Genomic DNA, 57,671 nt, shown 5'->3' with positions numbered 1-57,671 from the left:
ATGGCCTCGCACTCCAGAACTTGTGCCCTGGGAATGAGACCATATTGCAGTGATCCCATTTTCAAACAACCATAGACTCATCGATGGGTTTCTTTTATTTTCGCCTCGATCCCTTCGCATGAGCAATGCCATCAGCAGGATTTAATGGCCATTGATGTTTAGGATAACGTATCCGTAACTCTTTACGGATTTCTGAATAACCATTTTGCCAAAAGCTTTCGAGATCGCTTGTTACCTGCACTGGACGAAAATTCGGCCCTAATAAATGCAGCACCACTGACACACTCTGAAATAATATTTTCGGCGTTTTTTCCCATCCAAACACTTCTTGGATGCGTACTCCAAGAAAGGGATGTTCAACCGTTGAATAATGAATGGGTATCATGCTACCACTTGGAACTTTTAACTTATTTGGGAGTTCGGTTTGTAAAATACTCCGCAATGTTTCAGATATATTTAGCTCAAAAAAATACACTAAATTTTTTTGCAGTACGAAGGTCATTTTACTTTCACCGAAACATGCTTGTCTAAATCCAGTTAAGCAAAATGATTTTTTTAATGCATCTCCGTCGAAAAGACTTTCCAATTCATCTTGTATATGAGAGGGTATTAATGCCTTATGGAATCGTAAAAATATAATCTTTTGATACCACTCATGTAAACTTTTATTTTTCTTCAGTGTGCTCGCCCAATTGTCAGTTAATATATCAGGCAATTTTTCTGCAACATGTACAGAGGTGGCCAGCGAAAAATTCGGTTCTTCTATAGGTAAATCCCAAAGTGTTTTAAATTCACGCTGATAAAATTGCGATTTTTCTGCTTCAAAAATGATGTCTCTTTTCTTTATTATGTTGTCGGAAAAGTGTTTGAACAAAAATTCTTTATTTATCCCACTCGCCTGATTAATTAAAGTTTCAGCCTCGCCGCTTCCTTCAAAACCATTCAATGCAATAAAAAATTCACTCCTTTTCACAAGCGTTCGATCTGATAATTTTACACCACGACCACCGACCATTAATGCACGCTCAGAGTTCTTGCGACGTCGGCACAAACGATCACCAAAAGATAACATGAGGAGTAACTGTCTAGCTTCATCTTCTTCAAGAGAAGCAGGGGGCTCGGCTTTTTTTAATTTTTTAGCAAGATCTAGAATCTGCTGATAACTTTGCGCGACAGTTTGTAAAAGTGTGAAATGACCATCCTGGGAAGAACCATCTTTTAGAAATTTATTCAAAATTTTTAATCGCGGTGCAACATCACATTCAAAATGATCTGCTTGAAAATGATTCGCAATTTCTTTCCGTAGAATATCGCGCTCTTGTAATAACGCTGCAATTTTTGCAGCCAGATCGACGCAATTATTTTCTATCCCTGCAATTAATAGTCTCCCCAAACGCAGAGGTAATGGGAAATCCAAAAGCTGGCGACCTATTGATGTTAATTCATTGTTATTTTTGATAGCACCTGCCGCTTGTAAGCCAAAGGTCGCCCGCTCAATATTGACATGGGGAGGTCGTTCAAACCACGAGAAATTCTGAAAATTCGAGATACGTTGATTAGCTAAAAAAAGTAAACTATCGCTTAAATCTGAACGTAGGATTTCTGGAATATTGGATTTCACAAATGACCTTTCATCATGTTGATTCCACATCCTGTAACAAACACCTGGAAATTGTCGGGCAGCTCTACCAGCGCGCTGAATGGCACTCGCTAAGCTAATCCGCGAAATTTCCAGGCGTGAAAATCCAGTACGTAAATCTTGTTTCATTATTTTTACTAAACCTGAATCTATGACGGTATCAACACCGTCTAAAGTAACAGAAGACTCAGCAATATTAGTTGCAAGAATAATTCTTTGCGCTGAAGATTTTTGCAATGCGATACGCTGTGCTTCCAGAGAAAGACTGCCATGCAGCGTGATCACTTCTATTTTTTTGCTTTCTGTCCAATCAAGTAAGTTTCCTTTAGCGCGTTCAATTTCACCTGCACCCGGTAAAAATACTAAAATATCTTTATCAGTCTGTCGCTGTGCTTCTTTGATGACTTGAGATAAATGCTCATAAAATTGATATTGCGGTTTTAGTAATTGGGTTGATTTTTGATAACGTACCGTTAACTCAAATAATTTTCCAGGCACGGAAATGACAGGACAATTTCCCAAATATTCAGCAATTTTTTCTGCTTCGAGTGTCGCTGACATGACCACAATTTTAATATGATGCCCTAACTCTTGTAATTCACGTATTAATCCTAGTGTTAAATCAACGTATAAAGATCTTTCATGAAACTCGTCTAGAATCACAATGTCTACATCATCTAACTCAGGATGATGAATCATGTTTCGGGCCAGCAAAGCTTCCGTCATGTAAATTAACCTGGTTTTATGCGCTGTTTTATTGACAAAACGGACTTGATAACCAACCTCCTCACCGACTAGCCAATTATTTTCTTCTGCAACCCGATGAGCAGCAGCAATCGCCGCCATTCTTCGAGGTTCTAGCACTAATATTTTCCCGGCTACAACAGAAAGCAATTTCGGAGGCAATCGAGTTGTCTTGCCAGCACCCGGTGCGGCTGTGATTACTAAATTAGTATGAGATGTTATCTTCTGTAAAATATCATCTATAAAATCGTCTATTGGTAAATGAGTTTCGCCTGCTTTTAAAATGATGGTACCCTCAGTTGAAATTTTCAAATAACCCTTTGAACTTGTAATTTAATGAAATGGACATTTCTATAAATTGACCTCTGGCCGGGATTCTAGTAAAAAGGGGCATGATTGAAATTTAATCCCTAGCACCTTAAGAACCATAGATTTATTTATTCTTAATATCCTAGGAACTTTCAATTTTCTAATTTCTCGCCCTAATTCAAGCGAATTTGGCATTCAGAATATTTAAAACTATCCAGATCAACAGAAAATTCCAAGGGAATTTTGTCTTTCCAGGGCTTAAATATTGCATACCTCTTTTTTACTAGAATCCCGGCCAAAGGTCTTTCTCCTTGATAATTCAAATTTAGAGAAGTAAATGATTTATCGTCCATACCTAAGGATACCACGGCTTGGTAGTCCTAGGTGGTAATAATTTCTTAAGATATTTTTTTTAAATGCACGCATCACGGCAAAAAATTTTATTTAACAGGATGCAAAAATGGCGCATAAAAGTTCAATATCTTTCTTCCATAAAACTTTAGATAATGATTCTTCTTCTTCTCGAGACTTATTAATAGTAAGCGGTGGAATGAGTCTCAGTGCCTGCTATTCGCCGAGCTATCAAGTGACCTCGACAATCTACCCTTTTATTATGCATTTCGCCCACTAAGAGATCTATATAATACTTTAGAGGGTATAGCATGGTTGGGGCATGCCCTATTTAATGAGCCGGAGACCTCCCTCCTTAAAGTAGGCCGCGGCATGTTATCAAGTTTTTCAAGCATGATTCTCAATTTCTTAAATGTCATTAGGTTCTATTGTCATTGTGGGAAATGCTCTCTTAAGTCTGATTATCGAATTAATCAGACTTAGTAAGAGTATCTCTTTCGTCCTCGGTATCCTCTCCCTTAGAATTGCTCATAATCTACCATTGGCTCAATTAACCTCAGCCCTTGTTTTCTGGCCATTCTTAGCATCTTAAATCTTGGTTCTCGAATCCATGGAGTTTCATCATTTCAGCAAGTAAAAATTCCACACAAGAAAGTAACCAACTTATCTACATAATTCTTAGATTTAATCTTATTTTTCTTCCTGTGACATTATTGTTTTTATTTGGAGCAGCGATTAATGTCATTCCAGGGATTTTAAGCAATCAACATATATTTTTTAATGCAATCAATTGGCTAGTTGAATCCATAGGTTTATTGTAAACAATTTGTGCCGTGGTACCTGGAGTTGGTCGTTATGAAGGAACAAAAAACCAGCTATCTCTACTTGCTAATGCAGAAGAATATTTTCGCGCCTTTTCTACTGAAAATGATTTGAAGGAAGAAAAGTTTAGGTATATTACTTACCATGCGACGGTTTATCGATAGAGCATAAAAGTACGGGCCCGTTGGTTACTCATTAATATCTCTTCCAATTAACCAATAAGCTTGTACCATTTCTGAATTTACTGAACGCTGCACTCTGGTTCTAGCAACTTCAATGTACTCTGATGCTTTTAAAGATAAGTTTTCTGCAGTTTTTTCCTATCATAGATAATTGGTTGTTCTCATCAAAGGATATGCCCTCATCTTTTCACAATGATTAACCATTATATCTTAATAAGCGTTATATTTCCCGGCCAATTACCTATTAATCAATAACATTCTAAATAAACTCCGAAAATAATTTTCTCTTCTATTTATTGTATTTCGTCGGCTCATAAAAATGATTAATTAAATTGTGTATGATTCATATCCATTTAGACAATTTTATTAAAGGGAATGATTATCATTTTCTCAGCACAAAGACCCGCAGTTACATTTGTGGCAATAAAAGCTTGTGACTGATTCATCATCAGGTAAAAGCTTCGACATAAAATCTCTCTAATAGTTAAAACAGGTTTTATTGTATAAAATATAATCATAACTATTGAAAAAACTATTTCCTCTACAAAAGGTTGTAAGATCAGAAAGTGGGTACTAGACTTAACAACGAGCGTGCGCCAGCGATGCGCTCAGAATTTAGTTTCGCACCATATGTTTCGTTTCAATGATCTAACAAGGAGGAAGTCATGAGCATTTTTGGAAGCATCCGTTCTGCAATTTTTGGAACTGCAAAAGCAGCTACACCAGTGAGCACCGGCGGCATTTCCGGCAACACGGCGGTAGCCCCCTCCACCCCAAAGCCGATGACAGAAAGCGAAATCGAAGCGATGATCCAAAAGGTCGCCGATACTACTGGTCATAAGGACTACAATTGGAAACAATCCATTGTCGATTTGATGAAACTACTGAACCTCGATTCAAGCCTTAGCGCCCGCAAGCAGCTTGCAGAAGAACTTGGCTACACTGGAGCGCTTGACGGTTCAGCTGAGATGAATGTTTGGCTCCACAAGCAGGTTATGATTAAGCTCGCCGAAAGCGGCGGCGTACCTAACAGCCTTAAATAAAAATACGGAAAAGAACCAATGCGGCCTATAACAGTGGCCGTATTTATGGTTCTACCCAAATAGGGGGGCAACTTTAAGGATCTTAATGTAAACCATCAAACAGGAGGTACGGATACAGCAGACCTAAAGCCGAACATTTAGCCCGGCAGGCGTAATTATGTGTGCTATCTATGAAGGTGGCGTGTAAATAGATGTATTTTCTTCCTTATCCAATCCTTCAGTAACCCCTAAATTATTAAAGAAAGTAAATGAATTGTTCCACAGAGCAATTTGAGTGATTTTTCTCGGGGATTTAAATCGCTTCTAATAATGGCATGTAGAGCTTTTAGGCTAGTACTTTCACGAGCATGCAAAGAAAAATCTAAATATCGTAAACATGATATTTCTTCAAGCAATAGTGCAACAATATCTAAAAAAAAACTCTAGCTTTATGGAAGTAACAGATATCCATTTAAGGATTCCGTTGTTGAATTCATATTTATTTAATTTTTTAATTAATGAAGCGTGAATAAGATTTTTTAAATCTACAACCAACTCTGAATCATAAAATACGTCGCTGGGAGTATAAAGAATTTTTCTTTTTCCCGTTTTTTTGGATTTTTGGTTAGTTAAGGGTGTATTTAGTGGAGCATGATTATATGTTATTAAATGTTGGGGCCTTAGTTCCGCTTTGTATCCTTCAAAGGCACTTGTGCATTCTACGAACCTTATCTTTTTATATGTTTTATCTATAAGTAAGCCATCAAATGGATAGCTATGTCCAAAATAAACGAAATGCGAATAGCCTAGGTGTTTTGCCGTACTCACTAAGGGTTTAATTTCAAAAAAGAAATTTTTAAGATTGGGTCTCCCATCATATGAACTGAGAGGGAAAGTTTTTTGAAGGATATGTCTAATAAATCGAATTCCATAATGGGTTGAATAGACTTGATTGGGTTTTAGCTGAGCACAGAGTTCCTCAAGTGAATCTAAGTCAATGTCCATATTAAGCTCTTAAATGACTCGTTATAATTAATTGTAGTTCATTCTAATTTTGCCAAATGAAAATTGTTTTCTCCTTTTATCTGGTTATCCGCTCCTCAAACGCACCGTATGGTACGATACAAATAAGTTGTCAATTTGAAGTATGACGTCAGGCTTGCATTTCAAAATGTGTCAGAAAATTGAAACTATTGAATGATTGATAACTGTAAACCCCCCATGTTTAGTGACATCCTAAATTAGAGTTCATTGCTTGATTTTTTGCCAGATACTCCGATGGCGTTAAATCATTGAGCGAATCATGTGGCCTTTCCTCGTTGTACTCCTTTATCCAATTTTCTGTTAGCTCTCTTACTTCGTGTAAATTTTTGCATGCGTACATGTCAAGTATTTCGGTGCGATAAGTTCTATTGAACCGCTCAATAAATGAGTTGTTACTAAAATTTCCAGAGAAAGCTTTAAATTCAAACATCAAGGCCTAACCGACTGGAACTTGCTTACATCTTTCAGGCATTTATGTCAAAATTTATGGCCAGAATGCTAAATTGGGTGTAATTATATGAGCAAAGCTCTCAAATCCGCATTTGGCTGTATAGTCAGGGATAATTCAACCTCTACAACTATGAAAAATCCAATAAATAGCAAAGAATAGTTTTTATAACATGTTGCCAACGCGCCTTAATATATGCTCTATTTTTATTCGGTGAGCTCTCGGTTTTGAATCTGCTTGTTGCATTCCACATGAGTTTAGATCAACAGTTTTGCCATCAAAGGAATAGCCACAATAAATTGTTTTGGGATGTGCTTCAAATAATTGTTTTACGATTTTTTTGGACTGAGCAAATGAATCAGGGGCGTCTGTACAAACCACAGTACTGCAAAAAAATGCGTAGTGTACATTAAATGGCCGAAAATATTATTTTTTACGTATTAGATGCGTCGTATAAAACCTGAAACTTCAAGCTGTTATCTAATTTTATTTTTTGTTACCATTGCCTAGCCTCCTGAAATTAAACACATTTTTCCGTGAATAACTCTCATCTACACCATTCCTCGTTTCATCGCATCAATTAGGCAGTTAGGATTAAAACAGTGAATTCATACCACTCAAGGCCGTGAACTCATGCATTTATCTTTAATAACTATCCACAAAATCTGTGGATAAGTCTGTGTGTAGGGCAGGATAAGTCTTGCGTAATGGACTGAATACAAATACGTCAGAAAGAACAGCGTCATTAAAGCACTCCGTCAAACAGGCAGTACCCTTAACCATTGAATTAATTTGACTAAATAAAACACATCGCTATGATGGGCACATGCTACTGTATCGAAACGTTTATCACCCAGGCACAATATGAACCATTCCCAAATAGAGCTCTTTAGCAAAACAATCACCGTATCTCAGATGCAGCACTCTGATTTTAAAGAAATCAATCAGTGGTGTATCGATGAGGGATGGAATATAGGCATCCACGACAGTGAAATCTACTATAAAATAGACCCTATGGGCCACTATATTGCCAAAACAAACAAAAGCATCGCCTCCCTGTCCTTGATGAAGCACAGCCTTTCTTTTTTTACCTTGGGGCCATTTATTGTACATAAATCCTATCGGGGGCAAGGAGTCGGAGAAGCCCTTTGGAATGAGGCCATGAGTCGAATGAAGCAAGAACACCCGGATGCGCTTATTGCATTATATGCCGTATCAGAACAAGTCGCGCGTTATAAAAAAGCCGGATTTGTACCTGTGGTGGGGGTTCAACGCTGGCATATTCACCCCAACCCATTAAACGCCCCATTGAGCAGCAATCCATGCTCATTAATCACAAGCCAGTTAATTCCTTCTATCAGCACCTATTACCAAAAACAGGATGGGACTAACCGAGAGTTATTATTTAACGAGTTATTACTCAAGCCAGAAACTAAAGGTTTGGTTTTTATGGACGACAACCTCATCAAAGGGTTTGGCTTCATACGCCCTTGTGTGCGTGGATTTCGCATAGGGACCTTAGTTGCGGACACACCAGAAATTGCGACCCAATTAATGTCAGAGTTGCTTGTATTTGCAAAAAACGATCCGGTATTTATGGATGTACCCGCCTCGAATCCCAATAGCATTCAGAGTCTGAGTCCGTTTGATGCCATGAGAGCGCCCCAAGAGGATACCGTCATGATGATAAAAGGAACAGGATATACCCAGTATCTGGGACCAATGGAACAGCTGTATGCTTTATTTTCTCTGGAAATTGGATAAATCGCCATGACTTCCTTGAATTTCGTAAAGCAGGATGGGCAATACATCGGGCATGGTGATACCGTATCGTTCAATCACGAAGAGACGTTATGCTCCTTTATTGAAAAACAAACCCAAAAAACACCGGATGCAATCGCGCTTTATTTCAAAGAATCTCAGCTAACCTTTAAGGAAGTCCATGAGCAAAGCAATCGCTTGGCACACTACCTTTTAGGATGTGGTGTTCATCCTCAAGATAAAATTGCAGTGTATTTAGAGCCCGGTATTTCTACCTTCATTGCCATTATTGCGATTATTAAAACCGGTTGTTGCTATGTCCCACTTGATGCACATTACCCTATAGAGCGAATTTCATTCATGGTGAAAGACAGTGAGACCACGGTACTCATTACCGACTCTCATTTGAAAGAGCGGGTGGGTTCTTTAGACTTAGTGCTGATTAAATTGGATAAAATACTTCATGAGTTGGAGGGTTTATCTCCTTTATTTACGGCACGCGCCCAATCATCAAATCGGGCTTATATGATGTACACCTCAGGCAGTACCGGAGTTCCCAAAGGAGTGGAAATAACGCATCTGGCTTTGTTGAATCATATGTTATGGATAAGTCAACGGTTTGATATATCCCATCAAGACATCATTCTTCAAAAAACGCCGTTATCGTTTGATCCGTCAATATGGGAACTGTTTCTACCTTTTTTTACAGGAGCGCAACTGGTCATCGCACCGCAAGGGACTCATATAGATACAGAGTTACTGATGGACTTAATTAATCACCACCAAGTAACCATCCTGCAATTAGTTCCCTCTATTTTGAAAAAAATGCTTCAAAATAAACGGATACGTAGCTGCTCCTCGTTACGTTATGTGTTTGTAGGCGGTGAGTCACTGCGCCCTGAAATCAAAACATTATTCTTTGAACAATTAAGATGCCAGCTCGTTAATTTATACGGCCCGACTGAAGCTACCATTGACATTACATCCCAAGAGGTATCCACCTCATCCAAAGACTTACACACCAACATCATCGGCAGACCGATACACAATACCAGTTTATACGTCGTCAACAGTCAAGGAAACCTGGCCAAGTTAGGTGAAGAAGGCGAACTTTACATCGGCAGCTTGAGTTTAGCCGCGGGATATCATCATCGAGCCCCCTTAACTCAAGAGCATTTTCTTACCAATCCCTTTGAACCTCATCGTTTTAAACTCATCTATAAAACGGGAGATTGGGTACGGTGGCTCCCCTCAGGAGTCCTGGAGTATTTAGGAAGAAATAACGACCAGGTCAAAATCAATGGCGTCCGCATTGAACCTAAAGAATTAATCTTAACGGTTCTCCACCACGATGAGGTTTCAGATTGTTTTGTGGTAAAGAAAAGTGACACCCATGGGCATGATTACCTGGCATGCTACCTAAAGTCGAAACACACTCATATTAATCTAGCAGCGATAAAAAAAGACTTAAAGGCAAAATTTCCAGCATTCATGCTACCTCGGGTATTTATCATAATTGAGCATATCCCTCTAACCGTGAACGGAAAGGTCGATATCAATGCCCTGCCTGAGCCTGATTTCACTCAAACCGTACTCGAAGCCCCCAATACCAACGAAGAAACGCACGAACTGATGCTCTTGTGGCAAAAAATATTGGAAACCAATCAAATCAGTCCCAACGATAATTTCTTTGATTCAGGTGGTGCATCCCTTTTAGCGCTCAAGCTCATTTCACTCATCCAAGACCAATTCAAGGTCACACTGCGTATACGTGATTTGTATACCCACCCCACGCTAAAAGAGCAAATGAACCTAATTAAGCAAAGACAACAGGCCGCAACCAAACCCATTAAAAATCAAGCTGATATCCCAAACCCTATCATTTGTTTACAACCTAGTGGGCATAAAACTCCTTTATTTTTAATTCATCCAATCGGCGGTACGATTTTCTGGTTCACCAAATTAGCCCGTGCCTTAGAAAAGCAACGCCCCATCTACGGAATTCAAGATCCGGGCATCGATGTAGAGCGACCTATTTTAAATTCAATAGAAGAAATGGCTTCCTTTTACTTGAACCACATTAAGGCAATACAACCCCATGGCCCCTACTTAATTGGAGGTGCCTCTTTTGGCGCAAGTGTTGCCGCGCAGATTGCGCATGAGTTAAAACGTCACAATGAAGAGGTGGCTTCACTAATCGTACTGGATGGATGGGGCGTGTACCCCAATACCTTACTGGACGATCACTATTTCAAAACATCGATGGCACGACAGCACGCCGAACTGGTTAATGACTTTATAAAATATGGTTTACCCAAACCAGAAATCTTATTGGACATTCAATGGTTTCGCCTTAATTTGTTGTGGAAATTTGAAATGCAACTTATTGAGTCCCCTATGGCGTTATTTAAATCACAAAACCTCCTCCCCGCGTTCGCAGAAATTGACGCACCACTTAATCATTGGGAGCAATTTTCTAATAATGAAATCAGCCGATACATAACACCAGGAAATCATGAAACCATGTTTCAAGAGCCTCACGTCGACTCTTTGGCTCGCATGGTGCAGGAGCACTTGACGAAAATTAATATATAATTTTATTAATGACTTAAAAAGGATGCTTTCGTGAGCAAAAAAGCCAAAGATAACGAATCAGACCCAGCCACTGAGAGCAACTCATTGCCTTCAGCTATTGCTCAAATGACCACCATTAAAGAAGTACATGACTACTATCAAAAAATCATCAGTTGCATGCCCAATAATGTCTATTGGCTTGATAAGAATTGCATCACCCAAGGATGTAATGACAACGTCCTTAAATTTATTGGCTTAAAAAATAGCAACGAGTTCATCGGAATGACCTATGAGCAAATGGGGCAAATTGCAGGATGGACTCAGGGACATGCCCAACTATATGAGCACGATGATCAAGAGGTTATGGCCTCCAGAAAGCCGAAACTCAACAGCGAAGAGCCCCCTATTCTTAATTCAGATGGGACACTAGCCTACTATTCCTCAAGTCGTGTTCCCCTATTTGATGATGAGCACAACGAGGTAATCGGGGTCGTGGGAATTTCCGTTGATATTACGAAACAAAAACAGTTACTGATGGATTTAAAACAGGCCAAAGAACGTGCGGAGTTAGCGAATCAGGCTAAAACCGAATTTCTTGCCAACATGCGTCATGACATCAGAACGCCGTTATCAGGAATCGTTGGTTTTAGTGAAATTTTAAAAACTGAAGCGACCAATCCACGAGTTAAAGAGTATGCGGACAATTTAATTGCATCAAGCCATGCGTTGCTGGATTTAATGGACGAAGTGTTGGATGCCATTAAAGTCAGTTCGGGCGAAATTCCTCTGTTAAAGAAGAAATTTAATTTAGCGGATACCTTGGAGCACGTAGTTAAACTCTACGCCGCAAAAGCTGCAGAAAAAAAATTAACGCTATCCTTTGATTGTAATCCCGAACTCCCACACTTTTTAATTGGTGATCGGGTTCGCCTTCATCGAATTGTTCTTGAATTGGTAGGAAATGCGCTTAATTTCACCGAGTCAGGACACGTAACGATTCACGCCATTCAAGCCAAAAGAGAACAGAAGTCGTTAATTCTTCAACTGACCGTAACGGATACGGGTATGGGAATACCTAAAGAAAAACAACAAGAGATTTATGTCCAATTCAAAAGGCTCACCCCATCCTATCAAGGAATTTACAAAGGTGCTGGATTAGGGCTTTATGTTGTCAAACAATTTGTTGATGAATTGGGTGGGGAAATTTATGTGGATAGTGAGCCCTATAAAGGCACTGTCTTTACTTGCCTTATTCCCCTTCAAATCCCGTTAATTGATAATGATGCGGGCATTGACCGTGAAGAGGTGCTAAAAAGCCCAACCTCCTTAATGGGGCCGTCCGCTCAGCAACTATCGGTAATGCAACCGAACCCAAAAACATCTAAAAAAATATTGGTCGTTGAAGACAACTTCATTGCCCAGACCGTAGCAAAAAGCCTTCTTGGCTCGTTACATTGTGCTGTAGACATTGCCGCCAATGGGATGGATGCCATTAATCGCTGCAAAAACACACACTATGATTTAATTTTCATGGATATTGGATTAGGGGATGGGATGGACGGATATGAAGTAACCCAAACCATTCGTAGCCAAATCAACCCCGAGCACCACATCCCGATTATTGCCCTCACAGCTCATGGGGCTGATGAAAGTAAGCAGCGTTGTATCGAGTCAGGAATGGATGCCGTATTAACGAAACCACTGACCCAAAACAATGCAGCGGAAATTATTAATTCATTCATTCCATCCTCAATTGAGAAAACACCAGAACCTGCCCCAAGTACCCGCCGGGATTTACCTGATAATGATGAAGAGCTGTTTCATTTAAATCAATTCTCGCTCCTTGATGAGGAAGAGGCAATACGCAACTGTGGCTCAATCGACACCGTAAAAAATCTATTGGCTTTATTACTACAAGAACTTCCCAATGATTTAGCCCAAATGAACCGTGCGTTCGCCCAGCAGGATTATCCATTGGTTGAACAAACAGCCCATAAAATTAAGAGTGGTGCCGTATATTTAGGGACTCATCGCCTGAAATATGCCTGCCAATACGTGGAGCGCTATTGGAAATCAGGTGAACGCGCTTTATTTTCTGCTCTTTACCAACAGTCGCTCACCGTCATTGAAGAAACCCTAACTTATGTGGAAGGTTGGTTGCGCACCCACTAAAGAAGTCTGCTTGGGTAGAGCGCCGGTTATAAACACAAAAGCTGTCGCAATCCGTCATCCAAAGCAAATCGTCATCCGAGAGACTCCCTACCATTTTTTAAATCAGCTTTTATCGACCGTTCTTATTGGGTCACACACCGCAGTGACTTGTTTACCAAGACAGGAAACTCTTATTTTTCAAGTAGCTGCGTCAGATTAAATCAAAACTAATTTATCTTAGTTGACTAGAATCCTCCCTTAAGGTCGTATTTGGGAAGATGGGGCTTCGAATAAATCATTAAGAAGGTCAAAAGCTTTATTCCATACTTCAAAACTGGAGATGGTATTATATGACGGCATTCCTCTGTTATCTAAAAAGCGAATATCACTGCCCCAAATTTTTCGAGACCATGTTTTCTAGCTTATTTCTTACAGCTTGTTATAACAGCAGCTTCTGTAGATATTGCTTCTATCTAAACTCCTTTATTCGATGCTGGTTGAATACTTTTAATTAAATTGATGTCAAGAGCAAATATATTTGCAAATTGATTATTTAAATCAGGCTCTTCATCGACTTCTTTAATAGATTCTTTAAAAAACCTATATTTTTCCAGAAATTGTTCCGATATTTAAATAAAATCTAATTTTGACTTACATCAGGCTATGCCCCCGATTTTTCTGATAGACTCAAAACTACTTATAAAATCATTTGGTTATAGTAAGATAAAACCAGTAAACGCCAGAATGGTGTTTTATAAGTGCGAACAAAAACTAAGGAAAGCAAGGACATGAAAGAGTCATTTTTTCGAGCAAGGATGAGCAGAAAATTTATCATATTTCCTATTCTAAGTGAGCTATATTGCCCGGGATTACAAGCCTCCTGCGTCAACATCTCCGTTACAAGCGGCACCCAAATTATGACGAATCCAATAATTGACAATACTGGGTGCAGTGATGATAGTGGTATCGGCTACAGTGCAGCTAGTGGAGGAAGTTTAATTATTGATAATAATTTGCTGGATAATGCAAATTATATCAATACAGGTGGAACAAGTACCTATGCTGTTCAGTCCCTGGACGCCGGCTCAATCACCATTAATGGTGGAGGGATATTTTCCCTTAGTGGATATGGAGGTATTGTCTTCTATTCAACGGGCAATGGAGCCACTATCACAGCAACGAATTCAACCCTGACAATAGCGGGTGACTATGCTACTGGCTTGCAAGCTGATTCCGGGGGAGCAATCACCGGAAATAATTTGACGGTAAATGTCAGCAGTAGCAGTCCTACCGATTTTGCCAAAGGAGCATATGCCTCAGGAGCAAGCTCAATGATCGAGCTAATTGGTGGCAGTGTGCAAACGAATGTCCAGAACACAGGCTATGGTTTATATGCCGATTCGAACGCAACCATTACTACCAGCAATGTGGCTATAAATGTCGCTACAGCCACAACTTCAGGAAACACCCTCTTTGGCGCCTATGCTGATGGAGCAACAATCCACTTGATGAATGGCAGCGTGCAGGCGAACGGAGGAGAGCGTAGCCATGGACTGGATGCTCTTTCTCAAGGAGAAATTTCAGCGAACAATCGACTGTAACGTCGACCAGCTCAAACACTGCATTTGGTGTATACACTTACGCTGGAACAATCAATTTCCAAGGAGGAAGTATACAAGCTACTGGCACGAACTATGCTGATGGCCTGAATGCTCAGGGCGGTGGGACGATTACAGCGAATAATATATCCGTGACGGCCAATGGTAACACTTCTTATGGTACGACGGTGAGTGGAGCATATTCCATGCTCTCACTTACCAACAGCACAATAACAACCTCGGGTGGGTTCGCTTACGGCTTGGCTGTTGATATCGGAGGAACTACCGTAGGAAGCAATATAACAGTGAATTCTACTGGTATGGGTGCTGTGGTTACTAATGGTTCAAGCCTCTCTCTGACTGATTCGACAATTACTGCCAGCGGAGGCAACGCTATTGTAACAAGGGGCGGACAGATGGGTAATATTAATACCATTATGGTGGATGGAGGGAGCTTATATAGTCCTACGGCCGACCTTATTATGGCTACCACAGCAGTAAGCAATATCACCCTCACTACCGTGACTACCGCAGCTAGCGGAAGCAACAATTTATTAAGCATTGTTAACGACAGTACCATCCACTTTATTGCGGAGCAAAATTCCAATCTCACAGGTAATATCATTGCTGATATGAATAGCGTGGCGAATATTGCGTTCAATAATTCATTATTCACAGGAGCAATTAACGGGAGGCAGATTCATACTACTCTCGATACCAGTACCTGGAATGTCGCTGCTGATTCCATTATGGCGACACTAAGTAACATAGGAGCTATCAACTTCAGTCCGGCAGGAAATTTTAAGACGGTTAGCGTGACGAATTCTTACACGGGTGGCGGTTCAATTATTTTTAATACCCACCTCAATGAGGGAGGGACGGCCAGCATGACTGACACACTGGTTGCAGACAGCACCGCCGGAAATACCATCCTCTTAGTCAATAATAAAGGAGGTCTGGGAGCGCTTACTGGGAATGGTCCAACCGATGGGATTAAACTGATCAATGTTACCGGTGGTGCAGCTGCAAGCAACGGTCTCTTTGTTTTAGGGAAACCAGTCATTGCAGGTCCTTATGAATACACTTTATCTAAAAGTGATTCCATCAATTGGTATTTGAAATCGACGCTTGATGTTGTAGTCGACGCGAAATCACCTCAGAAATCAGTAATACCTAATTATCGTCAAGAAACCTCACTTTATTCTACCCTGCCATCAATGGCAGCGCTCTATGGACGTACACTTCTCGACACCTTGGATGAGCGTACTGGCGTACAACCTATATTGGCTTCTTTCAGCGGAGATGCCAAAGTGGTTCCATCAGCGTTCTGGGGCCGAGTTCTTGGGGAACATGGTTTGCATAATGGGGGGAATAATGGCATCTACAGCAAGGCGGGTGCACGTTTTAATTATAACATCGGGGGAATGCAAGCCGGGTTTGATCTTTATAGAAACGAAGGCAAAGACTATGCCGGACTCTATGGGGCTGTGGGGCAAATTAATGGTGATGTGACGCACTTTACAAGCATGAAGGCGGGATGGAATCGACTTGATGCATATACAACAGGGGGGTATTGGACTCATTATGGAATGGCAGGCTGATATTTTGATGGGGTGATACAAGGTACATGGTATAATGCAAAAGCGACGTCAACAAGGCCGCTGCAGTTAAAAACTAATGGTTTTGATCTGATCACCTCACTTGAAGGTGGCTACCCCTTCAACTTTTCACACTCGGTGGCAATAGAGCCGCAAGCGCAATTGGTTTATCAAAATGTAGGTCTGGATAATGCAAGAGATACATCGGCTAAAGTACACTTTCACAACACGAATTTCACTGCGGCCCGAATTGGTGCACGTTTTACCAAAGGCTGGATAATTGGTAAGAGAGAAAATGGAAGTGTACCTAGGCTAACCACTTGGTTGCGTCCCAGTTTATGGCGAGAGTTTCAAGGGAATGCACTCACCTCTTTCTCATCAGAAACAGGATTTATCCCTTTTACTTCTAATCTTGGTGGTAATTGGGCTGAAATTACTGGAGGGGTTACTGCTGACATAAAACAGAACACTAGGTTCTATGCTAGTCTTGGCTATGACATTGGCTTCATGGATAACAACAAAAATCACGCTTATAATGGGAAAATAGGTTTCAAAACAGCCTGGTAGACTCTGGATGCCGCGCACTTATCTAAAATTTAAAAAACAGAATAGGCCATAAATGAATGAAAGAGAAAATATGAGTATTTTAAATACTAATCAGCAGAAAATTCATGGGCAAATTATGTATAAAAAGGCGTGGCAATTATTATCAGAAAAAAAATGCTTATTTCTTTTTTCAGTGCTCGGTAGCCTAGTCTTATTCATCACAGCACTCAGTTTATTGTATTTTACCCATGTATTGATACAGTATATTTCGTCTCCAATAATCACAGAGTTACAATTGCAGAAAGCGTATACCTCTATTGAAATAATTTTTAAAATTTTATTTTTATTACTCACTTATTTCATTGGCATTTTTATTCTCTTTACTACTAATTCCGCGATTATTCTTTGTACTCAAGAGTTAATTAATAATAGAAGATTCTCAATTAACCAACTTTTTTTCACCCTCTATATGCGCAAATTAAAAATATTTCAGTGGGCTATTTTTTTTGGTCTTATCGGATTATTAATTAATATTTTAGAGTTTCTCTCGGATACCATAACTAATTTTATAATCTCTTTTATTGGCTTTAGTTTCTATAGTTTAAGCTGGATGGTTGTACCTATTATTCTGGAGAAAAATCTAAGCCCTACTGAAGCAATTTATGAAGCGAAAGATCTGCTCGTTCACGGGTTGTGGCAAAATCGATTTTTTATCCGTAATTGGTATTTGGGATGGCGGCTGTGGATAGGACAAATGTTATTTATGGGCTTATTCTTTTTTACCTTTAGTTCGCATTTTCCAGAAAGGTATAAGACCATTACCATGGTTATTGCACTAGTAGGAGGTGCATTTTTTATCCTTTTGCAGTCTTTATTATATACAATCCTTAAAGTAATGGCCTATGAATACATTACAAACCCATCATTTAATAAAAAAATACATCAATCAGAAAATTTTACTTAATACTCAGAAGCTTTTTTACTTTCGTTGCAAAGCAATTTACGAAATATTAATTGGGTCAGCGCTCCGCTCTAAAAAGAATAGTTCCTTGATGAATGGGTAATTATTATACTGAATGATCCTTTTTAAATAGACACATAATTCAAATCTTCTAATCATTGCATACTGTTTCACGGACAGATTCGGCTTTAAACTCTTGGAATTTCCATGAACCGCTTCGACCACGCTATTGTACTTAATTTGTAAGGCACCCATGATGGAATAGCACCTTTTGTTTTTGATTTGTTCATACGGTGAATTTTATCAACATGAGCAACCTTCTTTTTAGGCCGTAATGCTAAGTTAAAAAAATAAATTCGGTGTTTTTTTACTCATTTACACAAAATTTAAACATATCTCTATGATTAATAAAGGGAAATGCTCATTAAATGTATTTCATGATCATGAATTGATCATTTGCCTGTTGAAGAGTAAAATATTTGCCTAATTTTTCGCAAAGTAATACATTTTAGGTACTTAAGCATGCAAACACCGTCAACAACAATAACAACAACTGACTCTAGTACAACGACTGAACACAATCCATATCAAACACCGGTTAAGAAAAATCCCTCAGGAACTCATACTAAAGCTTCGGATCTATTCTTTATGCAGGATCCTCGAGTAAATCAAAATATTAAACCTCAAGCACTAGAACCTAAAACAGAGGAGGAATTTCTGGATCGTATTTTTTCTCTAGAAAACCTCAATAAAGAAAAAAACTTAAGCTACAACAATAGAAATTATTTAATAGAATCCAAAAGTAAGCTTCGTAGACAAAGGCGCTTTGTTGCATTTGACGAGAAAATCGACGTAACGTATCCGTTCTTACGCTATACCACGGATAAATTAAAAGAATTATTAATTGATGCAAATGATGTCCATAAACCACTCTCTTTTAACGTCAAGAGAATCAAGCATCAACGCGAAATACCACCACAAATAACAACTTCTGATGGTTCTAGAACCCCTCCTCCTGATAATTTACAGGCCGAAATGGGAGATATCGTGCCAGGGTTAACAGTACCTTCGACCTCACAAACCAATTCACAAATGAGAGAGGGCAAGATACTTCAATCACCTCGAAAAATGGTTCGTCGTCAATTATTCCCCAGGAATCCAACAACCGATACGCCACAATCAGGACTAGCTCCCAATGAGTTAATACCTGTTCCAGCACCAATTTTTGAGTGCACTTCAGTGAAACGTAACTTTTCTTATCTGCTCAACACCATGGAAGCCTCATCTACTTTATCCTCCACTACTGAAAAAGATTCACCCTCTCCCTTTGATGGAGAGGCGATAGTTCGTTTTCGTTTTGTTATTGGCTCCTCCATTGAGGGAAAAACATTATTCTCAATAGGATTTGATGAAACTAAGATGTCACATGGCCAGCTTGCAGCGAAAACAGAAGATGCTGAGGTATCTTGTAACGCAGCAGGAATTATCTGTTTTGAAAAGTGTGATGAAAAATGGCTTATTAAAACGGTATCCAATAAAACGGGGCATTTTAAATGTGGCTCAGAGTCTTTTCTAACTACTATCGGGATGTTATTCACCGATTTTAGTAGTTATTTAAGTGAAGAAATTACTTTGATTAACGAATCCCTGGAAAATCCGAAAGAAAAAAAATCATTTACTTTCAAAGTAAATAGTTTAAAAAAGCGCTATGATGATTACGCTATCAGTGTGCCCCCTGCTATTCACGTAGATATCCCCAATGCCGAACATACAGCAACGACAGAAGATAACGCATTGCTTTTCTTTTCCACCCCAAAAAAAGCAAGACGAGATGTTAGCTCACATCCAACTCGAGATAGTGAATTGGCTCAACTGGGCACTGATTATACACCGACCGGCGATCAGCCAAATTATAAATTTCCCTAGAAGCGAGTAGGCTCTGGGCGTACAATTATAAAATTGAGAGTTTTATTTCTCGATGTTTGGCAGCTTGGTCGCGGATCTATGCTCTAGCACAGATCCTGGATCTCGCGGGCCGCCGAAGGATAGAACAGAACTGTATTGGCAAAGATGTGTTAAAGAGTGACTAAACTCGAGGTTCAGATGTGAGCTTTTAACTCCATAGGAGTCACTTCGAAGCCACCCTTATAAATTAATCAAATTGTTCAAATACCAGTATGGCTTGAGCCTTCCTACCCCATAATTCTGATGAACTGCTAAACGACCTATCATAAATGATATATCATGATGTTTTTATAAGGAGAATTTTGCATGATCAAAAAGACGTTAAGCTGTTTTTTGTTGTCTCTGCCCTTTCTGGCCCATGGTGTTCCCGAATGCTCGGTTATCAATCAACAGAATGTAAAAACGCTGCCTTTGGAAAAGATAAAGAGCTATGTTCAATCAGCTATTTTTGATCAAAAAGTTGCCCCAGGCATTTTAATCGGTGTCATTTCTGGTAATGAACAAGCAGTAATCAGCTGTGGAGAAACCAAAATAGGTACTAATCAACGACCACAAATGGATACGGTATGGCCTATCGGATCCGTATCCAAAGTATTTACCACACAAATGCTTGCTGAAATGGTAGCCCAAGGGCAAGTTAAGCTGAATTCCACAATTGATGAATTATTGCAAAATGGCAAGAAGAATAAGAATCCAATTACCTTGCTGGATTTGGCAACCCACAGCTCAGGTTTACCTAGAATGTTACCTAGCCTGCCTGATAATGAAGATTATCAAGTCAACATTCCTTACGATATGCCCGAATTTATTAAATGGTACAACACCTACAAACCTGAATATAAGCCCGGAGTTCATTACCAATATTCTAATGTGGGCTTTGGTTTGCTCGGCCAATTGCTGGCTAAAAAAATGGGGACTGATTTTAGTGGTTTATTAAATCAATTAATTGCTCAGCCTTTACAGCTCAAAGACACGACGGTGAAACTATCTCCTGAACAAGCAAAACGAGAAGTGGCGAGCTATTGGATCAACAATGATTTAATTAAAAAAGACTGGGAATTTAATTTTGAACAACCCAGCGGTGGCATCTATTCTACAATGCCCGACATGCTCCGATTCACTGCGTATCAATTAAACCATGAATCCCAAGCAAGAGAAATTTCTGTCTTAAGCCAAGCCAGTTATATTTATCAGAACGAATTTTCCAATCCATTCGAGTTTGGTGATGATGCCATGGCTTTAGGCTGGCATGTCAGTTTCTCCAATAAGGCCCTACCCGTTCAACTTGTAAAAAATGGCTGGGTTGATGGCGTGACGACTCATATCCAGATTACTCCGAGCAATACCATAGGCCTTATTTCAATGACCAATAAACCTTATCTGGCGATGATCAACGATTTAAAACGCATTACTGGCATGATTATTGATTCTCAGAGAGCATCCGCTGATTCTGAAAAAATTTATTAACCTCCGCAGCCCTATGATTGGCCTTACATTCAAGGTGAATCATAGGACTATTGAAAATACTATTTATGGTTTAAAAGACGTTAATTTATTCAGGTGTGTCTGAAAATAGGTTTTATGAAACAATTATTAGTATAAGGAGAGTGCGGAATGAAAAAATTTTTTTGCTTATGCTGTTTGAATTTATCCCTCTTTTTGGGTTTTGTACACACTGCCATTGCAGATCAATCACGTATTAACCTACTAAAAGAAATGTTTGATAAGGTAACCATCAAGAAAAATGATCGAGTCATTCCCTTCTATTACGACAAAGATTTTGAGTTATTTTCCAATGGGAAAAAAATGGATTTTGATGTTTTTTTAAAAATGCACCATGATGTGTACAAAACATCCATCCAATATAACGTTCGTTATGACGAGGAAACATTTATTGAGCAAGGAAATAAAGTGGCCGGAAGACTTTTCATCACCACTAAAAAACCTAATGAATTAGCTCGAGAAATTGAAGTAATTTTAATTGCAGAATATAAAGGGAATAAATTATTTCGTTTGTGGGAACTCACCTATCCAGATTGGTCTAAAATGAAGGCGTTTCAAAAAAATACTAAATAAGGTAAGTGAACTAATGAATAAAGTAATACTTCAAGACACACAGCTTTAATTTGAGAAACAGGCTTGGAAAGCGTAAATGGAAACTAGAAAACGTTCTATTCAAAATTCAAAGCCTGTGCCGAAATATTCCTCTTGCAATAATATGTTTTTACAATTTTTTTTATATGATATTTATTTTATTATCTTGAAGGCACTTTAAGTAGAGATTCTTTGTTTATTGAGTCGTTCAACTGCTCTTCGATTTTTTGGATACTTGCCAGATCGAGTTGCATTGCAGAATGTATCATAAGCAGAATAAATTTATTCGTTACTGAATTGACAGGTGCTTTCTTTTTAAAAATAAAGCAACAGCTAACGCTTTCGGGGCTCTGCGTAGAATGAATAATTTTAATTTCGTTAAGAAATGAATGAACATTATTGAGATAACTTGGATAATCTTTTAAAAACCGATTAAACACAGCTTGATAATGTTTAAATTCTTGAGGCTCAGTGTGTTGTAAAATAGAACTTATACTTAGTAGTGCAGAATAAATCGTATAATTTTCTTCGTTTTTTAAAACCGTAGTCACTATTTCATTTGTCTCATCCGAATGGTCTTCCTCCATCCACCACTCGTCTGAATGTGCCTCACTTGAATAACTCTCTGAGGGCGATATCGAGTCTGGCTCATCTGCCCAATTACCTCGCTCTTCCATGATTGTAGGTAGCCCAGGAATATAGGCCTTTTTTTGGCCATAACCAAGTTTGTTTCTTACTAATTTTGTAGGCACAATATTCACTATCCTCGAGTTTAAAAAATAATATTAAGCGGTCTATTCCTTTAGTCAGATTTAGGTAACTAAAATAGTTCCGTTGGCAACGCACAATAAATTATATTTAAGTCATTGTTTTTAATTATAAATGCGTCTCAAAAAGCTTACTGTATTTCAATGGCGTGACTTTCATAGGGAAGTTATTATGCAAGGTGTTCGCTTGTAATTCAAGTGTATTATAAGTTACCGCGAGTTAGAAAAATGATAGCCGAATAGAGTTTTACCTGATTAAACTACGATTTATCGGAGATTTAGGTCATAAAAAATACGCTTAACATTCTCTTAATGTTTTTAGTTTATCATTCAGCACATTTAAAATAAGAGATTGAATTATGGCTCAAGTGTATAATGCTCCCAAACCTATATATAGCAACTGGGAATGGTTTAAGTTTATTGCCATTCGAACCGCTTTTCCTCCTGTCCTATTATGGGATCTAATAAAATTCGGAGCGAATAAATTACTGGGTGAATGGGTTAGTGCTTTGGTTTTGCCAGCTCAAAATATGAATTTTAAGCATTTAGCAGTTAGCGAACATACTGTTCAGCGTTATAACGAAAACAACCTAACTTGCGAAAAACATGAGGTAATTACTCATGATAACGCACATTTGGATACCTTCGAAATAAAGCATCAATCACAAGAAAATATTGAACCTAAGTATCAAAAGTATATTATCAATTTGGTCGGAAATGGTATGTGTTATGAACAGATCATTGATGATATGAAAAACGATGCGCAAGTTCTTCAGTCTAACGTCGTTGGATTTAACCTTCGTGGTGTTGGTCAAAGTACGGGCAAGGCTAAATCGAAAGATGATTTAGTTACCGATGGTATTGCTCAAGTACAACGATTATTAGATCAAGGGATTTCATCACAAAATATTACCTTGAAAGGCCATTCTCTTGGTGCGGGTTGTGCCTCTTTAATAGCGCAACATTTTCATCAACTAGGACAACCAATTAATCTGTTTAACAGTCGCTCTTTCTCTACCATTACTAATTTCTTAGTAGGCCATACCCGTTTAGAACGAGATGGATATAACCGGGCAATAGGCCATAAAGAGAGTATAACAGGGACTATCTTTGGCTGGTTAGCTAAACCTTTCATCAAGCTAGGTGTCGCCTTAACCAAATGGGAAATCGATGCAGGTAGTGCGTTTAAGAGCATTCCTGATGCCTATAAGGACTACATAGTTGTAAGATCGAGAAAAGATATAAGAGACGACCGTATTGATGACGCCGTGATTCCCCATTATGCATCTATTCATAAAGACCTTTCTTCAGAACGACGCGGCAAGAAGGCCGCGATTGATAAAGAAATTGCCAATCTAGATCAGATAATCCAAAAAACAGACCCTGTAGCTAAAGCAGGATTAGTTGATGCAAGAGAATCTTTAGTTAAAGCTAGGGAAAAAATCAAAAGCGAGAGGAAAATGGAAGCTGATTCACCCAATGGTAACGGTCATAATCTCCATTGGACAGAGTTGCATAATCGATCAGGGAAGGATGCGCAGACATTCTTTAGAGAGTTTGTTCAAAGAACAACAGCAGATCATGCTGTAAGTGCGCCTCAACTAAATTAAAATATTTTTTCAATCATCCCCGCTCCACAGGCGGGGATCTATTTATCAAACCTCATGCTCTACAATATCCGTGTCAAATAATCATTATAAGCAAAACTCCTTGTGGGCGGCATAAAACATACTCTATGTGCTATATTAATTAAGTTTGTAATAAATAATCTAATAGATTGAAAAACGCAAAGGTAAATCAAGGATGCCAATATGTTTCAATACGCACAAGAAGCTTGGTCCACTATCGATATAAATGAGCCCGATATTAGTAATTATTCGATAAAAGAAATTCTTAAGTTAATAGCTACTGTTTTTATACTGGGTTTTTCGATTTTCATACTCGTTGGAAAATTAGAGCCCCAACTTTTACTCTTTTTAATCAATACCTTAATACCCGGTTGTGTGATTTTATTCCTTGTAGTGAGGACACCTAATTATATTGCAAACACTTTAAATGTTATGAAGGGTAATCGTTTTTCAACTCTGGACCGTAAAAAGGCCAGAAAGGAAGTGACTAAAAATAGCATACGGTTTTTAATCATTGTATTATTTTATGGTTCAATAATAACTGGTACGCAACTACTCTGTTTTTATGAAAAAAATTTTATTTTTTATTTAATTAGCTATTTTGTTACCTTTGTTACTGTGTGTTGTTATCTATTTTCATCGCCTTTAATTTTGTTCTCCCAAAGCTCCTTAACGCAGGCTATTGGCCGCTCTATTTCTAGCGTCTTTATTAAATTTTTTACCATCATCCAGATCTTATTTTTGGATTTGTTACCTGGATTGTTTGTAATGCTTTTAAGGGAAGTATCACGGCGCTATTCTCGACCCTCAACACTATTAAGCTTTAATAGCATATTACGATTTTATCCCTACCTGATACTTTCTATTGGCATTTTGTACCGTGAGGTAATGGGACTAACCGATATAATTGATTTATCTGTACCTGTTGAAACTGAAAAAGCCCCGCAAGATGATGGCTTACATCTTGGAAATGAAGAGTTATATTAGCAAGACGTATCCTCGAATTGTACAAAATGCTCAAAAAACTTAGTCCTTACCAGTTGTAACCTTTTTTATAACGGAGCCTATCTTACTAGATAAGTCTCCGTAAAAGAAAATAGCTTATAAGAAAGTAAAGCCGTATTCATCTTCATTAGACAAATCATTTTCTGCTGGTTGCACTTTCTCATCTTCGTATTTGCCCCAAAAACTGAATGCACTCGAGGTCAAAGCACGTGTAATATCTCCTGGTCTATAGTTGGCAATAGCTGTTCCCACCAAAGAGGCTGAATTAAGCATATATTTACCCACATAATATTCATCTGCTTCTTTTTTTGTAGTCACATGGGGTATTTTTTCTTCAGCGGTATCTATTCCATTTTTAAGTTTACTATATAAGGTGCCTAATTCTTCTTTTCTTTCATCGGTTAACCCTTCACGCGTTAAACTTTCTTTTAATAAAAGTAGATACCTAGGACCACGCTGGAAAGGCTGAGCAGTAATAGCTAATAGCGCATCGTTTTGGACAGCCTCTAACTTTAGTTTAAAATACTCTAAAGTCTCGGGCTTATCTGCTATTTCCTGAAGAAATAGAGTGTATAAGGAAATATATGCCGAATAAGCGCTTACAAAGCTGTCTAATATAAATCCTCGTTGTTTAGCATATTCTTCTGCTTTTTCAGGATTATCTTTATGTTTTATACTCTTTTCTATATTTTTAATTAAACGTGCAGAAATTTTTTCAAAACCAATTAAGGAATTAAAAATTTTATGCGTCTCTGGGTGAAGGACCGAATAAAACTCATCCTTCATATCGCGGTTGTCATGATGAATCTTTATAAGTTTATCTAAGGCTGCTTTATAATTTTTTTCGGTGCTCAATAATTCATTAATGGCATTATTTTTATGGGGCATGGTCGCTCTCCTATTAAATAGTAAGCTCGGATCATAAGTTTCTAATCTGAAGGAGGCCTTAGCTCGGGATGCATATTTTTCATGTACGATTCCAAAGGAGAATAAGTCCTTATTGCTCGATTAAGGCGGGCATTAAGAGATATCGACTATATTAAGAAAGAACCTAGATTACTAAAGCATATGCTTATCAATCAATGATTAATTATTTGCCATGATGTTTAAAATTAGGTATAATTCAAGCCTTATTGCTAAAAGGCAACTCACTTGAATTTAAGACCTATTAAACAATAGGTGACAGTTGCCGAACAGCCCCTATTTTAAATACTAGTTATATCCCTGCGATTCTGGGTTAAGTTGATTCATCATGGCAATAGGTGGGAAGGTTGTATGTTAATTTTTAAGATGTTAAGTATAGAAGTAACCAATAATTTTGCGGAAGTTAAAAGTGCTTATGATAAAAAGATGAGACTTTGGCAAAATGAATGTGATGAACTAATAAGTATTTTGAAGCATGTAGATTTAACACTTGATCAATGTAATAAGCAACTTATTGATGCTGAAATTCTTCCCTACAAAGCTAAGCTCTTATCGTGTGGTACAGGTTTGAGAGCATATTATAAGCAGCGAATTGATGCGGAAATCAGAGCTGAAGAGCAACGTGAAAATGAACAGGCTGCTATTAGACGTCACTGCACAGAGCCTGCAAACACCACGCGCCCTCTAGTAACAGGAACCTCTCTTGCATTGGAGGGGAGCGAAAAAATCAGCGTGAGGCAGAAAATTAATGCTGATCGTACATGGACCCATACTCAAATCTCCAAACAAGCCTATCAACGCGTGCTACCTGTTGAGTTGTCTGCATTTGATAAAGAGCACATCAACTCATTTAAAGATAAAATTGAAGAAGCACTTCAAATTCGAGAGCAATTAAAAAATAAATTAGATGAGTTTTTGGAGTTGCGTCGTGGGTTAAGAGAGCTATTTTCTAAAGTTGATACCCCTGAAACACTGCAATTTCATTTAGCCCAAAATAAACAAAAGATGATGCAAGTGCAAGATTTAAGGGAGGTTAATCCTCTAGATCGCACAATAACCACACCCCAAGGGTTAGAGCGCGTTGTTCGTTTTCCCCTTTCAGGCCGTCCAATTAGCGAGCAACCGCAGCTGTGTTTTTTTGGTGTTCGAAGTCGTAGACATTTGGGGGCCGCTGACTACAGCTTGCCCGAGTTAAGTGAACCGGATAGTTGTATTTATGATGCTCCAGAAGATGATTATGAATTTTCCAGAAAAGCCTAAATAAAATCATCATATTTTAGCAAAGCATCAAGGAATTACCCCCCTAAGCTGATGGCTGTAAGAGATCTCATGTTGGGGCATCATTTAAATCAACGGTTACCTTTATCATAAGGAATATTATGGCTAATCCTACCATCACTTATTATCAGCGCCGTATTACTGTAGTGGAAGGCATTCCATATTATTGTTCCACAGGCGAGAATTCGGGGCACTCCGGAGTTTGGTTTCCATTTTTGATGATAGTAGGAACAAAAAAAGCAGAAATACCTTGGCATTATGATAAAACATACCACATTGGTGTTTTAAACAAGATATTTGTATCGCAAGAGGATATTTATATAATAAAATACTCAGTTAATATTTTACGATACCCAGATATTACGGGTTTGTGTAATGGACGTTTACCTACTCTTAGCTCTGTAAAAACCTCACTAGCATTAGGTAGCACTTTAAATACTGTTAAGGGGTTTGAAGAAGTCGAACGTAAGATGGCTTTAACCCCGATAACGCCTATAGAATTAAGTGACCATGCGCCACATTATGAATCGCCTGATGAAGTAAATAAATGGCTGGTGCAGCAAGGCGCTGAGTTTGTTTCGAAGGTATTAACAGCTGAACCACGCCCGCTCCTTGACCATGGCAACATGATAACTCATCATCAAATGATGATGGAATTTAAAAAAATGAAACTTCCTGGTAATGAATCACCAATATTTCCGATTTTAAAAACTATTCGTGACGAGGTTAAAATCATTTTCAATGCCCCCACATCCTCAATTATAAGAAAAGTGCAAAAAGAAATAGCCTTAATGGATTTATATAATGTATTTTGGCGCATACATAAAGCATTGGCTGAGGGTAAACCACCACCATTCACCTATGGTGAATATTATTTGAGATGGAAGGAGCAAGAGAGTTTATTTAATAAGACAAAGACAAATTACCACTTATTTACAGAGCAAATTGATGCTGATAAGGCAAGGGTATTTTTTTCAACGAACGAACCTAATTCTCAAAAGAAACTGGATCATCTTGAGGCATTGTTGTCAGAGCTAAATGTTTTAGCTGAGCTAAGCGTTCAAGAGAAGAGGTCAATGGACCTCTAGATTAAAGAGCTCCAACGGCATGGCGATTAAATAACAAAGATACTCAAAAAGTTAAAGTCCTTGAAATGCCGCTGCCATTGAGATTCTTTGCTCCTAAAATTCAACAAACCTACCTTTTAACGGTTTAAAAGTGAACTTGATGTTGCCCTTCTAGGTCATCCCATTTCAAATGGTCAAGCATATACCTTGTTCTAAAACAGTTTCAAAATGCTCCTCCGACCTATTTGCAAAAAAAGTACAGGGATTTGTGGAGGGATTTAATAACGGATTGCAAAAAATCTCTCGATGCTCTTTTTCCAATTGCGTTATTGTGTCTTGAATTTTGGGGGAAATATTTTCTGTAGATAGCTGAACACAGTTAAGTTTATCTGTTATTAAAACTTTTAATTCATCAGGGAATTTAAGTAAGGTATTTTGGGATGATGTTGAGGCCTCTTTGGCTAGAAAAAGGTAGGATTTTACCATTATGTAGCGCTCAACCATTAAATTATACTCCTCTACAGCTTTTTTTTGTTGGTCGATTGGCGAATTAGTAGCTATTATTTCAATAAGATTCAAAATAGTTTTTTCTTTGTATTCCTCAACTCGTGTTATTAATAAAGGCTGTAAGATTCTAGTTTTTACTTTGGTTCCCTGCTTATCCTTGTTAATAACGTTCATATATAAATAAAATGCTTGCTCGATAAAAAATGCAGGTTCACCTGATAAATCTTTAACTTGAACAACGCCATTTATAATAATGTCTTTTAAAATCCTCTTGGCTTCATCACTAATATCCATTAAAAGCCAATTGATATTGACGCGAATATTTTTTTTATACCTATCTAGCTGTTGAATTTCACGTATAACAAACAAAAATTGCTCTGGACTAGTGGTGTAGATGGCATGACCTCCAGGTAATAAAAATATCTGGGAGCCTAAAGAAGAAGGACAAAATGGGGTATCGATCTCCGAAGGATGCTCCACTGCATTGATTCCTAACTCCTGTTGAAAAGATGGATTCCAGTTTAAGCGCATTAAAAGTTCGTCTAATTTAGTGCAGGCCCCTGCAAAGGAGTCTTCACTCGATTCAAAATAAAATCTTTGATTATTAATATCAGAGGGCTCTATAAATGCGCCACGTCTTCTTATTTTGCCCGGATCCCACATTTTGAATTGGCTTTCTTTATAGCTGTTTCTTTCTTTTTCTTGCATCTGCTCATAAAGTTTTTTCTGTTCTTCCAGTAAGGTGTCAGGAGATACATACCATGCTAGATCGCTATCAGCCACTATTATAGAAATGGTTGATGTATGAGGATCAAAACTGGCTAACATAAACTCTTCTGAATCCATTATTTCATAGACACCCTCCACATGGTAACTACCCGAATATACCTTCCATTTTTGCTCAGCCGCCGCACCCAAAATTGATAAGTCATGAATTTCTTTACCGATTTTATCTTGTAAGAAATCTAGGTGAATATTGTTTTCATCAACAGAAGGAATCAAGATATTATACGTTCCTGAAGGTTTATGCTGACATTTTAAAGCGGTTTTATTATTGCTCAATTGTACTACTTTAATATTTTGGATAATTTTTTTGTTCACTAATTGATTTAAAAAAGTTGTCGTAGGGCTAATCTGTATTGCAATTGATTCTTCTTTATCAGTAAAACTGACATGCGAATTAGTGAAATTCTCGTCTTTTTGGTTCAAAAAACTAAAGCTATCTAAATTAAAGATCCTTAAGTTTCTTCGGAGGACCTCTTCTTTACTTAATGATAAGCTTCCAGCACAAATCCCTGTGTGTGAAGTTTTCTTTTTATAAGTAGGTGGCTTACCTCTGATAGTCAATTTTATAGAAGGGTTTAAACTCGAGGTCTGCTCAGCAACATTTTTAACAAAAGATGACATTGAATCGATGTTTCTGGTTTCTTTGTGCATACCTCTAAATGCTAAAATATGTCCATATTTATTTACACTTAATTGAAAAAATTTATAAGCATCTGGAGATAAATACCCCTTATTTAAGGCAGCATGGCCTCCTAACTGAGTTGATTTTAAGTCAAATTTTTTCTTTAGACGCTCTACAATAGTTGCCCCTTCCTCGTTAAATGAGCTATCCATAAGTATACTCGATTGATGTAAGTCCGAACAATACTTGACCAGTAGCGTACAAAATAAATCCATATAGTTTAATGCTTTTTGAATATCTTCACTCTCATAGCCTTTACTCTCTGAAGGTATTATTACTTCCGTAATTTCTATCTCACTAAAGCCTGTATCTTTATAAAAGTTATCTCTTTTTTCTTTTAAGCTTCGCTCACATTCTTCAACTGTTTTATCAAATGTATAAGAGTTTAAACCTAAAAGGTTATTCATAGTTTGTTTCAGTTCACTAATAGTGACATCAAAATCGCACATGCTGATTTCGAGATCTTCATCCAAACCATCGCTAGTATGTTCGCCTCTGGGACTAAGATTAAAATCTGAGTCTAAATGTGATTCTATATAGTATCCAAGCCCATCAAAGCTCATTTGAGCAAGATCTTCCTCTATTTTAATTTTATCTAACGTTATATTGGGAAACGTTTTAGTGATAACGAGTTGCAACAATTGTAAAAGAATACAAATAATATCTCTTGTTGTGTCAATGGGTTGAAGTGTGTGTGGTTGCTCTTCATTCTGTGAGGAACGGATAAATGCATTTACAGCCCAGTGATAGATAGTACTCGCATGTAATAGTCCAGCTTTACTGATGTCTTCAATGGACATATTAATTCTCATTATATTATGTATGATGCTCCGATATTATACTTTGTGAGGAACTTACGTTCAAGAATAAAAAAATAAAAGCATCGTCTGCACTCATCGAGCAATCCCTACATTGAGTAATTACTCCTCGGGGGAATAAAAGGTGGGGAAAGCTTCATCCGCAATGTTTATAGAGAATGGCATCGCTGCGCTAAGTAAATAGAAATCAATAGTATTGCCTCGTACCATACACCGACGGCTCGAGGCAATATTTGCCTCCCTTATATTGATGTGCATTTCAATCTTGCCTAATAAATGAAATGGTAAGCCTTAATACAATGCAACCAAATAAGTTTTCAAGTGGCGCTAATATTCTACGATTGAACCGTTGCCGCTCGAGAACTGTTAAACACTCAATGAGTGGCTTGCAAACAAGCCTCCTCAAACGTGGCCATTTTTTTACGTGTATCCGTACGGAAAAACCCCTGACTGCATATATTGGTATAAATATAACGTGAAATAATATTATGATGGCGGTCAATAAAATCACCATTTTCCTCAGCGTTTAACTGACTTTTAATACTATTAAAAAATGCAGCTGCACCTGCTTGACGTTCAGCCGTTGGCCGCATGAGAAAGGTCAAAGTTTCATTCAGTAGTGAATTGCTTAGGCTTAACATTTTATCGGCCTTATCATGGCGCTCCAGGACGCTGGAATTTTCATTGAGTAAAGCAAGAGTTTTATCTTTTATACTGGCAAGGGTATCGTAAATATGGAAATAGGTTTTGGAGCGATACAGTTCCATTTTTTGAATTTCTACAATTCGTGCATAAATACTTTGCGTTAATTGCTCTAAAATAATTACGCTTTGTTCTCGCTCTCTACTCACATCCACAGTGTACTTAAGCTCCTCTTCTGATACCTCATTACCAATATCATTTTCTGATTCATGAGCCAGATCGGGTTCGTCGCTTAACTCATTGAAATTTGTGAAATACATTTTCGAAATAGCTGTGGCTATTTCTAGCATTTCGTATTTAACCGATTTCACTGTACGCGAAGATATTGTTTTGATTGCCATTTGCCGGCATTCTTTTACTTGTTCTCCTAAGTCTTTGATTTCTGCAAAAACCAATTCCAATAAATTACGTATTTGATTAGGAAATGCTTCTTTCTCTTCAATTTGCATGTTGTTTTGATTGTCTTCCTGCAGCTCAATAAATGCTTTTTTAGTCGCAAGTACATCTGCTTTAATTAAAATACATAAACTTTCCAAGACCTGAAAAATTTTACAAAAATGAACAGGGTTACTGACATAAATATCCCCTAGCAACTGAATGGATTTTAAGAGATGAGCACATAAATATTGTAATGAAATGAGCTCATGCGCTAATTTTGCAATGTTTGCCATTACCAGGGAACGGTCAATGAGATGTGAAGGATCACTTACAATCTCAAATTTCTTGCTGTTCTTGTTGTAGCGGGTACTAATAAAATTACCACTTTCACGAAATACTTTGCGGATATGCCCTAATTCATGTTCAATGTCTTCCTGCTCTTTCGTACGCCCCAACAGTTTTCTCTCCAGCATACTTTTCGCTTTATGGAGCAAAGCAAAGAACACATTCGGTGAGTTAATTTTATTTTCTTCTTTCAAATCAATGCTTAATGATTTTAAGTAATATTCCGATAGATTTTTTATCCACTCTTTAAAAATAGAACTGGGGATTTTTATTTCTTTATCCGACCAAATCTCAATTCCTTTTACTTCTGAATGAATGTAATGTTGACGCAGGATGCCCTCTTGCAATTCTTCATGGGCAACAGTATCTGCTAAATCAGTATCATCATCATTAACTACCATTTTTACCAACATACGAATCAAATGATCGCTGTGACTGACACAACTGTCTTTCAATTCCGCCACCGTTTCTTGTAATGATAAAACCTCTTTGTGTTTTTCCAGTTTTTGCTTTGCTTTTAAAAGATGCATATACACCGGTGCCAAACGACTAAAATGCTGGCTTTTTGCGCCGCTATCCTGTGAAGAATAGGCATTAATGAATTTACAAATGGCATCCAGGTAGGCAATGTCATAATCGTACCCTAAAAAATTAAGGCATTTGGTATCCAGCATTTGCATTAAATAGGAAAGCACCCCTGCCGTTACATCATCCGCTTTAACTTTTCCACTCTCTTTACGAGCAAAATAGTATTCTTGTAATTTTTTTATTGCTGCACGCACCGATTCCCTATAGCTTGATAAGGCGATGTCAGAGCCATGAATCACATCTGAGCCAATATCTTTTACCTGCTCGGGGGTAAAATGCATGGACTGATATTTGCCGTCAATTAACTGAAAAATGGGAGGAAAACCATGAATTTTACCCCGATGTGGAACAGTGATTTGTTTTAAATGTAACGCATAAAAAGCATTAACTTTCTCCACTTTCTCTTTGTGTTTTTTTTCCTGATAACTTTTAAACTCGGCATAGGTAAAAAGAGCGGCGCTCACTGCTAAAACAACTCCGGCGGAAACCATGGCGGGGATGGTTTCTGAATTTGCGAGTAAACTAAGTGCACTGGGACTTCCTAACTTCGTTAAATCTGAACTAACCACCATGACAAATACTCCCTGTAAATATCAATACCCAAAGATCAAATAATGATCATAACCATCACTTTTGAGTATAGCTATAAATCCAGTACGCATTTTTATTAGACAGAGCAGGAAAAATATAAGCAAATCAAAGGCATGCTAAATTTGGGCTAAAAGAAAACAATATGGAAATGTCTCGAACAGAAACACACTGTATGAGATAAAAACTATTCGTTAAAATAAAAAAATAAGAATTAACTGCTAGAAAAATCAGATATTGACCCGAGTCCGCGAGCTATTAATAGGTTACTCTACTAAACCAAGGTCCTACCTAAGCTATACAATGAGATTTCGCGAACAATTGCATCTGTTCTAAGGTTCGCTGCTTACCCGCAGAAATTATCAAGGATAACACCTCATTTTTCGCTACTCCTTGGGTAAAATAAAAATATTTGCTATATACTATCTCGTTGATTTTATGGATTAATTTGAGTGCTTTGCTTAAGATGCCTCAAGGAGATAAAGGGGAATTTAGTGAGAGACAAAAGACAACATAAATATGCCTCTAATTTTTATTTAATTAGAAAGGTAATTACACAAACTTACTCGTGGTTAAGAAAAAACATTAAGGCATTTGAAAAAACAAAAATAATCTATTATGCATGTTTTTTTCTATTGATTGGACCATGCGGTGAACTATATGCTCATGGTTCTACAGCCCCTGAATTACAAATTCAAATACAACCTGATGCAAATACTGAGGTTCCATGCAATAAAGGGTTAGGAAGCTGTGTGGTAACGATTGCCCAAAACTCCTCTTGTCTGCCACAGGCTGGGTCGATAAAAATTACCAATACATCAAAAATTGTGGCACAAAATATTAGTACCTCTTCTAATGACAATAACTTCTTGAATTATGTAGTACCAAATAATGGATGCCCTCCTCGCCTAGTGCCGGGAGCAAGCTGTATTATATCTTTTCACACGAATACTGGAATAACATTTTTTGTGCCTAATGTGACTGTTAAAGGGCGCAATACCTCCGCCCGATTTTTTGATATCCAGGCAATTAATTGTATTCCTCCAACCGCACTCATTAGTTCCACCCCATTATCATTAAGTATGACAACAACTGGCCCCACAAGCACGCAAAACATTTATGTGACAAACAGCGCTTCTTCATCCGTGAATGCAGAAGCAATAACCGTTAACTTAAGCGGAACAGGCGGAGCTCTAAATGCCGCATATTCCAATTGCAGCTCGGTTACTCCGGGAAGTACTTGCACGATTACCTTGACTGCAAATAGTGCATTGCCAACCACGCCTATTACAATAAAGGGTAGTAATACCAATTTGATATCTACCAGTGTAACCGTTTTATCCTCCTCACTTTCTGTGCCTTCAACAGCAATAATTCCTGTTAATGATCCGGCAGGGGTGAATATTACAGTAAGTAATTTGACAGCGAATACAATAATGAATGTAGATGTGGATTTATCCTCTACCGGATGGACAGGAGTTACAAGTACTGGTTGTCCCATTCTTCTAGGAAATGGAACGTGTACTGTAACAATTACCTCAAATACAACAACTCCTTATTTGGCTAAAGGAGGAATAATTTTCACAGGTGATGGCCTGAATGCATCATCTCCAATCGCTTTGGCTTTTTCAATATATGATTATTTAGTATTTTCCATTCCTGATAGTTCCACTGCTTATGTAGTAGATAATAATGATGCTGTTGGCTCCCCTGTTATTTGGAGTTCAAATGGCCTTAGTGGGACTAGTGCGGACACTGATGACACCAGTCTTTGGGGAATAGCTGAAAACTCAACAAATTTAGTGCCCTTCCCTAATGCAATAGCACCATCAGGACAGACTGCTATTCAATATCTTGGGCAGGCAAACTGTAATGGAGGTACTGATGGTGCTTGCAATACACAAAATATTTATAGTTATTATAATAACTTTATAAGTAGCGCTCCCGTTTCAACCAACTATTATGCAGCAGGCCTATGTTATCAAATCACTGCAGATAATAGCGGGAGTGTGCCTCAAGATACCTGGTATTTACCCGCCATTTGCCAATTGGGACCGGATGAAGGAGGTGCGGCTTCGGGCTGTACTGCGAGTACAGAAAACATAACAACTAATCTATGGTTCCTTGGTTTTGTTTCTGATTTAGCCATTAATCAATTTTATTGGAGTTCTACCGAGGCTTCCAGTAATCCACTAGGAGCCGCTTGGTATCAGGAATTTCGTCCTGGGCCGGTTTCTCAACCTTTTGCCAATGTTAAATTTGGGGAGTTTGCTGTTCGTTGTATACGAGCCGTTACCTATTAGTTGCTATGTGGTTATACCTGCCTGCATATCGAGTCCAGTGCTAATTAGGGCTCGATATGCGGTTAAATCGTAACAAAAGCATTATACCCTCCTGACTACGCGCTCAGAGTATAAGGGCTTATATCTATAAACCCAGCTTCTTTAAAAGAGCTTCGGTTGCTCCACTGCCTCATCAGTCTCCGGAGCATTTTTGAAAGATACAGGAGTTCCCTCTTCTTTAAACATGCTTTTTTTAGATAAAGTGCTTTTTAAGTTTAATGGAGCCAATTGTTCGAGGTTAAAATTAGTTATCTTCTTTTCTAAGGTGGCTTGTTGTTCTTTTAATTTTTGTAATTGCTCTTGAGTGTCACTATTCACTTGCTCCAGTGAAGCTATTCTTCTTCTAGTTGATTTGAGATCTATCTCTAAATTAGAGATAGGTTCTTTTAAGGAAGAGCGTTTCGCATATAATTCCTCTAGTTTATCAGTGTAAAAACTATTTCCTGATTCAAAAAATTTTTCTTCCAATAGGACGACGCCTAATATTACGGGGATTGCTATTAAAGCGGCAATGGATGATATAAATCCTAAAGGGACTATCGGTAACATAGTAATAACCACCACTACAAATTGGAATAGTTCATAGTTATTTCTTTCAGCTTTTAATGCCGCACAATTTTTTTCAATTTCCTGGATACCCGGTTCATTACTGCGTTTGAGCATTTCAAGTCTAGTCGCTTTCTTCTCAAATTGTTCATTCAGTTTTTGTTGCTCTTCAGGATAAGAAGCCAATAACTGAGTTTTTTCTTCGATTGCTCTTTTATGTTCATGCAATTCAAACAGGTTACGAATATACGCTCTAAAAAAAGGATTTAAATTATTTTTTCTCGTCTCTTCTCGTAATGCACTTTCAAATAGTCTAATTTCATCCAATGCACATTCACTCAATAATCGTACTTCACCCTCTTCCGATAATTCAATATTTGCCAGAAAATTTTCAGCCGAAATCATGTTATAGAGTTCAACTACATTCTCTTGATTACACAGATCAAACACGGGCTTCATTTTATAAAGATATTGAATTTGCTTTGGCATGTCGCACCTTAATACAATTAGATATGCTCATAATAGTACCAGTTTGTTTGTCTTGTGGAAAACAATGGCTAAAGGCAATCTAATAAGCAATATTGTTTTAACTACCTTGATTTTAAATAAAAAAATAGGGAAATTCTTTCAAATTTCCAATTAGGAAAGATCTATTTTCCAAAATAGACACTTATTGACCTTGTCCAAGACCTGGTAAAAAGATCATCTGATAATCAAAAACAACATAGCGGTTAATATTCCCCCTGAAACACACTGATAGAGTAGATAAATTATCTCTACATTAGTTGTATTGGCGACAATGTAGAACAGGGTAAAGAAGAGACAGAACCTATTATTAAATAAGTTAGCAGAATTTGGTGAATTGTACGTTTTTGTCATTTCTTCCGCACGCACCTTAATCCGTTTTTTTTGAGGGGAAGGGAATTTTTCCTGTCTTATTTTCTTTTAAAAGTATGTTGAAATTCTTTCAATAAACTTTATTTTCATGGAAATAATATATTTAATACAGATAATCTATAATATATCATAATTGGACTATAAGTTACCATTTATGTATATAAAAATTGAAGACAAAGAGATACAGCTTACAGAAACAGAGGAGCTATTCATTTTTATTGGTAATAATGATATTGAATATCATGTTACAGATAACAATTTAGCTAGCCAAAATTTGCCAGATGTTAATGAACATGCCTTGGCAGTATTTACAGGTAAACTTTTTAGTAAAATACTAGGCGAATATCAGCCTGATTATCATTTGGCTATTCTAGGCAAAGAGGATTATAGACGAGCATCTAATATCCTTTATGAGTTTGAAGACTTTGAAGTAGATGAGGAATCGCCTCTTCATATCCGATATAAGGGTGAAAGTTATTCTTTTGAACAAATAAAAAACCTAATTGCTGTCGTCCTTACAGGTTATTTTTTAGGTGAGATTGATTGGGATAATAGCAATATTGGATTTGTTCCGGATAAAAATGGCCAGGGTATAGTCGCAGTTAGAATAGATCCCGGTTGTAGCTTTCAGTTTGATGAAGCCATTTTTCAGCTACCTTTAGAAAAAGTATTAACCGATCCTTTTCGCATAATTATGGGTGGTGTTAATTATATGTCCCTACAAGAAGATCCCGAAAGTAGCATAGCAGATCCATATTTTAGCGCTCTATTTAAAGATTTAACACCAGAAGATGTTCAATTAGATGATTTCCCTGATGATCTATTATTAGATACTCTAGAATATCTTGATTATCAGGATTCATCACTTAAAAGCTTACTCAATAAAAAAGAAGAGATTAATGAGGTTATTAACAAAATTGTTGAGCTTACAAATGAAGAGCTTTTAGTGCTTGCATTTGAATCCGGTTTAACCGTTGAAGAAGCAAAAAAATGTATAGAAACATTACAAATAAGACAGGAACTTTTTAGACCATTTTATACGGAAGAACTCAAATCGAACATTAAGAAAAGAGCTCACGAAGAAGGAGCATTAAACGAAATAATTGAACCTCCATTAAAAAAAACAAATAGTCAGATTAAAACGACAGAAAAGGCTGGAAAAACAGAGGAAGAAACTTATGAGCCTCAGCGCTTTTTTGTTGTACACCCGGAAGATGAAAGTAAATTCCCTGATGCGCCTGAAGAATACTCTGGTAATAAGATCTAAATGATAACTTCAATACCACACAGCGTTATCAATAATCACGCATCTACCTAGATTAATACCAGACATTAATGAGCAATACATAACCTCATGATAGTATTATTATTTTTTTGAAATGAACACTTTTGTCATTTCTTCCATGATCCAGTCACAGCATCCACCTTTCATCAGGCATATTCTAGAACCCCTAACTGGACTCATTAACTTATCTGCAATTCACATTTGCTCATTTCTGTAATTTAATATTTAAAAAGATCTTACGCATCTCACTTGAGCATTGTTGAACTTATTATCGGTATTTTGGCTACCACTGCTGAAATTCTGAATCCAGGATAGATTTGCGGGAGTGGTAGATGACTCAGTTGAAGTCCAATAAAACCCCACACCAAAACCACCGATAGTAGCACGATTGGTAAATAAACAGGCGAGCTGATCCTTGGCCGGAAGGAACCAATTGTTATAGCAGACCCCTGTTTGGCAGGGTGTATTACCTTGAGCGTCAACTTCAAGTTCAGCACAAATCTGAGCTGCATAAGGTATTCCATTATTGTTGCCTAGCATATTTACAATGGTTGTGGTATTGGCGGCACCATTAAGATCATTTTGTGCGTGAGTAATCGTCCCAGCCCCACCCCAGGCACTAACCAGACCGTTATTAGCTGGTGCGGCTATTAAATTGAGGGCTCCTCCTCCCATACACGCAATAACGCCACCACCTTGAATATCTATAGTTGCTGTTAAAATATTAGTATTTGTTCCTTGAATACTAAAATTAGTTGGCGGGACTACATTATTGCCTGGTAAATAAGTTAAGATGCAACTGTTTCCGGGTGCAACGCTATTGCAGGTATTGCCTGTTTCTGTAACCTGGCCATTTAAGGCAGTCCCTGCAAAACTTGAGCTAATATTTGTAGCAGTAACATCAGTAGAATTGTTGTTAATTATCAATTGACCGGTGGGGCCATTTATCGTCATCGTCAAAGGAGATTTTGTCACGGAAATTAGTGCATTTGTTATCGGCGGGGCTGGGATAATGTGTAACATATTAGCTGCGCCTGGTCGATAGCATTGATTCGGATTCCCCTCTTGACAAACTATAGGGCCAGCGGTAATTGGACTATTTAACTGACTCCCAGCTATTTGTAAAGATAAAGTACAGAATTCTTTATTGCGGAGAGAAAAGACAGCACCACAAACTCCTTGACCTGTAGTAATTTGCGTGACACCTCGAATCGGATTCATAATTAAATTATGTGTTCTCCTGGACTGATTGGTTATTTTATATTGGACGAGGGCAACTCCATTATATGGTAAAATAATATTGGTACTAGTTATAGGATCAAAAGTCCATAACGGGATAGCTGCTTTAGCGGTCGCAATCATTGAGCTTAATAAAAGAGCTCCTAGTACTGTATTTCCAAAAAACGTATTAATAATTTTTTGCATCATTTCATCTCTAAATATACGTTAAAAAATTTATCAAAACTCAATAATCGATGTTGCTTTGAGCGTCTTCCCTTCCATACACACAACGAAGAGCATCAATACAAGAGTTATGTAAGTGATTAATTCATTCGAATAACGGGCGGTGGTGACCAATGCCCTTCATTAACTTCTTCCTTTGGCCAATAAGTACGAATAGTCATTTCAAATTTTCCTTGAGGAGCAGGCAGCCAATTAGATTCTTTTTCTTTACCAGGGCTAGCATTTTGAATATAAATAGTTAAGGAGCCATCATTATTGTATTTCATATTCTTAAGATTTTTAGTTCCTAATGAGTATCGATGGAGATTGTTTTTTTCGAAAAAGTGAAGTGAGTTATACATTGTCAAAGACCAAAATCCATTTGCAGGCGGGGTTTGAAATTTTGGGAAGGTTAGGGTGTAGTTGCTATTTCCATTTAGACGTTGTCCTTTATTGTCTACTTCTGCAAAAAAATAACGCGTTTCAGCGGGTTGATTAACATACATATTGGATTTAGCTGTTGCGGTTCGCGTCGCATAATCATACCCCCAACGAGCTACATTAGGGGGAGATGTCCAGCCACCAGGAAGATTGACGCCATTAGTTCTAAAATTAAAAAATTCAGAAATAATCTCTTTTTCTGTATTAATTGCTACTTGTTGTATCAGTTGAGCAATTTCGGGGTTAGAGGAAGCTGCCGCAAGCAATGCCTTCATTTGAGCATATAGCCCTTCCTCCCCAGGTAATGGGGGCACTTTATCAAGTATCCCCGGTAATTGATTAAAGAAAGAAGCAGGATCAACCCATTGTGTTTCGCCTTCGGTATTACCTTGGGTTTTAAAGATGGGGGCATTCTTCCAATCAACAGTCTGCGACTTTCCGGTATATTTGCTAAGAGGATAAATTACAATCTGATTTATAACTGATTGAATAGCCGCTCTATCTTCAGCAGAATCATTCATAAAAACTCTTGGCCCTATAGCAACCAGCTCTGTGGGGGCATAAATTACCCCTTTAATATCTTTTGGTATATTCCCCTTCCAATTAGGTCCGACAATGAGATAATTGCCCGGTTTAGTTCCATATTGTTTGCCAAGTTTAGAAAATTCATTTGTTCTTGCATCATAAATTGCATAAACCCAAAATCTATCTCCGAAATCAGGAATTTGTAATACAACGGGCTCATCATTTACAGCACCAAATCCAAAACCATAAACCACATCTTGGTTTGGATGTGCCACCCAGCGTTGAGCAGGAGAAATATAATCAGTAAGCATGGAGACATAGCCAACAGGAGCAACTGGCAAAATTCCACCATTTAAACCTGGTGCTGGTGCTTTTGCAAACATCGTACGACGGTTGTAAGAATTCACTAATGGCCAACCCCATATGTAAATATTCCGAGCAAGTGCTTTAGAATATGCTGGGGTCATTATAGTTCCTTTGGGTACTCCTGGGACTTCAGATGCGGTTTCCCATGGCTTTACTGTAAGAGTTTGAGCGTTGGTATGGGGACAAATAAAACAATAAAGCATTGAGATAAATGCTACACATTTTTTATTAGACATAGAATCTCCGTATCCTAAGCATGGGATAATAGTTATGACGAAATACTTTGATGTTTTCCGTGAGTATGCGTAGTCCCTATCTTTTTATGACGAGTCTAGCAGATATATTCCAATGGGGCTAATCCTAATTTTTACTAATTAAGGTTCTTTTTTACCCTCTCTTTTTTATATTTTAGGCCGCTTTTCTTTACCTGATATTTATCCTCATCAGGCTATGTATCAGTTTGATTTTGACCGGATTTTAAGTTAGGTTTGATTAAAAGCTCTATTATTTTGAATAGATTATTATCACGGAAAGTAAATTACATTTAACCTGTTATCTTTCGCTTTACTTTTTTTAAATACCACAGCTAGCTCAGACAATGCAGATGCTCAAGCTAATAATCCTTTAGCAAATATGACTGCCTTAAATTTCCAAAACTATTATTCTGATATTTCAGGATTTGACCAAACAGGTGATACCGGATGGGTGCGTTACGCGCAACCGATTGGAAAGTTTTTACTAAGGGCATCAATGCCTATTACAACCTATCCAATATCAGCTTTTAATAAAAAAAGTGGCTCTGGGGATTTCAACGCCTTGGCAACATATCTATTTGATACTGGAAATCCATCAGTCAGTGCTGGGGTTGGGCCTCTGATTGCGGCCCCCACTGCAAATCCCTCTGAGCTCGGCTCAGGTAAGTGGCAAGGTGGATTAACAGCAGTATATTTTAATGCGGAATCTGTAAAAATTCAGTATGGTGGTTTGGTGACTTATCAAACCGATTTTGCAGGTGCTCATAACCGTACTCATACGAGTCTTATGGCCATACAGCCATTTGGTTTTATACAATTGGGTAAGGGGTTTTATTTACGTAGCGCACCAATCTGGGTGTTTGATTTTAAAAATGATCGTCATGCCATACCTCTGGGTATGGGTTTAGGCAAGGTAATCCAATCCGGAAAAACTGTATTAACCTGTTTATTGAGCCACAGTTTTCAGTATCAACTAAGGGAATAGCACAACCTACAACTCAAGTTTTTGCAGGATTAAACATGCAGTTTAAAACTTAGATTGTAGGTAAATCAGAGCCATAATTAGCAGCGCTGCTCTTAAATTAATCCTATGCTTATCAAATGTGATGTTAAATTAATTATAAATTTGTTAAAGAAATGGAGAAAGGCGACGGTCTCCTATCGGAAAATGTGAGTATTGGACAGTGAAAAACAACTCCATGTATTACCAACCAAAGATAAAACAAATATTAAACTGTGATTTAAAGAACGATCGAGGTCCTTGATCAAAGGATGAAGCGTAATTCGAACTCCTCCCATAATCGAGGGGAAGGCTTTGCCTACCGCATTTTGTGAAAAAAAAGAACTTGATCCAAAGGAGCTTCGCTATCATTCAGAATTTAATCATTATAGCGAACCTCGGGAGGCGATTTTTTATTTCTTTTTTGTAAAAGAAATAAAAAAATCATCTATTTGAAAAGTTAAAATTCATTAGCTATATTTTAATCAACCATCAAATATCGAACAATTATGAATAAAAAATCACTGGCTGCATTCTACTTTATGTCCCTACCTTCCTTTGCAGGCAATATCTCAGATAAAATGGCTGAAGAAGCATTCATTTATGCATACCCCATGGTTCAAGCTTATAATTTCTTTTATGAGACGGCAGTTAAATCTGATTATCCCTTAAATCAATTTCAAAATATTCGTAAAATTGCTGATGACACTTATACTGCACACCCTAGTATAAATAATGACACCTTACATCTGATGGGGTGGCTTGATGTAGCGGCTGAGCCAGTAGTTGTCACGGTACCTGATATGGATAAAGGACGATACTGGATTTTACACACAATGGATATGGGACATTATACCGACGCAATCATTGGCTCAAGAACCCGAGGGACTAAGGGTGGTCGATTCATGTTTGCCTCAAAAAACTGGAACGGTGAAATTCCTCAAAGTATCACTGAAGTTATTCGGGTGGACTCTAACTTGGTAAAGTTAATGGGTCGTATTATGGCTTTAAATACTAAGGACGAAGTTATTGCTCAAAATTACATGGACCAATGGAATGTACGAACACTGTCACAATACTTAGGGGTCAAAGGGCCAAAACAAAAACAACGCCACTACCCCGACCCTAAAAAGAATAATTGGATTGAAATTGCGAATTTTATATTGTGCGAAGGAACCTTAGCTCATGCTGACAAAAAATGGTTAAATCAATATAAAGAAATCGGATTAGCGCCTTGTAATAAGGATTTGACAGAGGAGCAATTAGAAGCGGCCGAAGTTGGTAAAAAATTAGGCATAAAAAAACTAGAGGAACTTGCACCAAGAATGACTGATGCAAGAAAATTACTTGGAACTAGAACAGAACTAGGCGAGTCCCCCCGGGATGAGTTTGCGGAAGGGACATATCTAGGACAATGGGGACTACCTCCTTCCGAAGCAATGTATATAAAAACAGATCTTGATTCGGATGGTAAACAATTAAACGGGAGCAAAGGGAAACAATATAAAATGCGCTTTAAAGCCCCTGATGTCAGTGAATTTTGGTCTATCACAGTTTACGGAATAGACAATAGGTTGATGGCACATAATGAAATGAACCGTCATAGCCGCGGCGATAGAACACTAAAACCTGATTCAGAAGGCTATTATACAATCTTTTTAAGTTCTGATGAGCAATCCAATTCGAAAAATAATAATTATCTACCCATTCCAGAAAAAGATTTTTATCTGATTCTTCGCTTGTATGGCCCTGGCAAATCAATACTTCAGGGTAAATACAAAATGCCTGAAGTAATGCCAATTAAATGATTGAGTGGTAGTCATAGGTGGGATAGTTAATAATAGTGACTACCATGTCACCTTTAATATTGCTTTACTCAGTGAATTTATTCACCCTATAAAGACAGGCTTGGAGGAATATTTAAATGATATACTTAATATAATTAAGATTAAGTTGTCTTCGCCTAATGAAAACCACTAATTTGACAATAAATGAACAAATCACCTCCTCTGTTGTCTGTGCAATGACAAAGGAAAAGGTTCTATCTACAACTCGAATGCCAACTGGTGAGCAGAATTTTGTATATGCTGTTAAGACTACGGCTGCAGAATACGTAATACGTATGACTGATGTCTGTCACAAGCATAAATTTCATGCTGCTCTTGCATGGCAGAAAATGCTTCTACCTGAGGGGGTTCCTCTAGCCGAATTTATTAAATCAGATTTAGATGGTGAGTATTCCCCGTATCCAGCGTTATTAATGAAGCGATTGCCAGGTGATGATCTTATAAATGTATATCCTCAACTTACTGATATAGATAAGAAAAATTTAGCTCTTGAGATGATTAACATACAAGCTCTTTGTAACAGGCTTCAAGAAGGACATGGCTTTGGTATTCTTGATAGTTATGAGGATAATTCAATCGAAACGACATGGTATGAATTTTTATCAAAAAGACTGATGTTTTACAAAGAGCAGTTAACTAATACCACTGTTTTTAACCCACAATTAGCGAGCCAAGTTCTTAACATTGCACAAAATATGGAAGAGAATTTTAAAGTTGTTCGACCAAGACCTTTTTTATGGGATGCGAGCGAACGAAATGTCATGGTGCTCAACGGTAAAATTACAGGCATCGTAGATGTTGATGAAATTTGCTTTGGTGATTCATTGCTAGTGATTGCGTTAACAAGCACCTGCCTTGAACTCGAAGGTCTCGATACTGTATATACTGATCACTGGGCAGCCGCCTTACATCTTGATAAATCCGAACAATCAAGATTGGATTTTTATAGGCTATTTTACACTATAGCATTTATGCGAAAACACTCTACGCATACAGCAAATAGTAAGAAGGTCATGTTTAATACCGAGAAATTGCTAAAAATTTTTCATCATTCTTTAGAGCGGATGAATAAATACAATGGGTAAAGATATTTATCAACCCACTTAAACAAGTCAAACATTTTACAGCAGCGATTGTGGCGGGTTTTTCTTGAAGCCCTTTGCCACCCTTGGAATATGGCTTTCTTCCAGATAAAAATAATCCTAACGAGTTGGTCACAGTCCCAATAGATCCGCCCAAGATTTTTTAACTTTAATCTTTTTGCAACAGGCCTCTATTAGGCAGCCAAGGATTTTTTAAACAATTGCGGCACTTCTTTAATAATCGAAAAGTGATTAAGCTCTGGAACAATAATAAACTGATTTAATTGGGACGACTTATTACAAAATCTCTGTAATAATTTAGCACTAAATAAAATATCTTTACCACCTACAATAACATTGAAAGGAATTTTTAGGTTACTTATGCACTGAATAGGGGTCTGCGGGGTTAGTGCATCTGCCATTTCATTAGTATATTGAGCAATCAACAAAGGGTCTTTTTTCAACATTTGCTTATCAACCCTTAAGGTCACAACGTAATCATTTTTATAATAATTATGCTTACTCCATCGGTAAGCAAATAGTTTAAACCAATTAATTGACTTAACAAATAAATCCTTACGATAGATGCGGTAAGTGTTAGAATAACGTCCAAAATTTGGTGCAATAAAATAAAGTTCGCTAATTGCAATCGGCTGCACGTTCCGATTTATGAAATTAAGAATTAAACCAGCACTAATTGAATGGCCTCCAATTAGAATTTTAGCGTGAGGATTTTCACTCTGAATTAATTGCAGCATTATATCCATATCTGCAAATAATTGGCTTTTATCCGGAGTATCACCGCGTCTCCCACCAGACAGACCATGTCCACGTAAATCCATTAAATAGCAGCCTATTCCTAATTGGTTAAGCCCTGCGGCCATCCGCAGATAGGCTTCATTAATATGGCCTCCACCACAGTGAAGAAATAAGAGCACTTTATCACTAGCCTCTTCAGCAACTTTAAAGTAGGTTATGGGTGTTTTATCATTTGAAAGTAAAACAGACGGTTCTATTTGATTTGTTTTTTTCATTACAAAATTCCTTAATAATTAAATTAAGCTACTACTTTAAGTTCATGATTCAGATATTGCTGTAGCGTTTGCTTTCTTTTTATTTTCCCGCTGGTAGTTTTCGGGATGGAACGAGATTGTATAAGCACAATTTCATCTACTGTTATATGAAAATTTTGAGCAACTTTTCCTTGGATATTGCGTTTTACCAGCTCAACATCCACCACTTTTTTTACCTCACAAACAATAACTAATTTTTCTTTATCTTCATATTTTACGGCAAATGCAGCACTACAGCCGGCACGTACCGCTGGATCGGCTTTTTCCAGCAAAGCTTCAATATCTTGGGGATAATAATTTTTACCATTTAAAATAATTAAATCTTTAAGACGCCCTGTAATAAACACCTGTTGCTGATAGATAAATCCTAAATCGCCGGTACGGAAATATTTTTGCTCGTGGGTGTCTAACGTATTATGAAAGGACTTGGTGGTTTCTTCTTTATTTTTCCAGTATCCTGAAGTGATATTATGACCTGCAAGCCAAACTTCTCCAATTTCCATCTCTTGGCAAAGGTGGGTATCTTCGGGATTAACAACTCGAAAATCGATACCATCTACAACGCGACCACAACTGACTGTCGCTAAAGCATGAGGATGACTCTCATCCACAATTACAATTTTATTGTCAAAAAAAGCCTCTTTATCTATATAGATGGTCAAATAGGCTTCCCCTGCTTCTTTTGCACCGCTCACCAATAAGGTTGCCTCTGCTAAACCATAAACCGGATATACTGTTTCAGGTTTAACGCCTACTTTAGAAAAAACCCGAACGAAATTATCCATAGTATGGTGATTTACGGGTTCCGCTCCATTGAGCCAAAACTTCATCGAACTTAAATCATAGGCAGACGCATCCCCAGACCTCAATTTACTTGCCAGTAATCGATAAGCAAAATTAGGCATGGCTGAAATTTCGGGCTTTTCTTCGGTTATTACACGTAAGAAATTCAGAGGATTTTTAATAAAATCAAATGGTGACAGTAAATATAATGTCTTGCCATATAATAATGAACATAACATCGTACCAATTAAGCCCATATCATGATAGGGAGGCAGCCAACTAATCACCTTATCTACTTTACAAACAAAAGTATCATTAATTTGTTTTAAATTTTCTAATAAGGATCGGTTCGTAACCATCACGCCTTTAGGATTATTGGTTGAGCCCGAGGTATATTGTAAAAAAATAATTTGGTCATGCTCGATATTTGGGACCAAGGTATAGGGTTTAGCATTTTCATAAAAATGACTTCCAATAATCCAAGAAACATCATTAATACTTAGCTTAATGTTCTGGTGTACTTTCCTAAGCAATTTATGAGCGAATTGAGTAATACGATTGTTTGCCAATTTATTAATCGCATACAATTGCCGCAATTTTTTCTGAATACTTTCGCTCGTTAATACTGCACCAATTCCAGCATTATGGGCAATATGGTTAAGATTATCCGCAGCACTTTTATTTAAGGGGACCATTACAGGGACCGCAATTGCTTTTGCAAAGATACACGCCCAAAAAGCAATAATATAATCAATGCCAGGCTCAATAATAATTAACAACCGCTGATTGCTATAACCCGAATCGATGAGGTGTTGGGCTAAATTTTGAGCCCGCTGAATCAGCATTTGATAATTGACTTGGACTTTTGAGGATTTGTGTGCAAAAAACTCCACCGCAATTTTATTAGGGTGGGCTAAATTTTTATTTACAAATTCAGAAGCAATAGATTCCATGATACACCTTAGCAGGTTAAAAAAGTAAGTGGGCAACCAACGTAAAAGATTTATACCTTCATCTTCTGTTCTAACTGTTCATAGTTTTCGGACAAATAGAGAGTAAGCTCGCGGACATTTGTACAATCCCAAAATAAGGTTTCGGGTAGAGAAATATCTAAAGCTGATTCCAGATCGGAAAGGATGGAGAGAGCCTGAATGGAGCTTAGCCCTAATGAATCAAAGTTTTGTTGTACATCAACTTGTTTTGCACCTAATTCTTTACTGATAAATTTACAGCAGAATTGTTCTAAATTGCATACAGTCTGTTCGCTCATCATTTTCTCGCACTGCACAATATTTATACAAGTGTAGCCGCATATTTAATTTCGTCAACTATACTATAACTATTTTTACACGCTTCTAAGAGATGAATATGCAAAAGAAAAACGTTTATCCTCAATTGGAAATAGGAAAAGTTCTAGATAGATACCTTGGTTCTGCACATGAGGAAAAAAATATTTTATCCTTTAAAAACATTCGCATGGCAGATGAAGCTGAAGAATATCCTGAGCATTTATTACAATACCTCTATGCAATGGATTTGCATCATTACTTACTTCCTAAAATGCATGGAGGAAAACTAAATAATTTTGAAGAAATGGGTTTTATTTTACGTATCATTAGTCAAAGAGACTTAACGTTGGGACTTTCATTTTGTATGCCCTTTTTGGGAGCCTGTCCTGCCTGGATTGCCGGCAAAGATGAAGGGCTGGAGTTAGCTAAGGATTTAATAAAAAAAGGCCATCGTATCGCCATGGGCTTGACCGAACACGAGCATGGCTCAGATTTATTAGCTGATGAATGTTTCGCTGTCTTGGATGAGGAGAATGTAGTTATTAATGGTAAAAAATGGTTAATTAATCATTCCACTAAGGCTCATGCATATATGGTCTTTGTAAGTGAAAATCAGCAGCATGGCCCTCGGGGCTATTCTTTTTATTTAGTGGATAAACAATTTTTAAATGAAACAAATTTTCAAACGCATGGCAAAATTCGCACGCATGGCGTCCGTGGTGCAGATATGGGATCATTCTCTTTTAAACAATTAAAAATTCCCGCCAGCGCACGGATTGGAACATCAGGGCAAGGCTTAGAAATATTGCTCAAAGTGTTTAATGTAACCCGTTCTGTAGCGCCTTGTTTAGCTTTAGGTGCTACTGATACAGCCTTACGCTTAGTAATGCAATTTGCTTTAGAAAGAAAATTATATGGTCAGCCCGTATTTGCAATACCTCATGCGCAGGAAACAATGGTCCATGCGTTTGCAGATTACTTATTGGCAGAGTCTTGTAGCATTATCAGTTTAAGAGCGTTGAATTTCTTCCCCAAGAAAATGTCTTTATATTCTTCTATATGTAAGTATTTAGTACCCACTCAATGCGAAGCAATGCTTACTGATTTGGCCAAAGTTCTAGGTGCGCGTTATTATTTACGTGATGAATATTACCATGGTATGTTTCAAAAAATCTTACGTGACGTGCCTTTAATCAGCTTTGGTGATGGTAATTCTTTAGTGAATTTGCATTCTATTTTGTTGCAGATGACTGCTGTTTTTGGACGAAATAAGCAAGAGAATATAGATGAGGCTGAAGCATTTTTTAATCTTACGATAACACCACCAGAAATTGACTTAGCAAGCATCACCCTATCCTGCCATGGTGGGGACATTGTATTTAATGCGCTTAACCAATATTGGGATGAGATTCAGGATTATTTACAAGCGGATGGAGAAATTATTCCTTTATTGAATGAGCTTAGACAACAAATACAAGCCATGGTCCAATGGATACAAGAACGGCCTGCTTGCGTGCCTTATCACGAACCCTATGAGTGGTTTATTTATGGAAAAAAATTCTGCACACTGCAAGCTATAGCCTCCGCCGTTCTATTATGGTTTTTTAACCAAAATGGGCAATCTGAACTTTTAAATGATTTACAGATGTTAAAATTATTATTAATACATACGCTACATCCTACCATTCCATTACCTTCAAGCCTAGTACAGCATGTAGCAACTGAATTAAAAGAGCGAACAGAAAAAAATTATTTATTTTCCCTTTATCCTTTTGGTGCCGTGCACTTGTAAAGGGCTCTTTCATATAACACCCACGTCCGCGAGCATTTGCTTTTAAATAAGAATGAGTATTGTTCGCTAATAGGTTTAAACAAGAGTCAGGTCTTTTTGTTCGTTGGTATTGGTTTTAGGGTGATTAATTGGTATAAATGAACGCAAAATATTTAAATAATGACCTCGATAATAATTTCTAATGAGTGTTTATAGTTTTAGAATTTAATTTCCCGAGTAAACCCAAAGCAGCTAATAAAGCTGTGTCTTCTTTTGGACAAAAATCCATTGCCACAGCAAATCCAATATGATCCTCTTCAGGTAAAGTTAATTCTCTATTTAAAATTGGCCTTACTTTATTAATCAGTGCTTGCATTGCAATATCATCTATCGAAGTAAAATGTGTTTTTCTACTAGATAGCATCTCTCCCAAGGTTACATGTAGAGCATATGTTAATAAATAAAGAGCATCTTCTTGCGCCTCATCCAGGTTACTTAATTGAATCAGACCTTCTTCATTATATAAGTGGGTAAATTCATATTGTTCACATGAAAAATCATTATGAAGAATATCTGATTGTTGCACCTGATTAGCCTGACATCTAAAGAAAAACAAAGCAGTATTGCTCCCTTGTAGTTCAGTAATTTTAAAACATCCCTGAAAGATAAAAGGGGTTTCCCAAACAGCAACTAGCACTAGGGTCTCGACATTAATTCCTGTAAATTTTCTCTTATTTAACATTATATATCAGTTCCGAATTTAATAATTGTGTTGGGTATTATCACCGATTTGGGTAGATTACAATGACAAAATTTAAAGGAATATAGCTATTTGAGTTGCGACTCTGGCTATAAGTGGAAAAACAATCTCCCCGCCCCAAATTAGATCTATTGTTGTTCAGTTTGTTACCTATGATCTCCAAAATCCTGGGCGTAAAGGGGGCCTACATGAAGCCTAGCTAATCAAGTTCTATTATCCGGTCTGTAACTATTTTCTCACATAGGTACTGCACGAATAAATCAATATATTCATTATTTCTTTTATGCTTTTTGTAAATTGCATAAAGCATGATTTCAGGCGATTTGTCATTAGGTAATACTCGCAATAGTTTGCCTGCCTGAACTTCTTCTTGCACGGAAAAATAAGGAACCCAAATCAAACCAAGTCCATTTAAAGCCACCTGCTTTAAGACCTCTGCATTGTTACTTTTAAAATTACCCGACACATGAATAATTTGTGAATTTAATATCCACTTATTTTGTAGGCCATAAATCGTGTTAATTAAACAATTATGATTGATTAATTCGTCTGGGGTAGCAGGATAACCATGGGTTTCCAAATATTCTGGAGAAGCATAAATATCTCTTTGAATTGAAAATAGCTTTTTACAAATCATATTAGGTTGTCGAATTACATCAAATGTTATTGCTAAATCAAAGTTATATTCATACATATCCACACTATTTGAACCAATGTGCAGATCGATGGCAATTCCAGAATGAGTCTCCATAAACTGGGTTGTTAAATTGGTTAAGTAAAGCACCGCAGGGCTCACCGTTAAACACAATTTTAAAGTAACCAAATCGAGGGGAAGATCCTGAAGAGCTATTTCTTTGATTACTTTTAATTCATCAAATAAATTCCCAACCTTCTCATATAACATTTGCCCTTTATCAGTTAATATTAACTGCTTCGTGGATCGGATAAATAATTTGGTTTTTAACTCCAATTCTAAATGCGTAATTTGCTTACTTATCTTGGAAGAAGAAATAGACAGTGTTTGCGCAGCAGCCACAAAGCTATTACATTCAACAACTGTAGTGAAACTTTTTAAACATTGTAAAATATCCATTACTCTCTTTCATTCAATATTAGGATCAATTAAATTTTATACCATATCACTATATTAACCTTTTTTCTGCTTGAATTTTTTTCTCAAGGCTTAACATCAGTATTATAATTTATAATTCCATCGAAAATGTAAATAGAATCGATATAGGGAATAAAGCAATTTGACAGGAGCTCTTCAGTGATTATAAAAATAAGGTCTGTAGCCATCGTTTTTACCCTTTGTATGGTCTTTTTTATTGGCGCTAGGGCGGAGGAGCCTGCGGTTACTATTTTTGAACATGTGCGTATCTTTGATGGGAAAAATGCCACGCTTTCCGGACCATCTTATGTCCTGGTCCGCGGTAACATCATTGAACGGATTACGAACACGCCTATTCCGGTAACTAAACAAGCCAAAACTCAGGTCATTAACGGTAATGGCAAAGTGCTAATGCCAGGCCTTAGCGACATGCACTGGCATGCGATGCTGATCCGCCCTACTCCAGCACAGATGATATCAAACGACATGGGATACACAACACTACTTGCGGGTGCCGAAGCCACAGCCACACTGATGCGTGGATTCACCACAGTCCGGGATATGGGTGGTCCTGTCTTCTCACTTAAGCGTGCCATTGACGAAAATATTATTCCCGGCCCCCGTATTTATCCATCCGGCGCAATTATTACCGTAACAGGTGGCCATGGGGATTTCCGTGAACTCTGGGAATTACCGCGAACCCCTGATGCTATGAGTCGTATAGAACATTTGGGCGGAAGTGTCATTGCGGACAGCCCAGATGAAGTTCGCAAACGCACGCGCGAACAACTAATGCAAGGTGCGTCTCAAATCAAGATGACGGCAGGTGGCGGTGTGGCTTCGCCACTGACTCCCCTTGATGTCACTACGTTTACCGAAGCTGAATTGCACGCCGCGGTTGAGGCAGCTGCCGGTTGGGGAACCTATGTGGCTACCCATGCTTATATGCCACCTGCTATTCAACGTTCGATAAGAGCTGGCGTTAAAGTGATCGAGCATGGTCATCTTATGGATGAAGAAACAGCAAAACTAATGGCTGAAAAAAACATCTGGTTGAGCACTCAACCGTTTGTAGATCTTGGCGGTGCCGCCATGCTTTCACCTAGTCAGCAAGAACAAAAACGCCAAATCATCCAGGGAACTAATTCCATGTATGGATTTGTGAAAAAGTTCAAAATCAAAACTGGCTTTGGGACCGATATCCTGTTCTCAAAAGCTTTGGCAGAACGTCAGGGACAAGGCATTGTGAATCTCACCCGTTGGTTTACGCCTGCAGAAGCTCTGATTATGGCAACATCGGTTAATGGAGAATTACTCGCACTTTCCGGAGCACGAAATCCCTACCCAGGAACACTGGGAGTGGTTGAGGAAGGTGCATTAGCCGATCTGCTCCTCGTTGACGGAGATCCTTTACAAGACATAAGTATTATCGCCGATCCAGCTAACAAATTCCTCATTATCATGAAAGATGGAATCATCTACAAAAACATTCTACCTAAAATTTAATTTGACGTTTAAAGATGGCATCTTGCCTTCAATTAGAGAGCATAAAGCAGGATGCCCCTATTTCTATCTCTTTTTGTTTACCCATCAAGCCCCGATCAATGCTCTTATTACTTAGCATAATAAAAATTATTTTGAGAACTTTGCCATTTCAGCCTCTATTTCAGCTTCATTTTTGGCCTGTTGAAATGCTAATTTACTCAATGCCTGTCCACTAGTAGTTTCAGGGAGGGTAAAGAAAGTACCGGCATAACCGTGCTTTGAAGTTACGCTAACAATAAGCGCTGGGACAATTGCTAAAGCAGCCAATACACCTAAAATTCCTCTGAGAATGGGGTGGATTTGGTACCAAAGCTCACGATGTTCTTTTAATCCTTGTGCTTCTTTGGATGCAAATATATTCTTACAACTGGACTTAAAGGCTTTAAGCGCCTGCGCATCAGGATTAGCAAAAAAAGTTTCTCCAGTTAACTGAAGTTTATGTGATAAAAGCAGTGCTGCTTTCGAAGCATCTGCATAAACTTTAGAACGACGTTTTAGCTCTAACCTCAAAGCGATATCACTCAATCGACGCACGAGCGTGTTAAATTCCTTTTCTTGTATGGCTAAATCCGGTACTAATGGGAGCCGTATAGGTATTGAAGGCACTACTGATGGTACTTTTACCACTTTTTTAGCATATTTAGTAGCCTTATGACCGCACAAAGCGGCTTCAGATACAGTGGATATTGCCTGTGGCTTTAAATTATTAAGCGACTTCTTAAGATCAGCGGTTCTCACTTTCTCTAAGCGAGTAATCGCTTTCAAATCATGCTCCGCTGACACCACCTCTGTGCCAATGCTACCACTACTCACTCCTGCCCCATCCTCGAACCACATGCGATGTGCTGCGTCCTTAAAACCAAGGCCAGTGGAGGGTGCTAAAGGAAACCAGGAATGTGTCCCCCCCGGAATTGTCCACCGGCTGGAAAGGGTTAGAACCCTCGGTAAGCTACGCCCGTTAAATTTTGGGCAACAATGAAATGCACGGTCTGGCCTACAATATTCGTGAGCCACATGAGCAGGAACATCGCGCTGTGCTTTGCCTACGTCCCTCCATGCCGCCTCCCTTTCAGTCATTGTTCTCTCTTCATATCCATTATGATAATCTAGCAATGCTTTTTTAAGTTCACTAAAATCAAAATGAGCGCTGCGTTGCATGGTTCCGGTACCATCAAGGTACTCTAGTCCTCCAGCTGTTGGAATGTGTTGGAGCAGTCCAAAAATGACCTTTTTGGTGTTGCTGTCCATGTGTTTTTCTAACATGCGGCGCATATGAGTATCCATAGCCCAATAAGCATATTCATAAGCAGTAGACGTAAATGTCCTTCCCGAATAATCGATAAACGGATTTTTGCTCGCAGTAAGAAGCTTTTGAGCGAAATTATGCTCTGATTGAAGCAAAGCTTCGGCCTCATCTTGTTGGCCATAAGCAACATGCTGTAAAAATTTCTGCACCACTTGCTGCTCAAAAATTTCTATAAGTTGCGCATCCGAAACATCTTGAATAAAGGGTGATAAAAGGTGCTGAGAAAGTCTCAGGTAGGTAAGCCTGTGTTCCTTTGAGATTTTAGCTAAAAAGGCCAGCAAATCAAAAGTGTTTTCAGGTATAAATTGGGTATTTTCCAAGAACTGTGAAAAAAGTTGCAAATCCTCACGGCATAAACTCTTGAGCGCAGCCACGTAGTGTTTGGGTTCGGGGCTTTGTTTTAGAACATTGGAAAGATTAGGCCAATCTACATCACCCTCCGCAAGGAACCCCTCGTCATATAAAAAACGCATCTGCTCCGCTACTTCCAGAGATCGCTGCGCATAGAAGACGGTTTTTGCTATTTCTTCTCGGATTTTCACCGGTAAATCTGAAAAAACAGGGGGAGAAGTCTTAGTAAAGTTAATCAGTAAAGTAGCCAATGCGTCCGGGTAATATTGAGCACCACTCGTAGCAATGATATGCGCCACCAGCTCTCGCTTTAATTGAATATCTAAATCACCAAATAGTTCATTAAAAGGAATTAATGCTCTGATAAGATAGTTTAGTGCCACTAAATCATCCGGTGCAAAATCAATCTCTGCGACCATGAGCGGATTAGCGTGGCTCTTGGGAGTAAGACCTCCATTCAAAGTGATTAAATTCTGAAACTGCTGATGGCTAAGAGCCCACACATCAGGTTCTTCGGAAGAGTATGGCCTAAGCTTCTCAAGCTCTTGTTCAAAGGTGGTAAAATCAAACTGTTTACCGGATACTGTTTCAGCGTTTCCATCTTCGGTTATATAATATAATACTTTAGTGTCATTATTAATTACGTACAGATAGTTTTGCGCATAATCCTCTTTAAGCTTAAGCACGTCCGGTAATTGGGTCCCACGACAAAGCCAGCCCTCATAGGATAGCAACTCAGCCTCTGATAATAAGCTAAAAATAGCTTGTTTTGGTTCACGCTCGTGCTTCCATGTGGATGGACAGGAGTCTGTCATGCTTAACCTTTCAGGGATAAATCAATGTTCAAATATTATACATTAATACTCAGCATTAGTATAGGTTTTCTGATTAGGAGTTCTAGCGTCAATCGTGTTGAAAATTAAGCACCTGCACTTCCTAGAGAGGGAGTGCAACCGATTACGAACGATACACCCACTGAAATAGAGGGTCTTGTAGGCAATTAAAAACTTCTGCTTCAGTGAAGCTATTTAATTTAATCTCCTTATCATGGTGCATGCTGGCTGGCGAACTCCCAATTTATATCTTGATATATCCTTTATCCCTCAAAAGATTCATGTTCCTTTTTGGACAACCACTGTAAAAAAACCCCTTTTAAATAATGGACTTTTTCTTTTAATATCAGAGCATTCTCTTCAGAGATAACCGATTTCGCTTTGTTAAACATTTCTCCCTCTTCATCTTTTACATGATGTTCTACTAACTCTTTTAAGATCAGGACCTCGGCTTCCCAATTTTCTTTATTTGCCGCATTTATTTTTTGGAGTTGCGCTTCAAGCTCACCATGCTCCTTTTCTCCATGCTGTGCAATATCCTGTGTTTCAGGGAATTTTTCGAGCGTCTTATAAAAAATTTCTTGCTCCGCATGAGCATGAACTAGTAACTCCTTATTAATCAAAGCAACAATCTCTCGCTTTCGCGACTCCAAAGTTGATTGCTCAAATAACTTAAATAAATGTGCAACTTTGTCATGATCCATTTTTAAATAATCATAGATATCCATAATTCCTCCTAAGGAGTCATAACCACTTTAATGCACCCATCTTGCTTTTCTTTAAATTTCAAATAGGCATCTGGAGCATCGGCTAACTTCATCCGGTGAGTAATGATTTTTGAGGGATCAATCTCATCTTTTAAAATTTTATCTAATAATAAAGGTAAATATCGTTGGACGTGGGTTTGCCCCATCCTAAAAGTTAATCCCTTATTCATCGCCATTCCCCA

General features: G+C 37.9%; 37 protein-coding genes and 2 pseudogenes. 21 read left to right on the top strand and 18 right to left on the bottom strand.

Features of this window, described 5'->3' with window-relative positions:
• Nucleotides 1-94 precede the first annotated feature (94 nt).
• Nucleotides 95-2,695: an ATP-dependent helicase HrpB gene (gene hrpB, locus ACD661_RS15155; protein ID WP_400188712.1), complete on the bottom strand. Its 2,601-nt coding sequence runs from the start codon at nucleotides 2,693-2,695 to the stop codon at nucleotides 95-97.
• Nucleotides 2,696-4,712: 2,017 nt separating this feature from the next.
• On the opposite strand from hrpB, the gene ACD661_RS15150 reads away from it, so the two are divergent.
• A complete protein-coding gene (locus tag ACD661_RS15150) occupies nucleotides 4,713-5,090 on the top strand; it encodes a DUF3597 domain-containing protein (protein ID WP_400188711.1) in 378 nt (125 codons plus the stop codon).
• Between the two features lie 387 nt (nucleotides 5,091-5,477).
• Here the strand turns inward: ACD661_RS15150 and ACD661_RS15145 are convergent, their stop codons facing one another.
• On the bottom strand, nucleotides 5,478-6,074 hold the full coding sequence (locus ACD661_RS15145) for a hypothetical protein (protein ID WP_400188710.1): 597 nt from the start codon (nucleotides 6,072-6,074) through the stop codon (nucleotides 5,478-5,480).
• Nucleotides 6,075-6,294: 220 nt separating this feature from the next.
• Nucleotides 6,295-6,510 (bottom strand): annotated as a pseudogene (locus ACD661_RS15140) (integrase core domain-containing protein); the annotation flags it as partial.
• A 915-nt stretch (nucleotides 6,511-7,425) separates the two neighbouring features.
• Between ACD661_RS15140 and ACD661_RS15135 the strand changes: the two are divergent.
• The 9 genes and pseudogenes from ACD661_RS15135 to ACD661_RS15095 all read left to right on the top strand — a co-directional run bounded on the left by ACD661_RS15135 (nucleotide 7,426) and on the right by ACD661_RS15095 (nucleotide 21,791).
• Nucleotides 7,426-8,325, top strand: a complete 900-nt coding sequence (locus tag ACD661_RS15135; RefSeq protein WP_400188709.1) for a GNAT family N-acetyltransferase — start codon at nucleotides 7,426-7,428, stop codon at nucleotides 8,323-8,325.
• Between the two features lie 6 nt (nucleotides 8,326-8,331).
• Entirely contained in the window at nucleotides 8,332-10,917 is a 2,586-nt protein-coding gene (locus ACD661_RS15130) for a non-ribosomal peptide synthetase (protein WP_400188708.1), read from the top strand.
• 30 nt (nucleotides 10,918-10,947) lie between these two features.
• A complete protein-coding gene (locus ACD661_RS15125; RefSeq protein ID WP_400188707.1) occupies nucleotides 10,948-13,068 on the top strand; it encodes an ATP-binding protein in 2,121 nt (706 codons plus the stop codon).
• A gap of 896 nt (nucleotides 13,069-13,964) precedes the next feature.
• On the top strand, nucleotides 13,965-14,648 hold the full coding sequence (locus ACD661_RS15120) for a hypothetical protein (protein WP_400188706.1): 684 nt from the start codon (nucleotides 13,965-13,967) through the stop codon (nucleotides 14,646-14,648).
• A gap of 203 nt (nucleotides 14,649-14,851) precedes the next feature.
• A pseudogene (locus ACD661_RS15115) lies at nucleotides 14,852-16,810 on the top strand (autotransporter family protein).
• Nucleotides 16,811-16,880: 70 nt separating this feature from the next.
• Nucleotides 16,881-17,753: a hypothetical protein gene (locus ACD661_RS15110; protein ID WP_400188705.1), complete on the top strand. Its 873-nt coding sequence runs from the start codon at nucleotides 16,881-16,883 to the stop codon at nucleotides 17,751-17,753.
• A 519-nt stretch (nucleotides 17,754-18,272) separates the two neighbouring features.
• Nucleotides 18,273-19,676: a hypothetical protein gene (locus ACD661_RS15105; protein WP_400188704.1), complete on the top strand. Its 1,404-nt coding sequence runs from the start codon at nucleotides 18,273-18,275 to the stop codon at nucleotides 19,674-19,676.
• 345 nt (nucleotides 19,677-20,021) lie between these two features.
• Nucleotides 20,022-21,182: a serine hydrolase gene (locus ACD661_RS15100; protein ID WP_400188703.1), complete on the top strand. Its 1,161-nt coding sequence runs from the start codon at nucleotides 20,022-20,024 to the stop codon at nucleotides 21,180-21,182.
• A 147-nt stretch (nucleotides 21,183-21,329) separates the two neighbouring features.
• Nucleotides 21,330-21,791, top strand: coding sequence for a hypothetical protein (locus tag ACD661_RS15095; protein WP_400188702.1), 462 nt, complete (start codon nucleotides 21,330-21,332; stop codon nucleotides 21,789-21,791).
• 179 nt (nucleotides 21,792-21,970) lie between these two features.
• Here the strand turns inward: ACD661_RS15095 and ACD661_RS15090 are convergent, their stop codons facing one another.
• On the bottom strand, nucleotides 21,971-22,561 hold the full coding sequence (locus ACD661_RS15090; protein ID WP_400188701.1) for a hypothetical protein: 591 nt from the start codon (nucleotides 22,559-22,561) through the stop codon (nucleotides 21,971-21,973).
• Between the two features lie 374 nt (nucleotides 22,562-22,935).
• On the opposite strand from ACD661_RS15090, the gene ACD661_RS15085 reads away from it, so the two are divergent.
• Together ACD661_RS15085 and ACD661_RS15080 are read left to right on the top strand one after the other, a co-directional pair.
• The gene (locus tag ACD661_RS15085; RefSeq protein WP_400188700.1) at nucleotides 22,936-24,186 is read left to right on the top strand and encodes an alpha/beta hydrolase family protein; all 1,251 of its coding nucleotides are present in this window, start codon (nucleotides 22,936-22,938) and stop codon (nucleotides 24,184-24,186) included.
• Nucleotides 24,187-24,387: 201 nt separating this feature from the next.
• Complete coding sequence (locus ACD661_RS15080; RefSeq protein WP_400188699.1) at nucleotides 24,388-25,191, top strand: hypothetical protein; 804 nt, start codon at nucleotides 24,388-24,390, stop codon at nucleotides 25,189-25,191.
• 114 nt (nucleotides 25,192-25,305) lie between these two features.
• On the opposite strand, the gene ACD661_RS15075 is transcribed toward ACD661_RS15080, so the two are convergent.
• Nucleotides 25,306-26,097 carry a RhoGEF domain-containing protein gene (locus tag ACD661_RS15075; protein ID WP_400188698.1) on the bottom strand — a complete coding sequence of 264 codons (792 nt, stop codon included), beginning with the start codon at nucleotides 26,095-26,097 and terminating at the stop codon, nucleotides 25,306-25,308.
• A 387-nt stretch (nucleotides 26,098-26,484) separates the two neighbouring features.
• Between ACD661_RS15075 and ACD661_RS15070 the strand changes: the two genes are divergently transcribed.
• Nucleotides 26,485-27,393 carry a hypothetical protein gene (locus tag ACD661_RS15070; RefSeq protein WP_400188697.1) on the top strand — a complete coding sequence of 303 codons (909 nt, stop codon included), beginning with the start codon at nucleotides 26,485-26,487 and terminating at the stop codon, nucleotides 27,391-27,393.
• Nucleotides 27,394-27,512: 119 nt separating this feature from the next.
• Nucleotides 27,513-28,499: a hypothetical protein gene (locus ACD661_RS15065; RefSeq protein WP_400188696.1), complete on the top strand. Its 987-nt coding sequence runs from the start codon at nucleotides 27,513-27,515 to the stop codon at nucleotides 28,497-28,499.
• A 165-nt stretch (nucleotides 28,500-28,664) separates the two neighbouring features.
• Here ACD661_RS15065 and ACD661_RS15060 read toward each other — a convergent pair whose 3' ends face one another.
• Together ACD661_RS15060 and ACD661_RS15055 are read right to left on the bottom strand one after the other, a co-directional pair.
• A complete protein-coding gene (locus ACD661_RS15060; RefSeq protein WP_400188695.1) occupies nucleotides 28,665-31,253 on the bottom strand; it encodes a hypothetical protein in 2,589 nt (862 codons plus the stop codon).
• Between the two features lie 392 nt (nucleotides 31,254-31,645).
• Nucleotides 31,646-33,856, bottom strand: a complete 2,211-nt coding sequence (locus ACD661_RS15055; RefSeq protein WP_400188694.1) for a hypothetical protein — start codon at nucleotides 33,854-33,856, stop codon at nucleotides 31,646-31,648.
• 510 nt (nucleotides 33,857-34,366) lie between these two features.
• Between ACD661_RS15055 and ACD661_RS15050 the strand changes: the two genes are divergently transcribed.
• Complete coding sequence (locus ACD661_RS15050; protein ID WP_400188693.1) at nucleotides 34,367-36,175, top strand: hypothetical protein; 1,809 nt, start codon at nucleotides 34,367-34,369, stop codon at nucleotides 36,173-36,175.
• Between the two features lie 141 nt (nucleotides 36,176-36,316).
• Here ACD661_RS15050 and ACD661_RS15045 read toward each other — a convergent pair whose 3' ends face one another.
• Entirely contained in the window at nucleotides 36,317-37,249 is a 933-nt protein-coding gene (locus tag ACD661_RS15045) for a hypothetical protein (protein ID WP_400188692.1), read from the bottom strand.
• 562 nt (nucleotides 37,250-37,811) lie between these two features.
• Between ACD661_RS15045 and ACD661_RS15040 the strand changes: the two genes are divergently transcribed.
• A complete protein-coding gene (locus ACD661_RS15040) occupies nucleotides 37,812-38,924 on the top strand; it encodes a hypothetical protein (protein WP_400188691.1) in 1,113 nt (370 codons plus the stop codon).
• A gap of 243 nt (nucleotides 38,925-39,167) precedes the next feature.
• Here ACD661_RS15040 and ACD661_RS15035 read toward each other — a convergent pair whose 3' ends face one another.
• A complete protein-coding gene (locus ACD661_RS15035; protein WP_400188690.1) occupies nucleotides 39,168-40,370 on the bottom strand; it encodes an Lcl C-terminal domain-containing protein in 1,203 nt (400 codons plus the stop codon).
• 116 nt (nucleotides 40,371-40,486) lie between these two features.
• A complete protein-coding gene (locus ACD661_RS15030; protein WP_400188689.1) occupies nucleotides 40,487-41,953 on the bottom strand; it encodes a DUF1254 domain-containing protein in 1,467 nt (488 codons plus the stop codon).
• Nucleotides 41,954-42,467: 514 nt separating this feature from the next.
• On the opposite strand from ACD661_RS15030, the gene ACD661_RS15025 reads away from it, so the two are divergent.
• From ACD661_RS15025 to ACD661_RS15015, 3 genes are all read left to right on the top strand, one after another.
• Nucleotides 42,468-42,956: a hypothetical protein gene (locus ACD661_RS15025; RefSeq protein ID WP_400188688.1), complete on the top strand. Its 489-nt coding sequence runs from the start codon at nucleotides 42,468-42,470 to the stop codon at nucleotides 42,954-42,956.
• Between the two features lie 524 nt (nucleotides 42,957-43,480).
• Nucleotides 43,481-44,779, top strand: a complete 1,299-nt coding sequence (locus ACD661_RS15020) for a DUF1254 domain-containing protein (protein WP_400188687.1) — start codon at nucleotides 43,481-43,483, stop codon at nucleotides 44,777-44,779.
• Nucleotides 44,780-44,937: 158 nt separating this feature from the next.
• Complete coding sequence (locus tag ACD661_RS15015) at nucleotides 44,938-45,903, top strand: phosphotransferase (protein WP_400188686.1); 966 nt, start codon at nucleotides 44,938-44,940, stop codon at nucleotides 45,901-45,903.
• Between the two features lie 191 nt (nucleotides 45,904-46,094).
• Here the strand turns inward: ACD661_RS15015 and ACD661_RS15010 are convergent, their stop codons facing one another.
• The 3 genes from ACD661_RS15010 to ACD661_RS15000 are packed head-to-tail and all read right to left on the bottom strand — an operon-like array spanning nucleotide 46,095 to nucleotide 49,029.
• The gene (locus tag ACD661_RS15010; RefSeq protein WP_400188685.1) at nucleotides 46,095-46,934 is read right to left on the bottom strand and encodes an alpha/beta fold hydrolase; all 840 of its coding nucleotides are present in this window, start codon (nucleotides 46,932-46,934) and stop codon (nucleotides 46,095-46,097) included.
• A 23-nt stretch (nucleotides 46,935-46,957) separates the two neighbouring features.
• Nucleotides 46,958-48,709: a fatty acyl-AMP ligase gene (locus ACD661_RS15005; RefSeq protein ID WP_400188684.1), complete on the bottom strand. Its 1,752-nt coding sequence runs from the start codon at nucleotides 48,707-48,709 to the stop codon at nucleotides 46,958-46,960.
• A 50-nt stretch (nucleotides 48,710-48,759) separates the two neighbouring features.
• Entirely contained in the window at nucleotides 48,760-49,029 is a 270-nt protein-coding gene (locus ACD661_RS15000) for an acyl carrier protein (RefSeq protein WP_400188683.1), read from the bottom strand.
• A gap of 95 nt (nucleotides 49,030-49,124) precedes the next feature.
• Here ACD661_RS15000 and ACD661_RS14995 point away from each other — a divergent pair, with 95 nt between their 5' ends.
• Entirely contained in the window at nucleotides 49,125-50,837 is a 1,713-nt protein-coding gene (locus ACD661_RS14995) for an acyl-CoA dehydrogenase family protein (protein WP_400188682.1), read from the top strand.
• A gap of 178 nt (nucleotides 50,838-51,015) precedes the next feature.
• Here the strand turns inward: ACD661_RS14995 and ACD661_RS14990 are convergent, their stop codons facing one another.
• Both ACD661_RS14990 and ACD661_RS14985 read right to left on the bottom strand, forming a co-directional pair.
• A complete protein-coding gene (locus ACD661_RS14990; protein WP_400188681.1) occupies nucleotides 51,016-51,558 on the bottom strand; it encodes a hypothetical protein in 543 nt (180 codons plus the stop codon).
• 217 nt (nucleotides 51,559-51,775) lie between these two features.
• A complete protein-coding gene (locus ACD661_RS14985) occupies nucleotides 51,776-52,669 on the bottom strand; it encodes a LysR family transcriptional regulator (protein WP_400188680.1) in 894 nt (297 codons plus the stop codon).
• A gap of 177 nt (nucleotides 52,670-52,846) precedes the next feature.
• Between ACD661_RS14985 and ACD661_RS14980 the strand changes: the two genes are divergently transcribed.
• Nucleotides 52,847-54,193, top strand: coding sequence for a metal-dependent hydrolase family protein (locus tag ACD661_RS14980; RefSeq protein WP_400188679.1), 1,347 nt, complete (start codon nucleotides 52,847-52,849; stop codon nucleotides 54,191-54,193).
• A 126-nt stretch (nucleotides 54,194-54,319) separates the two neighbouring features.
• Here the strand turns inward: ACD661_RS14980 and ACD661_RS14975 are convergent, their stop codons facing one another.
• From ACD661_RS14975 to ACD661_RS14965, 3 genes are all read right to left on the bottom strand, one after another.
• Nucleotides 54,320-56,704 carry a hypothetical protein gene (locus ACD661_RS14975; protein WP_400188678.1) on the bottom strand — a complete coding sequence of 795 codons (2,385 nt, stop codon included), beginning with the start codon at nucleotides 56,702-56,704 and terminating at the stop codon, nucleotides 54,320-54,322.
• A gap of 281 nt (nucleotides 56,705-56,985) precedes the next feature.
• Nucleotides 56,986-57,450, bottom strand: a complete 465-nt coding sequence (locus ACD661_RS14970; protein ID WP_400188677.1) for a hemerythrin domain-containing protein — start codon at nucleotides 57,448-57,450, stop codon at nucleotides 56,986-56,988.
• 8 nt (nucleotides 57,451-57,458) lie between these two features.
• Nucleotides 57,459-57,671 (bottom strand): hypothetical protein (locus ACD661_RS14965; RefSeq protein ID WP_472975200.1); only part of this gene is annotated, 213 nt, incomplete at its 5' end.

Origin of the sequence: Legionella lytica (assembly GCF_044626755.1) — a bacterium.
In the GTDB taxonomy this organism is placed as follows: Bacteria; Pseudomonadota; Gammaproteobacteria; order Legionellales; family Legionellaceae; genus Legionella; species Legionella lytica_A.
This window is presented reverse-complemented; position numbering and strand designations above follow the sequence as displayed.

Coding starts and splice junctions, on each gene's coding strand:
- ACD661_RS15005 (WP_400188684.1), bottom strand. CDS start 48,709: ATGGAATCTATTGCTTCTGAATTTGTAAATAAAAATTTAGCCCACCCT.
- ACD661_RS15000 (WP_400188683.1), bottom strand. CDS start 49,029: ATGATGAGCGAACAGACTGTATGCAATTTAGAACAATTCTGCTGTAAA.
- ACD661_RS15020 (WP_400188687.1), top strand. CDS start 43,481: ATGAATAAAAAATCACTGGCTGCATTCTACTTTATGTCCCTACCTTCC.
- ACD661_RS15145 (WP_400188710.1), bottom strand. CDS start 6,074: ATGGACATTGACTTAGATTCACTTGAGGAACTCTGTGCTCAGCTAAAA.
- ACD661_RS15075 (WP_400188698.1), bottom strand. CDS start 26,097: ATGCCCCATAAAAATAATGCCATTAATGAATTATTGAGCACCGAAAAA.
- ACD661_RS15030 (WP_400188689.1), bottom strand. CDS start 41,953: ATGTCTAATAAAAAATGTGTAGCATTTATCTCAATGCTTTATTGTTTT.
- ACD661_RS15055 (WP_400188694.1), bottom strand. CDS start 33,856: ATGGTGGTTAGTTCAGATTTAACGAAGTTAGGAAGTCCCAGTGCACTT.
- ACD661_RS15100 (WP_400188703.1), top strand. CDS start 20,022: ATGATCAAAAAGACGTTAAGCTGTTTTTTGTTGTCTCTGCCCTTTCTG.
- ACD661_RS14990 (WP_400188681.1), bottom strand. CDS start 51,558: ATGTTAAATAAGAGAAAATTTACAGGAATTAATGTCGAGACCCTAGTG.
- ACD661_RS15065 (WP_400188696.1), top strand. CDS start 27,513: ATGGCTAATCCTACCATCACTTATTATCAGCGCCGTATTACTGTAGTG.
- ACD661_RS15035 (WP_400188690.1), bottom strand. CDS start 40,370: ATGATGCAAAAAATTATTAATACGTTTTTTGGAAATACAGTACTAGGA.
- ACD661_RS14970 (WP_400188677.1), bottom strand. CDS start 57,450: ATGGATATCTATGATTATTTAAAAATGGATCATGACAAAGTTGCACAT.
- ACD661_RS15015 (WP_400188686.1), top strand. CDS start 44,938: ATGAAAACCACTAATTTGACAATAAATGAACAAATCACCTCCTCTGTT.
- ACD661_RS15010 (WP_400188685.1), bottom strand. CDS start 46,934: ATGAAAAAAACAAATCAAATAGAACCGTCTGTTTTACTTTCAAATGAT.
- ACD661_RS15045 (WP_400188692.1), bottom strand. CDS start 37,249: ATGCCAAAGCAAATTCAATATCTTTATAAAATGAAGCCCGTGTTTGAT.
- ACD661_RS14995 (WP_400188682.1), top strand. CDS start 49,125: ATGCAAAAGAAAAACGTTTATCCTCAATTGGAAATAGGAAAAGTTCTA.
- ACD661_RS15120 (WP_400188706.1), top strand. CDS start 13,965: ATGACGAATCCAATAATTGACAATACTGGGTGCAGTGATGATAGTGGT.
- ACD661_RS15070 (WP_400188697.1), top strand. CDS start 26,485: ATGTTAATTTTTAAGATGTTAAGTATAGAAGTAACCAATAATTTTGCG.
- ACD661_RS15025 (WP_400188688.1), top strand. CDS start 42,468: ATGCCTATTACAACCTATCCAATATCAGCTTTTAATAAAAAAAGTGGC.
- ACD661_RS15150 (WP_400188711.1), top strand. CDS start 4,713: ATGAGCATTTTTGGAAGCATCCGTTCTGCAATTTTTGGAACTGCAAAA.
- ACD661_RS14985 (WP_400188680.1), bottom strand. CDS start 52,669: ATGGATATTTTACAATGTTTAAAAAGTTTCACTACAGTTGTTGAATGT.
- ACD661_RS15085 (WP_400188700.1), top strand. CDS start 22,936: ATGGCTCAAGTGTATAATGCTCCCAAACCTATATATAGCAACTGGGAA.
- ACD661_RS15095 (WP_400188702.1), top strand. CDS start 21,330: ATGAAAAAATTTTTTTGCTTATGCTGTTTGAATTTATCCCTCTTTTTG.
- ACD661_RS15040 (WP_400188691.1), top strand. CDS start 37,812: ATGTATATAAAAATTGAAGACAAAGAGATACAGCTTACAGAAACAGAG.
- ACD661_RS15105 (WP_400188704.1), top strand. CDS start 18,273: ATGCAAACACCGTCAACAACAATAACAACAACTGACTCTAGTACAACG.
- ACD661_RS15110 (WP_400188705.1), top strand. CDS start 16,881: ATGAGTATTTTAAATACTAATCAGCAGAAAATTCATGGGCAAATTATG.
- ACD661_RS15130 (WP_400188708.1), top strand. CDS start 8,332: ATGACTTCCTTGAATTTCGTAAAGCAGGATGGGCAATACATCGGGCAT.
- ACD661_RS15060 (WP_400188695.1), bottom strand. CDS start 31,253: ATGTCCATTGAAGACATCAGTAAAGCTGGACTATTACATGCGAGTACT.
- ACD661_RS15135 (WP_400188709.1), top strand. CDS start 7,426: ATGAACCATTCCCAAATAGAGCTCTTTAGCAAAACAATCACCGTATCT.
- ACD661_RS15080 (WP_400188699.1), top strand. CDS start 24,388: ATGTTTCAATACGCACAAGAAGCTTGGTCCACTATCGATATAAATGAG.
- ACD661_RS14975 (WP_400188678.1), bottom strand. CDS start 56,704: ATGACAGACTCCTGTCCATCCACATGGAAGCACGAGCGTGAACCAAAA.